The 56,995-nt window shown below is 40.8% G+C and carries 61 protein-coding genes and 3 pseudogenes; 33 read left to right on the top strand and 31 right to left on the bottom strand.

Annotated features, from left to right (window positions below; genetic code table 11):
- Window positions 1-447, bottom strand: a 447-nt coding sequence (locus UYI_RS32820) for a DUF6335 family protein (RefSeq protein WP_016867833.1), incomplete at its 3' end; no start/stop codon positions are given.
- Between the two features lie 559 nt (window positions 448-1,006).
- Between UYI_RS32820 and UYI_RS0116935 the strand changes: the two genes are divergently transcribed.
- The 7 genes and pseudogenes from UYI_RS0116935 (at window position 1,007) to UYI_RS0116905 (ending at window position 6,191) form a co-directional block, all read left to right on the top strand.
- Window positions 1,007-1,408: a DUF2267 domain-containing protein gene (locus UYI_RS0116935; RefSeq protein WP_026086001.1), complete on the top strand. Its 402-nt coding sequence runs from the start codon at window positions 1,007-1,009 to the stop codon at window positions 1,406-1,408.
- A gap of 97 nt (window positions 1,409-1,505) precedes the next feature.
- Window positions 1,506-2,591 (top strand): DJ-1/PfpI/YhbO family deglycase/protease, encoded by a 1,086-nt coding sequence (locus UYI_RS0116930; protein WP_016867831.1) that lies wholly within the window; start codon window positions 1,506-1,508, stop codon window positions 2,589-2,591.
- Window positions 2,592-2,685: 94 nt separating this feature from the next.
- Window positions 2,686-3,384, top strand: a complete 699-nt coding sequence (locus UYI_RS0116925; protein ID WP_016867830.1) for an SRPBCC family protein — start codon at window positions 2,686-2,688, stop codon at window positions 3,382-3,384.
- A 61-nt stretch (window positions 3,385-3,445) separates the two neighbouring features.
- Complete coding sequence (locus tag UYI_RS0116920; RefSeq protein ID WP_016867829.1) at window positions 3,446-4,615, top strand: zinc-dependent alcohol dehydrogenase; 1,170 nt, start codon at window positions 3,446-3,448, stop codon at window positions 4,613-4,615.
- A 97-nt stretch (window positions 4,616-4,712) separates the two neighbouring features.
- Entirely contained in the window at window positions 4,713-5,351 is a 639-nt protein-coding gene (locus tag UYI_RS34945; protein WP_016867828.1) for a hypothetical protein, read from the top strand.
- 55 nt (window positions 5,352-5,406) lie between these two features.
- Window positions 5,407-5,799: pseudogene (locus UYI_RS32815) on the top strand (HdeD family acid-resistance protein); the annotation flags it as partial.
- Window positions 5,800-5,849: 50 nt separating this feature from the next.
- Entirely contained in the window at window positions 5,850-6,191 is a 342-nt protein-coding gene (locus UYI_RS0116905) for a cupin domain-containing protein (protein ID WP_016867826.1), read from the top strand.
- A gap of 168 nt (window positions 6,192-6,359) precedes the next feature.
- On the opposite strand, the gene UYI_RS0116895 is transcribed toward UYI_RS0116905, so the two are convergent.
- Entirely contained in the window at window positions 6,360-6,842 is a 483-nt protein-coding gene (locus UYI_RS0116895; RefSeq protein WP_016867824.1) for a YcxB family protein, read from the bottom strand.
- Window positions 6,843-6,959: 117 nt separating this feature from the next.
- On the bottom strand, window positions 6,960-8,558 hold the full coding sequence (locus UYI_RS0116890) for a CocE/NonD family hydrolase (protein ID WP_016867823.1): 1,599 nt from the start codon (window positions 8,556-8,558) through the stop codon (window positions 6,960-6,962).
- 78 nt (window positions 8,559-8,636) lie between these two features.
- On the opposite strand from UYI_RS0116890, the gene UYI_RS0116885 reads away from it, so the two are divergent.
- On the top strand, window positions 8,637-9,008 hold the full coding sequence (locus UYI_RS0116885) for a GxxExxY protein (protein WP_016867822.1): 372 nt from the start codon (window positions 8,637-8,639) through the stop codon (window positions 9,006-9,008).
- Between the two features lie 328 nt (window positions 9,009-9,336).
- On the opposite strand, the gene UYI_RS0116880 is transcribed toward UYI_RS0116885, so the two are convergent.
- Window positions 9,337-9,789, bottom strand: coding sequence for a cupin domain-containing protein (locus UYI_RS0116880; protein WP_016867821.1), 453 nt, complete (start codon window positions 9,787-9,789; stop codon window positions 9,337-9,339).
- Window positions 9,790-9,866: 77 nt separating this feature from the next.
- Entirely contained in the window at window positions 9,867-10,634 is a 768-nt protein-coding gene (locus UYI_RS0116875; RefSeq protein WP_026085999.1) for a cysteine hydrolase family protein, read from the bottom strand.
- 83 nt (window positions 10,635-10,717) lie between these two features.
- Here UYI_RS0116875 and UYI_RS0116870 point away from each other — a divergent pair, with 83 nt between their 5' ends.
- A complete protein-coding gene (locus tag UYI_RS0116870; RefSeq protein ID WP_016867819.1) occupies window positions 10,718-12,115 on the top strand; it encodes an amidohydrolase in 1,398 nt (465 codons plus the stop codon).
- Window positions 12,112-12,363 (top strand): hypothetical protein, encoded by a 252-nt coding sequence (locus UYI_RS37695; RefSeq protein WP_146007590.1) that lies wholly within the window; start codon window positions 12,112-12,114, stop codon window positions 12,361-12,363. Before UYI_RS0116870 ends, UYI_RS37695 begins: the two co-directional genes overlap by 4 nt.
- Window positions 12,364-12,531: 168 nt before the next feature.
- Here UYI_RS37695 and ssuE read toward each other — a convergent pair whose 3' ends face one another.
- Both ssuE and ssuD read right to left on the bottom strand, forming a co-directional pair.
- Entirely contained in the window at window positions 12,532-13,095 is a 564-nt protein-coding gene (ssuE, locus tag UYI_RS0116860) for an NADPH-dependent FMN reductase (protein ID WP_016867817.1), read from the bottom strand.
- Between the two features lie 100 nt (window positions 13,096-13,195).
- A complete protein-coding gene (gene ssuD / locus UYI_RS0116855; RefSeq protein ID WP_016867816.1) occupies window positions 13,196-14,356 on the bottom strand; it encodes an FMNH2-dependent alkanesulfonate monooxygenase in 1,161 nt (386 codons plus the stop codon).
- Window positions 14,357-14,716: 360 nt separating this feature from the next.
- Here ssuD and UYI_RS0116850 point away from each other — a divergent pair, with 360 nt between their 5' ends.
- Window positions 14,717-15,967, top strand: a complete 1,251-nt coding sequence (locus UYI_RS0116850; protein ID WP_016867815.1) for a tetratricopeptide repeat protein — start codon at window positions 14,717-14,719, stop codon at window positions 15,965-15,967.
- 16 nt (window positions 15,968-15,983) lie between these two features.
- Here UYI_RS0116850 and pstB read toward each other — a convergent pair whose 3' ends face one another.
- The 19 genes from pstB to UYI_RS0116760 all read right to left on the bottom strand — a co-directional run bounded on the left by pstB (window position 15,984) and on the right by UYI_RS0116760 (window position 33,980).
- Window positions 15,984-16,811 carry a phosphate ABC transporter ATP-binding protein PstB gene (pstB, locus tag UYI_RS0116845; protein ID WP_016867814.1) on the bottom strand — a complete coding sequence of 276 codons (828 nt, stop codon included), beginning with the start codon at window positions 16,809-16,811 and terminating at the stop codon, window positions 15,984-15,986.
- A gap of 82 nt (window positions 16,812-16,893) precedes the next feature.
- Window positions 16,894-17,790: a phosphate ABC transporter permease PstA gene (pstA, locus tag UYI_RS0116840; protein ID WP_016867813.1), complete on the bottom strand. Its 897-nt coding sequence runs from the start codon at window positions 17,788-17,790 to the stop codon at window positions 16,894-16,896.
- A 6-nt stretch (window positions 17,791-17,796) separates the two neighbouring features.
- Entirely contained in the window at window positions 17,797-18,738 is a 942-nt protein-coding gene (gene pstC, locus UYI_RS0116835) for a phosphate ABC transporter permease subunit PstC (RefSeq protein WP_016867812.1), read from the bottom strand.
- Between the two features lie 286 nt (window positions 18,739-19,024).
- On the bottom strand, window positions 19,025-20,026 hold the full coding sequence (locus tag UYI_RS0116830) for a PstS family phosphate ABC transporter substrate-binding protein (RefSeq protein WP_026085998.1): 1,002 nt from the start codon (window positions 20,024-20,026) through the stop codon (window positions 19,025-19,027).
- A gap of 59 nt (window positions 20,027-20,085) precedes the next feature.
- Window positions 20,086-21,240, bottom strand: a complete 1,155-nt coding sequence (locus UYI_RS0116825) for a sulfate ABC transporter substrate-binding protein (RefSeq protein WP_016867810.1) — start codon at window positions 21,238-21,240, stop codon at window positions 20,086-20,088.
- Between the two features lie 352 nt (window positions 21,241-21,592).
- Window positions 21,593-22,246 (bottom strand): peroxidase-related enzyme, encoded by a 654-nt coding sequence (locus tag UYI_RS0116820; protein WP_016867809.1) that lies wholly within the window; start codon window positions 22,244-22,246, stop codon window positions 21,593-21,595.
- Between the two features lie 10 nt (window positions 22,247-22,256).
- On the bottom strand, window positions 22,257-22,394 hold the full coding sequence (locus UYI_RS39025; RefSeq protein WP_235147962.1) for a hypothetical protein: 138 nt from the start codon (window positions 22,392-22,394) through the stop codon (window positions 22,257-22,259).
- Window positions 22,381-22,746 carry an acyl-CoA dehydrogenase family protein gene (locus UYI_RS0116815; protein WP_016867808.1) on the bottom strand — a complete coding sequence of 122 codons (366 nt, stop codon included), beginning with the start codon at window positions 22,744-22,746 and terminating at the stop codon, window positions 22,381-22,383. The genes UYI_RS39025 and UYI_RS0116815 overlap by 14 nt, the downstream gene beginning before the upstream one ends.
- A gap of 49 nt (window positions 22,747-22,795) precedes the next feature.
- The gene (gene sfnG, locus UYI_RS0116810; RefSeq protein ID WP_016867807.1) at window positions 22,796-23,890 is read right to left on the bottom strand and encodes a dimethylsulfone monooxygenase SfnG; all 1,095 of its coding nucleotides are present in this window, start codon (window positions 23,888-23,890) and stop codon (window positions 22,796-22,798) included.
- A 155-nt stretch (window positions 23,891-24,045) separates the two neighbouring features.
- Window positions 24,046-24,858, bottom strand: a complete 813-nt coding sequence (locus UYI_RS32810; protein WP_016867806.1) for a phosphate/phosphite/phosphonate ABC transporter substrate-binding protein — start codon at window positions 24,856-24,858, stop codon at window positions 24,046-24,048.
- The gene (locus UYI_RS0116800; RefSeq protein ID WP_026085996.1) at window positions 24,855-25,091 is read right to left on the bottom strand and encodes a hypothetical protein; all 237 of its coding nucleotides are present in this window, start codon (window positions 25,089-25,091) and stop codon (window positions 24,855-24,857) included. Before UYI_RS0116800 ends, UYI_RS32810 begins: the two co-directional genes overlap by 4 nt.
- 94 nt (window positions 25,092-25,185) lie before the next feature.
- A complete protein-coding gene (gene ssuC, locus UYI_RS0116795) occupies window positions 25,186-25,986 on the bottom strand; it encodes an aliphatic sulfonate ABC transporter permease SsuC (RefSeq protein WP_016867804.1) in 801 nt (266 codons plus the stop codon).
- A 208-nt stretch (window positions 25,987-26,194) separates the two neighbouring features.
- Complete coding sequence (locus UYI_RS0116790) at window positions 26,195-27,310, bottom strand: aliphatic sulfonate ABC transporter substrate-binding protein (RefSeq protein WP_016867803.1); 1,116 nt, start codon at window positions 27,308-27,310, stop codon at window positions 26,195-26,197.
- 354 nt (window positions 27,311-27,664) lie between these two features.
- Entirely contained in the window at window positions 27,665-28,852 is a 1,188-nt protein-coding gene (locus UYI_RS0116785; protein ID WP_016867802.1) for an acyl-CoA dehydrogenase family protein, read from the bottom strand.
- Window positions 28,833-28,967 carry a hypothetical protein gene (locus UYI_RS39725; protein ID WP_016867801.1) on the bottom strand — a complete coding sequence of 45 codons (135 nt, stop codon included), beginning with the start codon at window positions 28,965-28,967 and terminating at the stop codon, window positions 28,833-28,835. Before UYI_RS39725 ends, UYI_RS0116785 begins: the two co-directional genes overlap by 20 nt.
- Window positions 28,968-29,063: 96 nt before the next feature.
- Window positions 29,064-29,858 carry an ATP-binding cassette domain-containing protein gene (locus UYI_RS0116775; protein WP_016867800.1) on the bottom strand — a complete coding sequence of 265 codons (795 nt, stop codon included), beginning with the start codon at window positions 29,856-29,858 and terminating at the stop codon, window positions 29,064-29,066.
- A gap of 375 nt (window positions 29,859-30,233) precedes the next feature.
- Window positions 30,234-31,046, bottom strand: coding sequence for an NADPH-dependent oxidoreductase (locus UYI_RS0116770; protein ID WP_016867799.1), 813 nt, complete (start codon window positions 31,044-31,046; stop codon window positions 30,234-30,236).
- Between the two features lie 79 nt (window positions 31,047-31,125).
- Window positions 31,126-32,226, bottom strand: a complete 1,101-nt coding sequence (locus tag UYI_RS0116765; RefSeq protein ID WP_016867798.1) for a sulfonate ABC transporter substrate-binding protein — start codon at window positions 32,224-32,226, stop codon at window positions 31,126-31,128.
- 134 nt (window positions 32,227-32,360) lie between these two features.
- Window positions 32,361-33,980, bottom strand: a complete 1,620-nt coding sequence (locus tag UYI_RS0116760) for an iron uptake porin (RefSeq protein ID WP_026085995.1) — start codon at window positions 33,978-33,980, stop codon at window positions 32,361-32,363.
- Window positions 33,981-34,418: 438 nt separating this feature from the next.
- Here UYI_RS0116760 and UYI_RS0116755 point away from each other — a divergent pair.
- The 22 genes and pseudogenes from UYI_RS0116755 to UYI_RS0116650 form a co-directional block, all read left to right on the top strand.
- Window positions 34,419-35,243 (top strand): annotated as a pseudogene (locus tag UYI_RS0116755) (aldo/keto reductase); the annotation flags it as partial.
- A gap of 107 nt (window positions 35,244-35,350) precedes the next feature.
- On the top strand, window positions 35,351-36,718 hold the full coding sequence (locus UYI_RS0116750) for an FAD-dependent oxidoreductase (protein WP_016867795.1): 1,368 nt from the start codon (window positions 35,351-35,353) through the stop codon (window positions 36,716-36,718).
- Entirely contained in the window at window positions 36,711-37,040 is a 330-nt protein-coding gene (locus tag UYI_RS0116745; RefSeq protein WP_016867794.1) for a 4Fe-4S binding protein, read from the top strand. Before UYI_RS0116750 ends, UYI_RS0116745 begins: the two co-directional genes overlap by 8 nt.
- A gap of 95 nt (window positions 37,041-37,135) precedes the next feature.
- Window positions 37,136-38,164: an ABC transporter substrate-binding protein gene (locus UYI_RS0116740; protein ID WP_102205205.1), complete on the top strand. Its 1,029-nt coding sequence runs from the start codon at window positions 37,136-37,138 to the stop codon at window positions 38,162-38,164.
- 57 nt (window positions 38,165-38,221) lie between these two features.
- Window positions 38,222-38,617 carry a hypothetical protein gene (locus UYI_RS32805; protein ID WP_016867792.1) on the top strand — a complete coding sequence of 132 codons (396 nt, stop codon included), beginning with the start codon at window positions 38,222-38,224 and terminating at the stop codon, window positions 38,615-38,617.
- Between the two features lie 27 nt (window positions 38,618-38,644).
- Window positions 38,645-39,592 (top strand): D-2-hydroxyacid dehydrogenase, encoded by a 948-nt coding sequence (locus UYI_RS0116730; protein ID WP_016867791.1) that lies wholly within the window; start codon window positions 38,645-38,647, stop codon window positions 39,590-39,592.
- A 93-nt stretch (window positions 39,593-39,685) separates the two neighbouring features.
- Window positions 39,686-40,633 (top strand): D-2-hydroxyacid dehydrogenase, encoded by a 948-nt coding sequence (locus UYI_RS0116725; protein ID WP_016867790.1) that lies wholly within the window; start codon window positions 39,686-39,688, stop codon window positions 40,631-40,633.
- A gap of 289 nt (window positions 40,634-40,922) precedes the next feature.
- The gene (locus tag UYI_RS0116720) at window positions 40,923-41,972 is read left to right on the top strand and encodes an LLM class flavin-dependent oxidoreductase (RefSeq protein WP_016867789.1); all 1,050 of its coding nucleotides are present in this window, start codon (window positions 40,923-40,925) and stop codon (window positions 41,970-41,972) included.
- Window positions 41,973-42,000: 28 nt separating this feature from the next.
- A complete protein-coding gene (locus UYI_RS0116715) occupies window positions 42,001-42,816 on the top strand; it encodes a hypothetical protein (protein ID WP_016867788.1) in 816 nt (271 codons plus the stop codon).
- 184 nt (window positions 42,817-43,000) lie between these two features.
- Window positions 43,001-43,231 (top strand): hypothetical protein, encoded by a 231-nt coding sequence (locus tag UYI_RS0116710; protein ID WP_146007591.1) that lies wholly within the window; start codon window positions 43,001-43,003, stop codon window positions 43,229-43,231.
- A gap of 86 nt (window positions 43,232-43,317) precedes the next feature.
- Entirely contained in the window at window positions 43,318-43,683 is a 366-nt protein-coding gene (locus UYI_RS0116705; RefSeq protein ID WP_016867786.1) for a MetQ/NlpA family ABC transporter substrate-binding protein, read from the top strand.
- Window positions 43,684-43,687: 4 nt separating this feature from the next.
- Window positions 43,688-44,263 (top strand): annotated as a pseudogene (locus UYI_RS32800) (methionine ABC transporter ATP-binding protein); the annotation flags it as partial.
- Complete coding sequence (locus tag UYI_RS0116695; protein ID WP_016867784.1) at window positions 44,263-44,919, top strand: methionine ABC transporter permease; 657 nt, start codon at window positions 44,263-44,265, stop codon at window positions 44,917-44,919. The pseudogene UYI_RS32800 and the gene UYI_RS0116695, both read left to right, overlap by 1 nt.
- Window positions 44,920-45,078: 159 nt before the next feature.
- On the top strand, window positions 45,079-45,219 hold the full coding sequence (locus tag UYI_RS36885) for a hypothetical protein (protein WP_016867783.1): 141 nt from the start codon (window positions 45,079-45,081) through the stop codon (window positions 45,217-45,219).
- 83 nt (window positions 45,220-45,302) lie between these two features.
- Entirely contained in the window at window positions 45,303-46,163 is an 861-nt protein-coding gene (locus tag UYI_RS0116685) for a MetQ/NlpA family ABC transporter substrate-binding protein (protein WP_016867782.1), read from the top strand.
- A gap of 224 nt (window positions 46,164-46,387) precedes the next feature.
- A complete protein-coding gene (locus tag UYI_RS0116680) occupies window positions 46,388-47,419 on the top strand; it encodes an aliphatic sulfonate ABC transporter substrate-binding protein (RefSeq protein WP_016867781.1) in 1,032 nt (343 codons plus the stop codon).
- A gap of 147 nt (window positions 47,420-47,566) precedes the next feature.
- Window positions 47,567-48,676, top strand: coding sequence for an LLM class flavin-dependent oxidoreductase (locus UYI_RS0116675; RefSeq protein ID WP_016867780.1), 1,110 nt, complete (start codon window positions 47,567-47,569; stop codon window positions 48,674-48,676).
- 74 nt (window positions 48,677-48,750) lie between these two features.
- Window positions 48,751-49,425: a cysteine dioxygenase family protein gene (locus tag UYI_RS0116670; protein WP_016867779.1), complete on the top strand. Its 675-nt coding sequence runs from the start codon at window positions 48,751-48,753 to the stop codon at window positions 49,423-49,425.
- On the top strand, window positions 49,409-50,170 hold the full coding sequence (locus UYI_RS0116665) for a class II aldolase/adducin family protein (protein WP_016867778.1): 762 nt from the start codon (window positions 49,409-49,411) through the stop codon (window positions 50,168-50,170). Before UYI_RS0116670 ends, UYI_RS0116665 begins: the two co-directional genes overlap by 17 nt.
- Window positions 50,171-50,609: 439 nt before the next feature.
- On the top strand, window positions 50,610-50,822 hold the full coding sequence (locus UYI_RS0116660; protein WP_016867777.1) for a hypothetical protein: 213 nt from the start codon (window positions 50,610-50,612) through the stop codon (window positions 50,820-50,822).
- Window positions 50,806-51,597 carry a sulfite exporter TauE/SafE family protein gene (locus UYI_RS0116655; RefSeq protein ID WP_016867776.1) on the top strand — a complete coding sequence of 264 codons (792 nt, stop codon included), beginning with the start codon at window positions 50,806-50,808 and terminating at the stop codon, window positions 51,595-51,597. Before UYI_RS0116660 ends, UYI_RS0116655 begins: the two co-directional genes overlap by 17 nt.
- A 265-nt stretch (window positions 51,598-51,862) precedes the next feature.
- On the top strand, window positions 51,863-52,381 hold the full coding sequence (locus tag UYI_RS0116650) for an MgtC/SapB family protein (RefSeq protein WP_016867775.1): 519 nt from the start codon (window positions 51,863-51,865) through the stop codon (window positions 52,379-52,381).
- Window positions 52,382-52,708: 327 nt separating this feature from the next.
- On the opposite strand, the gene UYI_RS0116645 is transcribed toward UYI_RS0116650, so the two are convergent.
- The 5 genes from UYI_RS0116645 to UYI_RS0116620 all read right to left on the bottom strand — a co-directional run bounded on the left by UYI_RS0116645 (window position 52,709) and on the right by UYI_RS0116620 (window position 56,314).
- Window positions 52,709-53,146, bottom strand: coding sequence for an RrF2 family transcriptional regulator (locus UYI_RS0116645; protein ID WP_016867774.1), 438 nt, complete (start codon window positions 53,144-53,146; stop codon window positions 52,709-52,711).
- Window positions 53,147-53,776: 630 nt separating this feature from the next.
- Window positions 53,777-54,211: a beta-lactamase hydrolase domain-containing protein gene (locus UYI_RS0116640; RefSeq protein WP_016867773.1), complete on the bottom strand. Its 435-nt coding sequence runs from the start codon at window positions 54,209-54,211 to the stop codon at window positions 53,777-53,779.
- Between the two features lie 45 nt (window positions 54,212-54,256).
- Window positions 54,257-54,469: a nitrate/nitrite transporter NrtS gene (gene nrtS, locus UYI_RS32795; protein WP_016867772.1), complete on the bottom strand. Its 213-nt coding sequence runs from the start codon at window positions 54,467-54,469 to the stop codon at window positions 54,257-54,259.
- Window positions 54,470-55,246: 777 nt separating this feature from the next.
- The gene (locus tag UYI_RS0116630) at window positions 55,247-55,576 is read right to left on the bottom strand and encodes a hypothetical protein (RefSeq protein WP_016867771.1); all 330 of its coding nucleotides are present in this window, start codon (window positions 55,574-55,576) and stop codon (window positions 55,247-55,249) included.
- 171 nt (window positions 55,577-55,747) lie between these two features.
- Window positions 55,748-56,314 carry a DUF2808 domain-containing protein gene (locus tag UYI_RS0116620; protein WP_235147960.1) on the bottom strand — a complete coding sequence of 189 codons (567 nt, stop codon included), beginning with the start codon at window positions 56,312-56,314 and terminating at the stop codon, window positions 55,748-55,750.
- Window positions 56,315-56,995 lie beyond the last annotated feature (681 nt).

The raw sequence follows: 56,995 nt of genomic DNA, 5'->3' as shown, positions 1-56,995 counted from the left end.
AGATAAAGGATCTAACTCCCAACGCCTATCGTCACGCTGTTCTAACATATCGTTTGTCCGCAGAAACGCAAAATCGTTCATCTCTATCCCGACAGCAGCACCAATTTCATCGACGATATCCTGATCGGGAGTAGGGGCGGTTCCACCTGGCGCCTCATCACCAACTTCCGCTTCTTGTGTCCAACCCGCATCTATGTCTCCCCCTGTAATTATGGGGCTGCTTTGTCTGTTGCTGCGGATCTGATCGCGCATTTTGCGATCGCCAATGTTATACCCTGGCTCATCCTTCACACCAGTACCGTAAGACTCTGTAATTTCCTCCGGCAAGTCAGAAATTTGTGGTGGTAAATTTTCCTGTTGAGGTTGTTTATCTGGATCTACTTGATTTAGTTGAGCTTCTAAATCTTGTGGAGCTTGAGAATCTTGTTGAATGTCAGGATCTACCATAAATACTTGCTATTTATTGCATCCCCACAATAACGCTTTATTTTCTTGAGGTTGTCTTCCAACCGATGTATACCTTCGGAAAGAAAATCATTTCAACCCTTAGAGCGAAGAGCAGTTAGGAATTTGTGCATACTCTTATAAGAGTGAATCCACGCTATAGCCACTTCATCAAAGTTATGAGTTGTGAAATTTGTTTATATCATAAATTCATAACTCATAACTATTTTTTAAAAAATCACAAATAGGAATTTTATAAAAAAATCAGTAGTCTATTTCTAAAGATAGAACTAATTTCTTTCAAAAATGCCTCTTGTGAATGAATGCATCTACGGAAGTGAAATATCAAAATAAAGCTCATGATCAAGTTACTGAATATGAAAGTTAGGATTTATTTAATTGAAGCTTACTAATTTTATTTTGGATAAAAGCAGTAGGTTTGAATCCTAACTATTTCTTGATAAATTATTTTTTCGATTAAATCACTATTTCTACTAATTTAATTTCTTAATTATTTGAGAACAGAAGTATTTTGAATTTCATCTGGAATGGAGGTAGAGAAGTGAAATATGATGAATTTATTACCCATGTTCAAAGTGTTGCCCTGTTAGATACGCGAGAAGAAGCAGAACGCGCTACTCGTGCCACACTGGAAACAATCAAAGAAAGAATTGTTGGTGATGAAGCAAAAGATTTAGCCTCACAGTTGCCAAAGCAATTAGCAGAATGCCTCCGTGGGAGAGAAGGTGAGAATGGTCAACCATTTTCCCTGCAAGAATTTATTGCCCGGGTGAGTGAAAAAGAGGGAGTAGAACCAACTGCTGCCGCAATGCATATCCGTTCTGTGTTTACAGTTCTACAAGATGCTGTGACACCAGGAGAATTTGCCGATTTTCAGAGTAATTTTTCCGCCGATTATGCAGAACTCTTTCCTACTGGCTCAACTCGAGAAGTGTCAGCTTAAAAATTATAAATAATGAATTATGAAATTAACTAAATTTCATAATTCAGATCAGGAGTAACAAAAAATTAGACGAATTGAGTGGGAAAAATAAATGTCAATGAATAATATTAAAAATAAAAAAGTTGCTATCCTCATAGAAAATGATGTAGAGGACGCAGAATTTCAAGTACCATATAATGCGCTCAAGCAAGCGGGGATGGAAGTAGTTGTCCTCGGTTCCCGGATGAATGAAAAATATCATGGGAAAAGAGGTAAAGTTTCCATGCAACCTGATGGCACGACAACGGAAGCAATGGCTTCTGCATTTGATGCTGTAATCATCCCTGGTGGTATGGCTCCCGACAAAATGCGGCGGAACCCCAATACAGTGGGTTTTGTACAAGATGCCATGCAGCAAGGAAAATTAGTAGCTGCGGTTTGTCACGGTCCACAAGTTTTAATTGAAGGTGACTTGCTTCGGGGTAAACAAGCTACCGGCTTTATGGCAATTCGCAAAGACATGATTAATGCTGGTGCTAATTACATAGATGAACCCCTAGTAATAGATGGGAATTTAATTACATCCCGTCAACCTGGAGACTTGGCAATATTTACCACAGCAATTTTGAGTCGTTTGGGCTATGGTGGCAAAGACGCCGCATTACCTGATGAAAATGACCGAACCGCCGAATGGTGGAAACTAGCTGATGCTTGGGGTGGATCTACCAAAGGTGATATTGTCAAAGCTTTAAATACCGCTTTAGCTGGTGAGCGTTATAGCTTACAAGCTTTAGATAATTACATCCAAAAAGAATCAGATCCACAAATCAAATCTCTTTTCCAAGAGATGATTCCGGTGAGACAGCAGCACATCCAAAGATTGGAAGCACGACTAAGTGAACTGGGTGAAAAACCTTCCTTAGCCGCAAATATCGCCGATAAGTATGCCAAAGTCAAAACTAGCCTCGCAGGTAGTGATGATATCTATCAGTTACGCTGCGCTTTGGGTGATCTACAAACCGGTATAGGTGACATCGGCAATTTGATGGCAGCACTCACCGATCCAGTATCAACTAGAATTTTCACAGAAATTCATCAAGACCTCTTAAAGTACGAGCAGCGTCTAGTAGAACTGTATCGGAGGCGAGTAGATGTAGAGGTAAAACCTGCTAAGCCTACTACAGGTGCAGCCGTATCTATGTAGGTCTTTGTGGAACGAACCATGTAGGCGCAACTAATACCGTTGCAATTCTTTGCGCCCTGATGGTTCGTTTTTTTGAAGTCAAGGAGATAGGAGAATGGCATCAACATCGGGAGAGGGACTCAGTAGCAGCCAAAGTGAAGCCAGTGAAGCCGAACGTTGGGCTTCGTTGATTGGTGGTAGTGCAATGGTGTTAATGGGTTTGAGACAACGCTCTCTACGGGGCGTTTTGATGGCGTTAGCAGGTGGAGGTTTGATTTATCAAGGTGCAACCAAACAAAGCACGATTCAGCAAGCACAGGAAGCGATCAGCATGAACCAAGCTATCAAAGTGGAAAAGACGGTAACTATTAATAAACCGGCAGATGAACTTTACCGCTTTTGGCATAACTTTGAGAATCTGCCCAGGTTCATGAAGCATCTTAAAAATGTGAAGGTGTATGATGACAAAAAGTCGCACTGGATTGCTAATGCACCTTTAGGTCAAAGTGTGGAATGGGATGCATATATTCTAGAAGACCGGGAAAACGAATTTATTTCTTGGGCTTCCGCAGAAGGGGCAGATGTAGATAACTCTGGTTTTGTCCGCTTCACAAAAGCGCCTGGTGATCGGGGTACTGAAGTCAAAGTGGTTATGGAATATAACCCACCCGGGGGAGCATTGGGAGCAGCGATCGCTAAACTCTTTGGTGAAGAACCAGAACAGCAAATTGGTGATGAACTACGCCGTTTCAAAATGCTAATGGAAGCAGGCGAAATCGCCACCACAGAAGGGCAACCAAAAGGAAATGGGTAATGGGTAATGGGAAAGAAAATTACCAATTACCAATTACCAACTACCAATTACCAAAATTTTTATGAAAGCAGTTTGTTGGCACGGTGCAAATGATGTACGGGTAGAAACCGTTCCTGACCCGAAAATACTCAATCCGCGTGACGCCATTCTAAAAATCACATCAGCAACTATCTGTGGTTCTGACTTGCATATCTACGACGGCTACATCCCTACAATGCAACCGGGTGACATTATTGGTCACGAATTTATGGGAGAAATAGTTGATATTGGTAGTGAAGTCAAGCAATTGCAAAAAGGCGATCGCGTTGTAGTCTCTTCAATTATCGGCTGCGGTCAATGTCACTTCTGTCAACATCAAATGTGGTCGCTGTGTGATAACTCCAACCCCAACGCCTGGATGCAAGACAAACTATATGGGTTTGGGACTTCGGGTATTTTTGGCTATTCTCACGCCTTTGGTGGCTATGCAGGGGCTTTTGCTGAATACGTACGCGTACCATTTGCTGATTTTGGTGCTGTCAAAGTACCAGAAGGTATTCCCGATGAAAAACTCCTCCCGATTTCCGATGCTTTTCCCACAGGTTACATGGGAGCAGATATGTGTGATATCCAACCCGGAGATATCGTAGCTGTTTGGGGTTGTGGGCCTGTGGGATTATTTGCCATGCGAAGCGCCTATATGTTGGGTGCGGAACGGGTGATTGGTATTGACCGATTTCCCGAACGTTTGCAAATGGCTAGAGACTTCGCCAAAGCAGAAACTATCAACTACGAGGAAATAGATGCAGGCGAAGCCCTCAAAGAAATGACGGGTGGACGCGGCCCCGATGCATGTATTGATGCAGTGGGACTAGAAGCCCACGGTACAGGTTTAGGAGGACTTTACGACGAAGCCAAGCAAGCAGTACGACTGGAAACTGATCGCCCCCATGTATTGCGACAAATGATGGTTGCTTGTCGTAAGGGCGGCACTCTCTCAATTATGGGGGTTTATGGTGGCTTTGTAGATAAAATTCCCATGGGCGCAGCCTTTAACAAAGGCTTAACCTTCAAAATGGGGCAAATGTTCGGTCAAAAGTATATGCCCAGGTTGTTGGGTTACGTCATAGAAGGCGAAATCGACCCATCTCAAGTTTTTACCCATCGCTTACCCCTAGAAGAAGCGAAGCAGGGCTTTGAAATTTTCAAGCACAAAAAAGATAACTGTATCAAAGTTCTGCTGAAACCCTAAAGCGTTCTTTGTTGGTAGTTGGTTGTTGTTGGGAAAGAACAACCAACAACTAACAAACAACAAACAACATACTCTCAAAAGATGAAGGAGAATTCTTATGAAGAAATTACTTTCTGTGATTAAAAGTTTGCGTCTGCGTCAGATTATGACAGTTTTGCTAGCAGGATTGTCAATTTTTGTCATGCAGGCTTTTAGTAATATCCTGCCAGCCCAAGCTGATGAAACAGTGAAATCGCCATACGGCTATTATTATAAAGGCACACCAGACGAGAATGTTGTCAACCGCGACTTCGACCAAAATCGAAACTTGATGAATAAAGAAAAGTCGATGGCGGAAAATGCTAAAAATAATTTGAAAAATGCTGCTGATAATATTCGCGAAAAACTCAGTTTTGATGAGACACAAACCAAAAACACAAAAAATTTCTCTAATCAAGCCCAAGCTAATGAAACAGTGAAATCGCCATACGGTTATTATTATAAAGGCACACCAGACGAAAATGTTGTCAACCGCGACTTCGACCAAAATCGAAATCTGATGAATAACGAAAAGTCGATGGCGGAAAATGCTAAAAGGAATTTGAAAAATACTGCTAAGAATGTTCGCGAAAAACTCAATCTTGATGAGCCACTACCCAAAAGCACAAAAGAGTTTTTGAATTCAACTAAACAAAAAACAGAAGATTTAGTTGAACCAATTACTAAAAATCGAGAAGGCTATTATCAAGCTAGATAATTTTCCAAAATAATTTGTTCTTAGTCATTAGTCATTTGTTTATGTACAAATGACTGCAGCATTTAGCAGACGTCAGCCAGAAGAAAATCGCTGGTTGCTGATATTTGAGGGCATCATCGGCATTATTGCCGGTGTGCTAGTCTTCATTTGGCCAGGTATTACTGCATTGATATTGCTTTACTTCATTGCTGCTTGGGCTATTGTTACCGGCATTTTGGAAATTATTGCTGCTATCCAGTTGCGAAAGGAAATTGAGAATGAATGGCTGCTAGCGATCGCTGGTGTTGCTTCTGTACTCTTTGGCATTTTAGCAGCAATTAGACCTGGTGCTGGTGCTTTGGCTATTCTTTGGGTAATTGGTACTTATGCAATTATCTTTGGCGTTATGTTATTGATTCTCGGCTTACGGTTACGAAATTGGAATACACCAGGCCCACCAGTTATTTAGAGGGAAATAGCAATAGCCATTCAAGTTCAATCTTAACCAAGGAGAAAAATATGCCTGACACAAGCGTGAAAAAAGTAGATTCTGCCTATTCTCCTAAAGGTGAACACGGGGAAAAATACCTCGCATCTGGCAAATCAGTTTCCATGCGCCTTTGGGAAGATGAACAACCTGGAGAACCAAAACCAGCAACAACACGAGAGTATGAAACCGTGGGTTATGTAATTAAAGGTCGTGCTGAGTTACATATCGAAGGACAAACCGTTTTGTTGGAAACAGGAAGTTCCTGGGTAGTACCAAAAGGATCATCTCATACTTACAAAATTTTAGAACCATTCACTGCTGTTGAGGCGACTAGTCCACCTGCCCAAGTACACGGACGGGATGAGGACTAATATTGGATTTGTGTTGAGTTTGTAGTCAGCACTTTAGTGCTGCAATTCATGAGGGCTAAAGCTGCTGCCTACGAACTGATTTTAGTAAAAAACCGCAGAGGCGCAGAGAACGCACCAGAAAGAGAGGAGGACAAGCAATTATTTCATAAATGATTTATTTTTACCTATCTACCACAATTTTAAAAGTTGTTTACCTTCTAAAAGTAGATCAAATCTATGTATATCTTTTTCTGTTTCAAAAGCTGATATTGGTAGATAATGAAACTGGGCTAATGATGTATATAAAAAGTAATATTCAGAACGCTTAATTACTTTCATGAAATGTTCGTATTTTAATTTGACGATGCTGCCATCTTCATAGAAGACGGTGAAAAAGTTTTCATCCAATTCACAGTATCTATTTATAAAGTTTAATTGCGGTTGTCTTTTCATACTTACAATAAAAGGCAAAGAGACATAATAGGCAATTAAAAGTAAACATAATATTACTGCCCAAGGAAATATACCTGCTATAATCGCTAAGAATAAATTCAGTAGTGCTAAAGCAGAAAATAATATCAGCACAAACCTTATACGTTTTAGATGATCAATATTAAGTATTCGTCGAAATTCTTTGACTGTAAGGTTAAAAGTTTTAGTTTTAATTTGCATATTCTTTTTTATTTTGATTTATCTTTAATAAGACAGCCATTCATGAACTTGGTACACAACCTTGCCATGTAAATTCTTACCCCTCCTGCCTCCTGCCCTCTGCCTCCTGCCTAATTTTTAAGATCCTGCAATTACAGGGAGTAAAACTTGGGAAAGGGAGGCACCTCCGCAACTGATTGTTAATGTCATAATTTCTGCTTCCATACCCATAATTGAATTATTACCAGGGTTAATTGCATAGGCTGGAAAACAAGCGGCACTTATACTTAATCGCAAGGCATTACCTCTAGCAATGCGCGCACAAGTAGTTTGTAATTGAATTTTTCTAGTAATGTGATTCATTCCATCTTGACAACGTAGATAGCCTTGTGTCAAGTTATATACTTTTCCATCAGGATATATTTCCGATAGCACCACAGATAAATCAAAGCTGGGTTTGTCAGCACTACAAGAAATAGCTACGACCACATCGCCTGCTAAATGCAAGTCGAAATCAAGTGGTTCACTGGTGTAAGTTAAAACATCAGAACGACAATCAATATGCGATCGCTCAAAAACACCCGCAGGTATACCCGCATGGCCACCCAAAGCAGGAACAGGTCGCCACGGATCATGAACTAAGACATCATCTACGCCATTTTCTGGGCAAACTGTGGTGAGAATGCCTTCGTCCTCGCGAATACTAGCAATTCCGTAACTTGACAAAAAGTAGGTTTTGTGTTCAAATTCAGGAAAGCTGGAAAATCCTTGCCAAGTATTACTACCCATCTCGAACAGCCACACAGGTAACTGATGGGTTAAACCAGTGTCTATACCTTTGAGGAACTGATCAAACCAACATATTTGCATCCTGTCTACAGGGCTAATAGCATTAACACCAAAATCCACTTCACCAACTTTACGACCCCAAGGCAAATGCGCCCACGGCCCCACTAAAAGCTGTTGGCGGTACTGACTCCGAGATGCCATCTCTTTATATAAATTCAGGGTACCACGCAAATATGTATCAAACCATCCCCCGATATGAAACATGGGCAAATCAATATTTTGTAAATGCGTTTTGGGCGAAAGATTTTCCCAGTAAGCATCGGGTTGGGAGTGTTCTACCCACTCGTGATAAAAAGAATCTGGGGCAAGATTTTTGAGAACTTCGGGACGTGTGGGAATGGGATCGTATAGAGGTAAATTCCGCGATGCTGCCAATAAAGCTTGATAAGCTTGTTTATCTCCTCGCAAACGGGCAGTTTCCGTCGCTAATTGCATGGCCCAAGCCAGATTTGTGTGCAAACAGAAAGCGCCACCTTCATAAGCCCAATCTGTGTATAAATCATAACCAATCATTGCTGGACAAATAACCTTCAGGGCTGGTGGTTTAGCAGCAGCGGCGTATAGTTGAGTCATTCCTTGGTAAGAAAAACCATACATCCCCACTGCACCATTACTACCAGGTAAATTTGCAGCCCAATTTACCGCATCTTCACCGTCAGCAATTTCATGGGCAAACAATTTAAATTCACCAGCTGATGTACCGCGTCCCCGGACATCTTGAATTACCACAATATAACCTTGGGCAGCATACCAACTTGGATGGGCATAGACAACAGTAGATGCGATCGCCCTACCATAAGGTTGGCGCATCAATAATACTGGAAATTTCCCTTCAGCATCAGGGCGATAAATATCTGCATCCAGACGAATTCCATCGCGAGTGTACATGGATGCGGTTTGTTTGGGAAGGACTTTGAGCATGGGTATGATGGAGGGATTATGAATTTAACCACAATATAGATACAGATGCACCCAGATAAATTAGATAGAATTACGCAGAAGATGATCGGCTGTGCGTACACAGTAAGTAACGTTTTGGGCGTTGGATTTTTAGAAAAGGTGTATGAAAATGCTTTGTTTCATGAATTACGGAAGGCAGGGTTACGAGTAAAACAACAATACAATTTACAAATACTATATGACAGTATTGTAGTTGGAGAGTATTTTGTTGACTTGATAGTAGAGGAGTGCGTACTAGTAGAACTCAAAGCGGTTAAAAACTTGGATGATGGTAACTTTGCCCAATGTATGAGTTACTTAAAAGCCTCTCGACTGAAAGTCTGTTTACTGATAAATTTCGGTAATCCCAAAGTCGAAATTAAACGGATTGTGCGATAAATCCAAACACCGATGAAAACCATCCGTGTTCATCCGTGTTCATCGGTGTTCGTTCATCACTCACCTATGCAAACTAGTTACAATCTCGTGGAAATCTCGAACACAGATACACACCGATGCACACCGAGAAAAACCATCCGTGTTCATCCGTGTTCATCGGTGTTCGTTCATCACTCACCTATGCAAACTAGTTATAATCTCGTGGAAAAATCGAACACAGATACACATCGATGCACACCGATAAAACCATCCGTGTTCATCGGTGTTCGTTCATCACTCACCTTTGCAACCTAGTTACAATCTCACAAAAACTCAACCACAAATATCGTCAATTTGAAATAAAAGCATCAAACCTACCAAGCACAGCCATATCTTCCGCATCAAATTCTACAGGTGTACCACTGCGAATGAGTTCGGCAAAATCTTCATTGGGAACCATAACAGTCAATGTATATAAACGTCCCGAACCCGTATTCTCAATCACGTGAGTACCAGTAGGAGGTACTAACAAACTATCCCCAGCTTTAATTGCAACACTTTTACCATCACAAGTCGCCCTACCCTCCCCCTTGAGAACAAAAAACATCTCTACAGCAAATTGATGACGATTTGGGGGAGTTTTACCACCAACATCAAAAATTTCCACACAACAAGTCAGAGAAGTATTAGCGATCGCCGGATCAAATACGATCGCTAAACGATTTGTATCCTGGGGACTAATGCGATATACCTGGTAATCTTTGGGAGATTTGACAACAGGAATTACACAGCAATTGATCATATGTTTTTGTCCTTTTTTGTTGATCGTTGATTGTTGGTTGTTGGTTGTTCTTCCAAACAACTAACAACTAACAACAATCAACTAATTGATTTGAAAATTGCTTCTGAATCTGTGACAAAACCGAAACACTGCTTGACGTTATATAGTGTTGCCAACCAACAATATTCGGGAGAAGTTGTAGCTGTACAATCTTTAACAAGTATGCAGTCGTATCCTAAAAAGTTGGCATCTTGCAGAGTAGCCATGACGCATTGGTCAGAATTTACACCAGCAAAAAATAGTGTCGTTCTGCCCAAGTTCCGCAGAATACTATCTAAAGGAGTATCCCAGAAACCACTCATCCGGTATTTATCGATACAAATGTCTTCTGGTAATTGTTCGAGTTCATCTACCACTGCGGCTGCCCAACTACCTTTCATCAGTACCTTAGCACCGTTGCTGGGGAGTGGATCACCTAATCCCACGCCTTCACCTGTAGGGTTGTAGACGTGATGTACGCTTGCACTAATATTGAGTAAGTCAGGACGGTTGCCCCAATTTACCCATACTATAGGAACTCCAATCGCCCGTAGTGTTGGTAGGAGATTTTGCAAAGGCTTGATTGGCTGACGCGCTGGGGTGACATCTACGCCGATGTGTGCTAACCAACCGTCAGGATGACAAAAATCATTTTGCATGTCGATGACGAGGATGGCAGCTTTTGCTAAATCAAGGCGCAGACTTTTGGTTTCTGTTGCTAAGATAACGGGTTGTGGGTTAAGGGGAGGACGAGTGATATCTGCGATCGCCTGATTTACTGCCCAAGCGTTTGGTGCAACTCCTAATTTCCGAAGAGGCAGATCCATAAAAGCAACATCCAACATCATTGTTTACTTTGTAACTTGAAATTAGCTTCAGAGTTTGATTACTTAATTAAGGTTAAACATTAATGAACTTTACTATTGAGAATGCTTTAATTCCTGTCGAGGATGGTTACACTACCGTTGATGTCCAAATTGTAGAGGGAATCATCACTGCGATCGCACCCGGGCTAGAAGTGGTGGGAACCCCGATTAACGGTGAAAATAAACTTTTATTACCAGGTTTCTTCAACGCCCATACCCATTCATCAGAAATGTGGCAACGGGGGATCATGTCTATGTTACCTCTAGAATTATGGCTAGCAGAACTTTATGATTTCGCACCTCTAGATCCAGAAAAAGTCTACCTCAGTGCTTTGGGAACAGCAGTAGAAACTCTACTTTCTGGTGGTACAAGTGTCGTAGATCATTTAGTATTAATACCTGGTAAAGAACTAGAAACGATCGCTACAGCAGTTCGTGCTTACAAAGAAGTTGGTATTCGTGCTTTTGTCGCGCCCCTAATCCAAGATGAATCGATTACTGCTGGTATCCCATCCGGGGAAACCCAACAAAACCATGAACCTTATTTTCGTTCAACTCAGGCAACATTAGAAATTATCGAAGAAGCAGTAAAACAGTTTCATCGTCCAGAAGAGGGTATGAATATTCTCGTAGCCCCGACTGGTATTCAACTGTGTTCTGATGCTTTATTTGATGGATGTAGACAGTTAAGTGAAAAGTACAATCTTTGTCGTCACTCCCATTTACTAGAAACCAAAGCACAGAAAAAACTTGCCCAAGAAAAATACGGTTGTACCGCCGTTGCACACCTCAAACGCATTGGTTTTTTAGACTATCGCACAACTTTAGCCCATTGCGTTCATCTCACTGACAATGACATTGCCATCCTTGCCCAAACTCAATCTACTGTTGTCCATAACCCCCTAAGTAACTTGCGTTTGGGTAGTGGTATCGCCCCAATTTTAAAATATCGACAAGCAGGGGTAAACGTGACCTTTGGTTGTGATGGTGCATCTAGTAATGATTCCCAAGACTTACTAGAAGCGATCAAAATTGGTTCTATTTTACATAACATTACCGATTTAGATTATCAGCACTGGATTACACCCCACCAAGCGGTAGAAATGGCATCTTTGGGTGGTGCAAAGGGATTAAATACACAAGACAAACTTGGTTCTCTCAGTGTTGGGAAAAAAGCAGATTTAGTACTTTATGACCTCACTAATTTATCACTACTACCACGCACAGACCCAATTGGTTTGTTAGTTTTAGGACGCCCTAGCAATGTGGTTAGTGATGTGTGGGTGAATGGTAAACAAATTGTTGCTGATGGCAAAGTTACAACTATTGATGTTGATAATTTGCGGCAAGACTTATTTAATCACAGTCAATGGGATACTCAACGTCAGTCTCAAACCGTTGCCCAAATTGAAGCGCATTATCGGTTGGTGATGGGGTTGTGATGAGAGAGCGATCGCATGATTTTAGTTTAGGCGATCGCTTGTCACTTTCTATAACTTGTAAGCCATTTGAACAGATTATTTTAACAGTCTGTGGATTGGTTAGATTAAAAATCATCATGCTTCAGGCCAAAATATACGGATTTTTTCAAAAATCAAATATTATTTCTATAATCATTGTTAGTTTTAAAGAATTATTGACTCAGCAAATTCAACAATTCATGAGTTTGATAGCAATCTTAAATCATTAGTGAAAGGTTAGATCCCCGACTTTTTTCAGAAGTCGGGTATCTGAATACCACGAATTTTTACAACTCAAATAGGATTGCTATATTCATAAACTATATCAACAAGAAAATAGCAGATGGGTAGCAATCACCCAACTGCTAATTGGGGAATGGAAGGAGAACCGTTATTGGCTAACTGGCATGGGCAAACTCTTTTGCGACATTCTGAGAATTTACTGCTTGAACAAACTCATTGAGGACATCTTTTAATCTTTGCTCAATTTCCTCATCAAGTTGTACGCCACCATCTGCTTGGACTTGAATTTGCTTATCTACTGCGTAGATAGTACTCAAAATATGACGCCCGCCTAACTCAGCTAATACAGGTTTCAAGGCATACTCTACAGACAACAAATGTGCTATTGTTCCACCTGTAGCCAGTGGTAATATAACTTTGCCTGTCAAAGCTTTCTGGGGTAATAAATCGAGAAATGCCTTGAGGACACCTGTGTATGCTGCTTTATAAATTGGAGTAGAAATAATTACGCCGCTGGCTTTTGCCAATAATGCTTTCGGTTGTTCTAACGCTGGACTATCGTAACGTCCAAACACCAAATCTTCAGCTGGTAAATCCCGCACAGAAATAATATCTGTTTGCAAACCTTGCTGTGACAGAAACTTGGCAGCATATTCTAGAAGTGCGTAAGTTCTTGAAGGATGGGAGGGGCTGCCAGCGATCGCTAAAATGTGAGTCATGTTAAAGTCTCCTGGTAAAAATTGGAAGGGGATAAGGAGGACAAGGGGGACAAGGGAAGGGAGATTGCGTTTTCTTATACCCCTACACTCCTAATTTTTCTTAATCTACAGTTGCAATTGTCTTTCCTTTGACCTGCTGTTTCGGAAATTCCCGATTAGCGACAATCTCGCCAAAGGGACTTAATACTTGCGGTTCAAAGGATTGTTGATTCTCTAGAGGTAAACGCGGGAAGAGTAATTCTGCTACTCGATACGCTTCTTCTAAGTGAGGATACCCAGAGAAGATAAAGGTGTCGATACCCAACTCGGTATACTCCAGCATTCTCTTGGCAACAGTATCAGGATCACCAACTAAAGCAGTCCCGGCACCACCCCGCACTAAACCAATCCCTGCCCACAAATTTGGGCTGATTTCCAAAGCTTCCCGACTGCCGTTGTGTAAGTCTCGCATCCGGCGTTGTCCTTCCGAGTCCATGCGTGAGTAAGCTTGTTGGGCTTTGGCGATCGCTTCATCATCTACGTAGCGAATCAAATCATTGGCTGCATCCCATGCTTGACTTTCGGTTTCCCGGACAATCACGTGGAGGCGAATACCAAAGCGTAATGTTCTGCCTTCTGCTTCTGCCAGTCGTCGCACCGAAGCAATTTTTTCGGCAACTTGTTCTGGTGGTTCACCCCAAGTTAAGTATACATCTACATGTTTAGCTGCAATCTGCTGGGCGATGGGTGAAGAACCGCCAAACCACAATGGTGGATGCGGTTTCTGTACTGTTGGAAATAACAGCTTACCACCTTGAATATTGAGATAATCTCCCTGGAAGTCGGCAATTTCCCCTGCTGCAATCTGCCGCCACACCGTCAAAAATTCATCTGTTAATTCATAGCGATCATCATGGGAAAGATGCAAGCCATCCCCTGCCAATTCCACAGGATCACCACCCGTGACGACGTTAATCAACAATCTACCACCAGATATGCGATCAAACGTTGCTGCCATCCGTGCCGCTACCCCTGGCGACATCAACCCTGGACGAATCGCTACCAAAAATCGCATTCTTTTAGTATGTGTTACCAAGGTAGAAGCCAAAATCCAGGCATCTTCACAAGAACGACCTGTAGGTAGTAATGCACCCGTAAAACCCAAATGATCTACGGCTTGGGCAATCTGCCGCCAGTAATCAAAGTTGACTGCCCGTCCTCCTATGGCAGTACCAAGATAGCGCCCTTCTCCGTGAGTCGGAATAAACCAAAGTAGCTGCATGATATATATTTAGAGTCGCTGCAAAATTTCTTTACTCTATATTTACGGCAAATCTATCGGTATACCGTATGATTTTATTTACCTTCAGAGTATCGCACAGGTAACTAAGTTAACGCAATACCTTTACAAAACTAAATACTGTTTATCTATCAATTTACAGTATTTAATTTGTTGTTATTTTTGGAATGGTGTGACATACTCAATATTAAATCCACTATTCCGACCGAATTACAGTACTTAAATTCTGGTGATTAGAAATCTCAGCTATACAAACAAAGTCTGCTGATGCGGAGTTTATTACTTAGCCTGCATAGTCTCAGAATTTCAGTCTGCGGGGATTTTTGGTGTGAGGAATTAATAATGCTAAAAGATTCACAAGAACTACTAGTCACAACCGATTCACCAGATGCGATCGCAGCCATTAACCGCTTCATAGATCAAGCACTTTTTTATGGCAAAGATGCAGAAATAGCGATTTTGCAAGCAATCACAGCAGATCCAACTTGTGCTTTAGCCCATGCCTATGCTGCTGCTTATTATCTTTCCCAGGAAAACAAGATAGCTTGGCAGCAAGCCCAACCCCACTTGCAAACAGCACAAAAGAATTCAGCTAAGATTACCAACAGAGAACAGTTATATGTGCAAGCAATTTTAGCTTGGGCAAACAAAGAAATTGATGTAGCGATCGCCCTCCACGAAGAGATTACCAACAAGTTTCCCCAAGACTTGATATCTGTACAGCAGGGACAGTATCACTATTTTTATTTGGGTGATAAAGAAAGATTGTTGCAAATTGCCCAAAAGGTTCTACCTGCCAATCCTGAACACCATTATTTATATGGTATGGTTGCGTTTGGTTTAGAACAATGCCATCAACTAGCAGCGGCAGAAGCAATGGCACGTAAGGCAACAGCTATGAATCGCTACAATCCTTGGGCGCATCATGCCGTTGCCCATGTTTTGGAAACTCAAGGGCGAGTGGAGGAAGGTATCGCTTGGATGGAGAGTTTTGCTGATACTTGGGATAACTGTAACTCAATGCTGTATACCCATAACTGGTGGCATGTTGCCCTGTATTATCTAGAACGAGGTGACATAGAGAAAGTTTTGTCACTCTATGATATCCATATTTGGGGATGTGCCAACAAGCGATCGCCCAAAGACCAAGTCGGAGCAATTTCACTTCTATTAAGGTTAGAGTTACGCGGTGTGAATGTGGGTAGTCGCTGGCAAGAAATCAGTGCTTATCTTTACCCTCGTATTCATGAACATGCTCTTCCTTTTCAAGACCTGCATTACGTCTATGCAATAGCTAAGGCTGGATTTACGAATTGGGTAAACCAAATGTTACACAGTATCGAACAACACGCCCTCAGTGTAAATCCTTTCTTACGACAAGGCTGGATAGAAGTAGCAATTCCCGCAGCTAGGGGAATGGTTGCTCATGCCAAAGGTGATTTTAATACAGCAATAACGCAACTCAAACCTGTTTTACCACGCTTGCATGAGATTGGTGGTAGTCATGCCCAGCGAGTTTTGTTTAAGCAGGTTTATCAAGATGCGCTATTGCTGGCAGAAAAGCAGAATTGGATTTATGGAATCACAGCTTGATGTGATTGTGTTGGAGTTAACCGAAACGTCCACTGATATACTCCTCAGCTTCTTTAGTTGTAGGAGTACTGAACATTTGTTCTGTAGGACTGAACTCGACTAATTTACCGCGACGTTTGCCCTGTTCATCAATCTCTGTATTGAAAAACGCCGTCCAATCTGCAATCCTTGAAGCTTGTTGCATATTGTGAGTCACCATGATAATGGTGTACTGCTCCTTAAGTTCCATGCAGAGTTCTTCTACTTGACGGGTAGAAATCGGGTCGAGAGCAGAACATGGTTCATCCATTAATAATACATCTGGCTTCATAGCGATCGCCCGCGCAATACACAGCCGTTGCTGTTGTCCACCAGATAAAGCTGTACCCTTTGCTTTCAGCTTGTCTTTGACTTCATCCCAAATAGCAGCACGTTTGAGGGAATTTTCCACTAATTCATCAAGATTACCCTTGTAACCATTAGAACGTGGCCCAAAGGCAATATTTTCGTATATTGACTTAGGGAAAGGATTTGGTCTTTGAAAAACCATTCCTACTTGTCGGCGTAATTTTACAGAATTGATTTTAGGATCATAAATATTGCGATCGCGGTAAATCAATCTACCTTCTACCTTTGCTCCAGGAATTAAATCATTCATGCGGTTAAAGCATCGTAGTAAGGTACTTTTACCACATCCTGAAGGGCCAATAAAAGCGGTAATTTGTTTTTGAGGAATTCTCAAATAGACATCTAGAAGTGCCAAAAATCCAGCGTAATAAACCTTCACCCCTTCAACATCAAACACAGCATCATCTTGTTGGTTAAATGTGGCATCTAATTGACTTCTACTATTATGATAATTCATTTTAATTAGTCTCCAAATATGTATAAAAACTGGATTTAGACAGTTAATAATTATGCAATTAACTGTTTATTTGTCCTTCCGTCTAATGATAGAAGCGTTGACGAATATAGATTGCTAAACCATTTAAAGCCAAAACCAAGAGTATTAAAACAATAATTGTTGCTGCTGCTGCATTGACAAAACCTGGTTCTGGACGAGTGATGTAACTGTAAATTTGAATGGGCAATGCCATAAATCTCTGGAACAAACCAGGGTTAAAGGTGAGGAAACCTACAGCACCCACCACAATCAAAGATGCTGCATCACCAATGGCACGAGATACAGAAATAATTACTCCTGTAAGGATACCGGGAATAGCATAGGGTATGACATGATTGCTAACTGTTTGCCATTTAGTAACACCTAAGCCGTAAGAAGCGTATCTCAGAGAATCAGAAACTGCGCGAATAGCTTCTCTCGCTGTCACAATAATTACTGGTAAAGACAACAAAGATAAAGTCAATGCCCCGGAAATCAGAGTCGGACCAAACCCAAGTAAATAATTGAAAACTCCTAAACCCAACAATCCATAGACAATAGAAGGTACTCCTGCTAGATTGCTAATATTAATCTCAATAATCGCTGTCCACCAGATTTTAGGTGCGTATTCTTCAAGATATAAAGCTGCTCCTACGCCAATCGGTACAGTTATCAAAATGACGATTATTCCCAAAAGAACGCTGCTAACAATAGCAGGACGGATACCACCTTGATCGGGAAAACGAGAAGGAGTTTCAGTCAAAAAGCCAGGTGATAAAAATCTACCTAATCCATCTCTTAAAACATCAAATAGTAACAACGCTAGGACAAATAAACCTATCAGCAATCCTAACAAAAAAAGTATTTCAAAAACTTTTCCTATATTTTCTCTCTTGTCAACATTATCAGTAAATTCTGTTGCAGGAAATTGAGAATCATCTCTGGGATAAATTGTAGCCATGCCTATTTACTCGTATTTTTCTTTAAAGCGATTAGAAATCCAATAACTGACAATATTCAAAATCAAGGTAATCATAAACAAAACAGCACCTACAGCATATAGAGTTTGAAAATTGAGACTACCACGCGGACTATCCCCACCAGAAATTTGCGCCATATAAGCTGTCATCGTTTCTACTGACTCTGCAAAATTAACAGTCAGTTTTGGCTGTTGTCCGGCGGCGATGAGAACAGTCATCGTTTCACCAACAGCGCGAGAAATACCCAAAATAATCGAGGCTGTAATTCCAGAAAGAGCAGCTGGCAGAACAACTTTAAAAATGGCTTCCAGTTTGGTTATGCCCAAAGCGTAAGCCCCTTCTCGCAAAGAACGTGGAACTGAGCGAATCGCATCTAAACTAATGGAACCAACTGTAGGAGTAATCATGATCCCCATCATTAACCCCGCACTCAAAGCATTGAAAATTTCCAGAGGGATAAAATTCCGCAGCAATGGTGTGACAAACAACAGCGCAAAGTAACCATAGACAACCGTGGGTATTCCTGCCAAAAGTTCCACGGCTGGGCGTAAAATTGCTGCTACTTTGGGTTGGGCATATTCACTTAAATAAATAGCAGAAGATAAACCCAAAGGAATAGCAACTGCCATTGCAATAACTGTAGTTAAAAAAGTGCCATTAATCAGAGGCCAAATGCCAAAATGCTGTTCTGCAAATAGAGGTGTCCATTTAGTATCAAGAAAGAATTGGGCAAGCGAAACTTTTTGGAAAAACTCAAATGCCACCTGAAAGATAATTACAACAATCCCAAAGGTAGTCAGCACAGAAACTAAAGCACAACAAAATAAAATTGCTCCAACAATCTTGTCTTGGATATCTTCAGATGGATGTTTCTCTAGTGAATGCCTAGAATTTTGATAAAAACCATTTTGAGGATTTATACTTGTCATAATTTTTATACCTTCTGACTTGAAAGTGGGTGTGAGGGTGTAGGGGAGAAGAAACTTTCATGATTGGTGGTGAATTTTTTTCATTAGGACTGCCCTGTGTCTTGAAAAAGGGTGTGGGGGTGTAAGGGTGTAGGAAGAGTTAAATTTTCATGCCCTGGTTGTGTGATTTATCACATGAGTGCCTTTTAAACAAAGTAGATTTGGGTAGGGTGCGTTATGGACATTAGTCCTAACGCACCGGAATCTAGGATGGTGCGTTGTGCTGTGCGACAACACACCCTACAACTTAAATAAAGTTTGTAATTGGCTCACCCGGTTTTGCTTTTTTGAATTTTGTACCAGTTTCACCAGCAGCAAACTTTCGTTTTGTCTTGACATAAGCTTCATCTGGTAGCGCTACATAACCAACACTATCTACCCACTTCCAAGAATTTTCTAAATAAAAATCTACAAATTCTTTGACTGCTGGCTTGGTATCCATGGATTTTTTACTGACATAGATGAAGAGGGGACGAGACAATGGTGTGTAGATATTCTTCACAACATTATCTATTGGCACTGGTTTTTCACACTTTCCTGTGGGGCCTTTAACCCCAACTAAATTGAGTTTGTCTTGGTTTTGAATGTAGTAAGAGATCCCGACATATCCTAAAGCTGATGGTTCTCCCGCTACTCCTTGAACAAGCAGATTTTGATTGTGGCTAGGAGTGTAGTCTGTACGACCATTTTTGGCTTTTTTGGTAACAGCTTGGGTAAAATAATCAAACGTTCCCGTATCAGAAGCAGGAGCATAAAGTTTCAGTGGTTTGTCAGGAAAGTTGGGATTAATTTGATTCCAACTCAATATTTTGCCATCTGATTTGGCACTCCATATCTTGTCAAGTTCTTTAATAGTTAAACACTTAGCAAAGTTATTTTGACGGTTGGCGATCACAGCAATTCCATCTAAGCCTATAGGCAACTCGACAAATTCAATATTCTTACTTTTACATCTGGCGATTTCTTCATCTTTAATAGTACGAGAAGCGCCAACAATATCAATATCGCCAGCGCAAAACTTACTGATTCCACCACCAGTACCACTGGAAGCAACGCTCACTTTAGCTTCTGGTTTAACCTTCTCGTATTCTTCTGCTACTGCTAGAGAAATAGGAAAACCTACCGCTGCACCATCAATACTCACTTGGCTTTTCTCTTCTTGAGCGCGATCGCAACCAGTGACACCGTAGCTAATAAGCATCAAAAATGCCAGAAAAAATTTACCCTGAAATCTCTTATAAAGCTTCATATGCTAGTAGCTAATATTAAATTTACAAAACAAAACTGCATTTACACCCTTCTGCCTTCTCACGCTTTCTTAGCAGCTTGAACCTTGTCAAAAATTGCCCCATCTCCAAAAAACTTTTTCTGAATATTATCCCAACCCCCTAAATCTAGAGCCGTGAATAAAGTTTGAATTTGGGGATATTGTTTTACCACTTCTTGACTAACAGTAGGATTAACAGAACGATATCCTAATTTGGCAAACTCGCGTTGGGCTTCTGTGGAGTAAAGAAAATCAACAAATGCTTGTGCAACTTCTCTCGTGCCGTGCTTATCAACGTATTTATCAACTATAGTTACAGGGTTGTCAATGGAAATATTTACTTGTGGTATTACATAAGGTAGTTTTGCCCCATTCTGTTCCGCCAAAATTACCTCATTCTCATAATTAATTAAGACATCTCCTTGACCCTTTTGGAAAAATAAATCACTAGCTTCACGAGCATCTTTTGTTAATACAGGCGTGTTCTTATAAACTTTGGTGACATAATCTAATGCTGTTGCTTCGTCACCTCCTGTTTGAGTCACCGATCCCCATAAAGCCAAGAATTCCCAAATCGCAATACCAGAAGTTTTCGGATTAGCAGCAATCAGTTTCACGTCATTTTTTGCTAAATCTTCCCAAGTCTTGATCCCTTTGGGATTACCCTCGCGGGTTACTATTGCGGCTACGGATCTCGTGACAACACCATTTCTCGGAGCTTTAATTTCCCAACCTGATTTAATCAACCCTGCTTGTTGAATTTTGCTGACATCTAGGGGAAGTGCCAAGTGTACGATATCTGCTTCTTGCGAACCTGCAATCACAGCAGCCGTTTGAGTGCCAGAACCTCCATAACTCTGCTCAAAAGTGACGTTTTGGTTATGCTCCTTCTTCCACTTTTCCACAAATTTGGGAATAATCTGGTCATGAGCAGCTTTAGTTACAGAGTAGGAAACCAGCCTAAGCTTGACATCAGGCTTGGTAGCTGAACTACTTCCACAGGCAGCAACTGCCATACTCAAAGCTACGCCTACTAGAAATAGACAGGCAAATCTTTGCACAGAGCTTCCATTGAACCAACTTCTAATTATTCGGTGATACGAAACTTGCACAGCCTGCCAAGCTTTCACAACATAAGCCTGTATTCGCTCAATTCGGTAAGCTCCAAATTGTAGCGGATGTTGCGACTTACTCATCAAACTTTCCCCCTAAATCTACGGCATTTTGAGCGGGATACCGTAATCTAAAGTATTATAGAGCAGTAGAACAAGAGTTCTTATTTGCCTTTATCTTTTGTTACTAATTGAGCAATTAATCATTAAGTTATTTGCTTAAATAGTCAAATTATGTATAGAAAAAATACCCCACTTGGCGATATGCTTTGCAGGGATGGAGCGTCAAGATCCTGAGTTTTCTTGGTGTCTTAGTGCCTTAGTGGTGAAAAATACTTTTTGAAACACCAAGACACTAAGACACAAAGTTGATACTTGGGTTGGTTTTCTATCCACCTTGACAGGGATTCGCCACACCCACAAAGCTCAAGAAGAATCAGCGATATAGTTTGTCATATTCACTGCTTACCTTCCAGCCAAACGCCTTTGTCAACCGATTGGAAAGACTGAATTGAGCGGCAATTTCACCGGCTTCCAAAATTGCCCGATCAGAAAGTCCTACCTGACGTAATGGCTTGAGATCTTCAGGAGAAAGTTCATTGGCATTCTGGTTAATTTTGATCGCAAACTCCACCAGAGCAAGTTCCCGTTGTGTCAGTTCAACTTCCTGATGGTTACGTGCCAGCGCGTCAGGGAATACCGGATCTTTAATTACCTCTCGTAGATGAGCTTTGTGAGTAATCACGCAAGACTCACAGTGATTTGCTGCTGAAGATACAATGGCTATGATCTCCCGTTCTTTGGGTGAAAGTTCTCCCTTGCCATACATCAAGGCATTATAGTAGTTGAACCAAAGTAGCAGATGTTCGGGGTTGAGTGAATAGCCAAGGAAGAAGCTATGCACAAAGCCATAGCGATCGCGTTGTTCTTGGAAGAGTGCTTGTACTTGTGGTGGTAGAGTTGCTTCGTCAGGCACTTCTAACCAGGAGTTAGTCACCGTTTTCTTTTCTTGAACAGCTACTGGATTCTGCTTTGTAGCTACTTGGGTAGGATGCTGTAAAACTTTGGTTTTGCGACTGTTTTTAGGCATAAAAATCCTTTTACAACCAAGGATGACGGGGTGGATTGACGTTGTTTAGGAAGTAGTTCCCGACTGCGTAGTATTTCCAACGCACGGGATCGTGTAATGTATGCGCTCTGGCATTGCGCCAATGGCGATCGTAGTTAAACTCTTGCATCAAAGAAAAAGCGCTTCTGTTCTTCTGTGCCATCTAGCCGGATGGCTTCTACCATATACAGGTGATTTTGGGGAATTTGCCCAAGGCTGGGATCTGCTTGGGAGATAATTTTGATAACTTCTGCTAAGGTAGCAGTAGATACAAATGCACCACCATACTCTTTGGGAACTGTGATACCCCACAGACCACTAGTAGAAAACTTTTTCACCTCTTCATAGGGTAAACGTCGCTGTTGATCGCGCTCAGAATCTCCCTTGGCAAATTCAGCTGCTAATTGGTGAGCGATCGCGATCGCTTCTGCATCACTAGTAATTACATGGGCTTGTTGCTCAGTACTAATTGCAGTTGTCATAATTTTGTCTTCCTGGTTTGTGTGTTTTTTGTGTGCGAATAAAGCTCACTCACACAGTTACTAACTCGTCAGATATGCGACGATGTGCTTCAATTTCTCGCACCAAAGGAATGACTGTGTGACCGAATGCAGGTAGATCATCGCTATAGTGGAGAAAACCACCGAGAATTAAATCCACTCCGACTTCATAGTACTGACGAATGCGATCGGCTACCTGTTGGGCTGTCCCAATCAAGCCTGTTCTGAAGCCATCGTTGTACTGTACTAAGTCTTCAAAGTTAGAATTTGCCCACATTCCCTGACGTTCACGAGTGGATGCTCCTGCATGTTTGACTGCTGCTCCAAAGCCTTCAACAGCTTCTTTATCGGCCTGAGCAATAATCTCTTGCAGTACAGCATGGGCTTCGGCTTCAGTATCTCTTACCAAGATAAAAGCATTTAGTCCAAACTTTACTCTACGTCCTTCTTGACGTGCTAGAGCCGATACTTCCTGAATCTGTTGCCGCACACCGTCGATAGTATTGCCATTCATGAAATACCAGTCAGATACGCGGGATGCCATGCGTCGTGCCGCTTTTGAGTTTCCACCTTGAAATATTTCTGGATGAGGATTCTGATTGACTGGTCTAGGCTTTACCCAACCACCGTTAATGCGATAAAAGTCGCCTTTGAAGTGGAATTCATCTTCTGTCCACATCCCTTTCAGGACACGAATAAATTCCTCGGAACGACGGTAGCGTTCGTCATGATCTAACCAAGGTTCGCCATAAATTGTGAACTCGTCTTTAAACCAACCACTAACGACATTCAAGCAGAAGCGACCATTGGAAATAAAATCAATTGTCGCCCCCATCTTGGCAACCACCCCTGGATGCCACAGTCCTGGATGAACAGCAGCAATCAATTTTAAGCGTTCGGTAACTGGTGCTAAAGCTGCCACAGTCGAAAGTGCTTCTAACTGATATTCTGCACCATAGCTAGCAATAAACCGAGCTTGGGCTAAAGCATAATCAAATCCAACTTGTTCAGCTGTTTGAGCTAGTTGAGCGTTGTAATCGAAAGTCCAATCTGTACGTTGGGGAATTTTACTGACTACTAATCCCCCACTAACATTAGGAACCCAGTAGGCAAACTTAATATCCATGATTTCAACTCTGTATTGAAGTTGGATGATCAATTTCTCAAGTTACGTCTAAATATGAATGAACTAAACTCGCATTTTTTGAGTATGGAGTTTTTGCAAAAAAACAGTCTGATGATAATAACGAACACAGATAAACACAGATACACACCGATGATTCATCTGTGTACATCTGTAGTCAATTTCCAAAACTCGCTGTAAATCTGCCCCAGTACTTTATAGTCTTCTAATTCCACTGTGGCAAAACGCTTAACTCCTACTTGTTTCATTGACTTTTGCAGTTTCGCATCTGCTTGCAATAATGCTAATTGCATCTGCCCAATCAAAGGTTTACCTAAACGCTGTGCTACTACCAACGGTGGCATAGGAGATGGACCAAGTACTTCTATCACACGCAAATTTTTTGATAATTCGGGAAAGTCGCGTAATTCTTGTTCTAAAACTACACTGTCAATCGCTGCAAAGTCTGCCAATCCCTCAGTTATCCAGCGAATGGAACGTTGATGAGATCCTGATTGTATCGTCTTGCCAAAAAAATCTAAGGGATATCTTTCTTGAAGTAACTTGTAGCGCAGCAAATTATAACCACTGTTAGAACCAAGGTCGTTATAACATAGGGTTTTTCCTGCCAAATCTGCAAATGCTTTTATATTGCTATCAGCATTGACAATCACATCTGCAAAGTAAATAGGGCGGTTGTAATATCGAGATGATTGCATTACAGGGGCAACCAATGTCTGCAATTGGTCTGAAACCACCTGACAGTAGCGAATTAGCGGTAATCCACAAATAAATGCTAAGTCTATTTGGTCTTGCAATAGTAGCGGATCTTCCAGAGGGTCGCATTCTCCTTGGTGTAGCTTTATTTCTAATCCTAAAACACGACTTAGATAAGTTGTAATCGCTTGGTAGAATCCGAACCAATTGGGGGCTAAGTAGGATACAGCACGCAGTTTTGGTAAGATAGTCATTCTTGTTCTACAACAGTGTGATGCTTGGAAACTTGTGTTATTTTCCGCCCTGACCAATGGATGTATAAAAAGCCTAAGCTGGCAAAGGTCAACAGCATAATGCCAAAAACTGTCGTATATGCTTTAGTGTGCCACCATAGCCGCGCGATCAATGCACTACCTTGTTTTGGTAACTTCCATAAGTCATAATTATTAACCCTTTTAGTCTTGTGGATAGTCTGGGCTAATGTCATTTTGATTGCTTCCTTAAATTTAAAAACCGGTAAATCGATAAACTTATAGTAGATTATATAACGAATCATCCCGATTCGTCAAAACAACCTCACCCTAGCCTTTTACATAATTGGGATTCCACTGCAACCAGTAGTTTTCTAATCCTCTGGCAACGACATCCGCTAATTTTCCAAATAGTGCGTATAATAAAATACTTAAAACTACGACATCAGTTTGCATAAATTCTCTAGCGTTCATTGCCATATAACCAATACCAGAATCAGCAGCGATCGTTTCAGCGACGATAAGTGTTAACCACATAATCCCTAGAGAAAAACGCACACCCACTAAAATAGAAGACATTGCCCCTGGTAAAATAATTCGCCAAAACAAACCCCAAGCACTTAAACCATAAATTTTTCCCATCTCAATTAAGCCGGGATCAACGCTACGAATGCCGTGAAAAGTATTTAAATAGATGGGAAACATTACCCCTAAAGATACAAGAAATAATCTCGCTTCATCACCGATCCCAAACCATAAAATTACCAGAGGAATTAAAGCTAAGTTTGGAATATTACGTAACATCTGGATAGATGTATCTAACAATTTTTCGGCAATGGGAGAAATGCCATTAAGTAAACCTAAACCAAACCCAATACTTCCCCCAACTAAAAAACCCGTAATAGCTCGTGTGGCACTAATGGTAATATTTCTAAAGAGTTCACCTGTTTTAGCTAATTCAATCGCAGCACTGAATACACTGAGAGGGGCAGGCAAAATTCTTGTGGGAATTAAGCCAATAGAAGATAATAATTGCCACACAACAAGTATCGATATGGGTACAGTCCAAGGTATAAGTGACTGAATATGACGATTCTTTAAGAACTTAAACTGGAGTTTATTTTTTTTCATCGTATGCCTCGAATTAAAATTTACACGGGAAGAGGAGATAATTTTCATAGGATTTTGTGAACTTAATGAATCATGTTTATGAAGTACTGGCTGTAATAGCAATCGATTCAATTGATTGCTATTACAGCAAAAGAATTTAAAACTGGCGATGCTGTAGTAATTGGAATGTTTAACAGTAGTTGATTTAACATCCAAAATTCCTACATGACTATTTTTGAGCAAGCACCTCTTTTGGAGTAATTTCGGCGTATTGTTCAGGAGTTAAGAATCCATCCCTAACATTCACTTGCCTGGGTATAAGTTTGAGGTTGTACCACATATCTGCAACTTGTTGTTGTTTATTAATTATTTGTTCAGTAATTGGTACTAATGCAAAATCATATTTCTCGTGCATTATTTCCAAGGTAGGTGGATCAAGCTGAGTTACTGGTGCAAGCAATTGTGCCAGTTCTTTGGGATTATTCCTTGCCCAAACTTGTGCTTTTTGTAATTCTTCCAAAAATACTTTAATCACTTCAGTATTTTCTTGATAAAACTTGCGTGTTGTGGATAAAAAGTTATTTGTATCGCGCAAATTTCCACCATCGATCAAAACACGTCCAACTTTGTTTTGCACATTTCTAGTAACAAATGGTTCCCAGATAAACCAAGCGTCTACTTTTCCTTGACTAAAGGCAACATTTGCGTCTGGAGGTGGTAGGTAAACTGGGTTAATATCACTGAGTTTTAGACCTTCTTTTTCTAATGCTTTAACTATGAGGTAATGACCAATAGATGCTTTTTGGGAAGCAATTTTTTTACCTTTTAAGTCTTTGACACTTTTGACAGTTGAATTAGTAGGAACTAATAGTGAAACTGCTCTACCATCAGAGCTGTTAGCAGCTAGATATACAAGAGGTGTTCCAGCTGCTTGAGCAAACACAGGAGGTGATTCAGCAGTAGAAGCAATATCAAGTCCACCTGCGTTTAGGGCTTCTAATTGTTGTGGGCCAGCAGCAAATTCAGGCCACTCTACTTTATAACCAAGAGGTTCTAATCTTTTGGCAAGAGTACCTTTTTGTTCCAACACAGCAAGGGCTGTAAGTTGTTTAGAACGTACGATTCTGATGACTTTTTGATTACTACTAGATGTATTAGATGTACTTGCAGTATTCGCTGTATTAGATGCTGATGAACCTGTGGGTTGCTGGGAATTATTCTGGGGGGTACTGCAACTAAATAGTGTGGTAGATAGTACTAGGCTATAACCAAGAGCAAACAATGTAGAACGACGAGTCAGACGTCGGTGTTTCCAGAATGGAAATTTATCTCGCAAATCTTGCATTTGTTAGCTCACCTTTGAAAAAATTTTTGGATTTTAAATTGTAGATGTGAGTTTGAAAAAATAGTTAATTGTTTCACAAATTTGAAACAATACTACCTGTTTAAGTTTGGTTTGATGGTTTTATTTATTGATGTATATTGAGAATTTCTTAATTTCAAAATTGAGCTTTATTACTTATACCAATTATTTATGAAGATGCACAGAATATAAAAAATGAACCGCCAAGAACGCCAAGAAAGCCAAGGTGGAGGGTTACTCATTTAGTACGGCTTCACATTAAATTGGTATTAGGAAGTAAGGTGGGATTTACCCACCTTGAGATGAGAGGAGTCTACTGTGGCGAAAACTTGGAATTTAGGAATATTGGGTGATGAGAGGTAATTCTTGGTTGAGTACCCAGTTGCCGATATCTCGAAGTTTGTAATCTACAGGGTCGTGTAGGGTAAAGGTACGTAGATCCCGCCAGTAACGGTCGAAGCCGTATTTACTGGCTGTAGAACGGGTTCCCATGACTTCAAAGATGCGGTTGGTGATCTCTAACCCGACACGGGTAGCAAAGGTTTTGGCTGTGAAGACTGCGATCGCTACTTCTCCCCTTTCTTCTACAGTCAGGCTAGTTTCTTTTTCCCAGGCTTGTTGCACTTGGGTAAGGGTGCGATCGCTTAAGGCAATTGCTGCTTGTAGTTGAGTCCACAGTTCTCCGTAATGATAGAGAATGTAAGGGTCTTTGTTTGCACTGTCTACTCCCGATGTAATCCAAGGTCTTGTTTGAGTTTTAGTGTACTCTTTAGCAGCAGTCAGCGCCCCTTCAGCAACACCTAGATAGACGTAAGTTTTGGTTAACTGGGCAATTATTCCAAGAAATGTACTAAAAGGATGATTAGGAGGATGAGGATATCCCAAAATTTCATCTTTTTTTACCAAGACATCATGGAAGGTGAATGTATCGCTATCAGTGCGTCTTTGACCGATGTTATCCCAGTCTTGTTCAGAGACGACACCAGCCCTATCATTGGGAATGACGAATAACCAAGGCACTTCTATGCCATCTTGGACAGCAGAAAAGACGCGCAGATCTGCAATTGCGACACCTGTACCAAAGCTTTTGATACCATTCACCCGGAAATGTTCACCATCTGGGGTAATTTTTAGCCTAGAGTCCCGGGTGTTGATCGCGTTTGCCCAGAATAAGTTATGGGTGGCGGTTTCTCGATAGTATCCTTCTTTTTGCTCGCTTGTTCCAGAGACATGACCCAAAGCTGTTAAATTCAGGTGATTGCCATACAACTGCCCAATCGATCCATCTGCTTTGGAGAGTTCCTGAACAATTTTTAAAGCTTCCATCCAAGTTGCACCAGTCCCACCATATTCTTTTGGTACTACCAAAGGTAACAAGCCACTTTCTCGCAGTCGTTGGATTTCCACATCTGGAAGTCCTGCTTTGGTATCCCTTTCTACTGCTGTGGTAGTAAGTTCCGCAGAGAGGGAAGAAGCGATCGCAATCCAATCTTTAGATTCTTCTTTAACTAATAGTTGCACCATAATTTGTTGGTTGTTGATTGTTGGTTGTTGGTTGTTGATTGTTGGTTGTTGGTTGTTGGTTGTTGGTTGTTGGTTGTTGGTTGTTGGTTGTTGGTTGTTGTACCAGACGTGCCATGGCACGTCTCTAGATTGGTTAGCGGTTGTTGGTTATTTTTTTATAATTACTCCTCACACTCCTCACACTCCTCATACCCCCCACACCCCAATCCTTTTATGCCGCTTCCGAATTCAGAGCATAATCGTGTGAGCGATCGCTTTCCTGCTTACCCATGACGCGCTGTAAAATTTTCTCTACCATCTGGGCAAATTCTGCATCTCCTCTGGGTCGTGGTCGTGGGAGATTTATCTTGACATCCATACCAATCTGACCGTTTTCAATCAACACCACTCGGTCCGCAAGTACTACTGCTTCTTCCACATCATGAGTAATCAGCAGTGCAGTAAACCCCTGTTCTTGCCATAAATTCTCTAACAATTGCTGCATTTCAATGCGTGTCAGTGCGTCCAAAGCTCCTAAGGGTTCATCTAGCAGCAATAAAGAAGGTTTACTTGCCAAGGCTCTTGCTAACGCCACCCGTTGGCGTTGTCCTCCAGAAAGAACAGTCGGCCATTCGTTAGCACGGTCTTCTAATCCCACTGCTCGTAATACTTGTAAAGCTGTTTGCTTGGCGTAAACTTTGGAATTGGAACCCAATAAACCTAACTCTACATTTGCCAATACTCGTTGCCAAGGTAGGAGTCGTGCATCCTGAAACATCATGCGGATAGTGGGGTTAATTCGCTGATGAGAATATGTACCATTCAAAAACACACTTCCACCACTGACTGCATCTAGTCCTGCAATTAGGCGTAACATCGTACTCTTGCCACAGCCACTGCGACCGACAATAGCAACAAATTCCCCTGGTTGAAGCTCTAAATCAATGTCCTGTAAAACCGTCTTTGTCCCAAAGGACTTTCTTAATCCTTGTAGTTTCAAATGCATTCCACGTGTTTTAGATTCCATACGAAAAAACCTCTCAATATATGACTAAATTGACTCTTAGTGAACAGAATGCTCAATTTTGAAATAGATTTAACTGCCAATATCAAATTACTTTCTTTACTTACTTTTCTAAGGTGCGTAATTAGAGAGAACGAGGTTAACGAATGTGAACTGAAACTTTTCCCCTTTTGTAAACTATTTATCTTTTACACAAAAGCCTGATAAAGCAAACTTTTTCATGGTATTTGTACCATAAGCTTGTATACTAGCGTGACATCCTTTACTTAAAAGTACGGTAAATTGGTAGGAAAACCGTATATTGTTTATAGTAGTTTTACATAGTTAAAAAGAAAATACAAGGATATTTTGTAAAAAAATGCAAAATTGAAAAACCTTTTAACGCAATTCAAATCCCAAATTATTCAATGCTTCTCGTAACCTATCCCGTCCTGATAAAGACTCAGCAAAGGCCACTCGTTTAGTTGAGTGTTCTGTCCAATCACCAGGGACATTCATCTTTTGGGAATTATAAAAGGCTTTCATCACTTGATTGTAGAATGCGATCGCCTCCTCCTGCTCCTCCAATTTATACGTTTCGCGATGCAACACAGCCGCTTGCGGTAAACGTGGTTTCACCGCAGTTTCCACTACGGGATCAGCATAACCAACACATAAACCAAACACAGCAAAAACATGAGGTGGTAAACTCAAAACTTCTGCCACCTTTTCTGGATGGTTACGCAACGCACCAATATAAACTGTTCCCAAACCAAGAGATTCCGCCGCTACGACAGCATTTTGTGCTGCTAATGCTGCATCTATCGCCGCCATCAAAAACATTTCTAAGTAATCTAAACCTTCATGGGGTAGTCCCCGACTCTCAGCAATGTGTGTCAGTCTAGCCAAATCTGCCAACCATACCAGGAAAAGTGGACACTGGCGGATATGTGCTTGATTATTAGCTAGTTGTGATAATAGTTCCTTGCGTTGGGAACTTTCCACAGCAACTACACTCCACGTCTGGAGATTCGAGGAAGTAGAAGCAGATTGTGCTGCTGCAATTAAAATTTCTAGTGTTCCTGGTGGTAAACCTTGGGGTAGATAAGCACGAATTGAACGGTGGGATAAAAGATTTGCAATGCAGTCATTTCCAGGAAAATCTGCATCAAATATGCCTACACCATAACGGCGGTTAAGTAAGTCGTTCATAATTGTTGGTTGTTAGTTGTTGGTTGTTGGTTGTTTGGAGTTTTGCAACTAACAAATAACCATCAACTAAGAACTAATTTTATATTTTTGGCGAAAAAGCTGCGTATTGTTCTGGTGTGAGCGTCACTTCTTTCACATCAATCTGTTTAGGAATTAATTTCAGTTCATAAAATTTGTCAGCTACTTTTTGTTGAGTTGCAATTAGATTTTCATCGATTTTGACAACACCAAATTGTTTGCGTGCAGTTGCCTTTTTCATGGTATCTAAATCAATATTTAAGACTGGTGCAAGAGTTGCTGCAACTTCATCTCGATTTTTATCAGACCAATCTTCTAAATTTTTGATTTCTTCTAGAACTGCCTTAATTATCTCCTGATTTTCTGTGACATATTTACGCCTTGCTAGGTAATATCCTCCTTGTTTAGTAATGCCTTCTCCTGTAATTAATACACGGGCATTAGCATTTTTCTCTGCCGCTGCATAAAAGGGATCCCAAATTACCCAAGCATCTACACTGTTTTTTACAAATGCGGCACGGGCATCTGCTGGTGGTAAAAATATAGGTTGAATTTCACTATATTTGATACCTGCTTTTTCTAAAATTTGTACTAGCAAATAATGAGCGCTAGAACCTTTTTGCACTGCAATTTTTTTGCCTTTAAGGTCAGCTATAGTTTTGATAGATGAATTCTGAGGAACCAAAACCGCCGAACCAGCCGGATTAGGAGCAATACCAGCAACATAAGTTATATCTGCTCCTGCTGCTTGGGCAAAAATCGGTGGTAATTCTCCAGTATGACCAAAGTCAATACTACCTACATTCATCGCTTCTAAAAGTTGTGGGCCAGCAGGAAATTCTATCCATTCTACAGATACACCTTCTGGTTGGAGACGTTTTTCTAAAAGTCCTTTTGTTTTTAAAAGAATTGCCGATTTTTGATAACCAAACCTGAGTACTGATGCTTGGGTTGGAGTTGAATTATTAGCAGATACAGTAGTAGTATTGCTTGCATTATTCGCTGTGCAAGCGGCAAATAATAAGCTGAGACATAGGCTAATAATAAAAGCCCTGGCGAACGGAATAGGTACGAAAGATAGTAATTTATTTTTGTTTGCAAATCTAAAAAACCTTAATTTCTTTACTTTAATTATGAAGCGTTTAAAAATGAGATTTATCATTAGAATTCATTCCTTTGCAAAATAGGGATTGGAGATTGGAAGGGAGGTGGGGAGAGTGGGGAGTCTGGGGAGTAAGTAGTTTAAAGAATAAGTAACTACTAACTACTAACTACTAACAATTGACCATTGACTAACTAAAAAGTAAAGGTAGTGCGGACAGCGCCTACCCAAATCAGGTCGTTTGCACTATTGTGTTCTGGCGCGGTAATCACATAGAAATCTGGAGTAATGCTAATGCGATCGCTCACACGAAAACGATAAAATGCTTCGATGTGTAAAGATGTATCTGGATCTTCTCGTCTTTGTCCAGCTACTCTGAAGTTATTGCTAGTAACTTTCGGTGGTATACCAACTGTTATTCCACCCACATTACCCTCTTTAAACAAGTCTGGAAATGCAAAAGTAAGCGCACCATTAATAATAGTCGCATTACTATCACCATTATCTTGTTGATAAGCAAGGGTATAACCAAACCATCCACCCAAATTAAACTTTTCAGCAAGTTTCCAATTAAATTGCAGTCCAAAGTTATCTGATGTAGTGGCATTTTGGAGAAAAGGATTTCTAGCAAAAGCACTACCCGTCCCGCCAGTGAGATTATTACCAGAATTAGTAGGATAGTATTTGTGAGTGTAAGTCAGCCCTATATCTAAATTCTTACTAGGTGAGATCGTCAGCTGAGAGATAATCGCTTGAGAGCTATTATTAAAAAGCCCTCCGCTGGGTTGACTAGCTGCAAAACCATCTGCTATGTAAGCTGCGTGTAGTTGAAATTGATCACTAAATTTATAAGCAAAAGCTGCCCCTGCACCATCAAAACCGGGTCGGTATACAGTCGGGTTGAATTGTCCAAATCGAGATATACCCCCTTGTAAGAGATTACCATTCAAGGGGTTTAGTGTTGGCACATAAATAGGAAAATTCAGCGTCCTTGCACCTAGCCAAACAGTAACTTTGTCACCGATTGGGAAACGATAATACAAGTTAGCAAGATAAAGGTCGTTGTCTTCAAATCTAGCCGACCTATCAAGGGCAAAACGGGTCATGTGAGTTCCCGTTTCTGCGATTAAGTTAGGAAGATTGCTTGCTATTAAATCAGTGTTGAGTTGGTCTTTGCCAGTAAAGCTGGTTTGGAAGGATAACCTAGCACGGTAAGAAAAAATGGTGTTAGTTTCATCGCTGGTATCATCAGCGGAAGTATTGTTAGCGCGATCGCCAAAGGTATCAGCTACCAAGAAAACCACATCACCAACTAATTTGGTGGTAGTAGAAAACTGATTAGCTTCTACTTCCACTGTTCTAGCTTCTAGATTATCTACCCTTCCGCGTAGTTGAGCTAATTCCGGGCCAAATTCCTCTGTCAGTCTTTGCAGTGTAGCTAAATCTTCTCTAGTTACCAAATCTGCTGTCGAAGATGCAATCAGTTGATTGATTTGATCTAAACAAGCATTTAATCCCGCAGCAAATTCATAGCGACTGAGGGGACGATTCCCGCGATAAGTTTTGTCAGGATAGCCAACAATACATCCATACCGTTCTACCAATGACTGGAGGGCAGAAAAAGCCCAGTCTGTGGGTTGTACATCGGAAAGTTCAGATACTGATGTGATTGGTGAGTCAATCGTTGGCTGTGGTGATGGTTGTGGAGTAGTTTGTGCTGTTTCTTGAGCAAGAGTTTTTGCACCCGCTGCTAACAAAAGCAGCACTAAAAACATGGGTAAAGTCAATAATAATTTCCAAACAGTCTTTTTCATCTTGATAGAAACACGTAATCGGTCTGGTACAAAATCTTTTGTCATTCCGCACACATCAGCCAGATAACATCGAAATTCTGAAAGATTTTTCTACAAAAGGTTGTTTGTAATGGGAATGAATATTAGGGATAAGGGAAAAGCTTTTGGCAGCAACCAAACAATCTGAGTCAACAAAGTACGGTTATTCGGTAGATTTAGCGTATTAAAAATCTTACTAGATAGCAGCATTTCACAAAAACTGTAGTAAATAAGTATTTTTGGCTACATTCATTCCAAATTAAGAATTAAAAAAATCTGCTTGTATGTGGAAACGATGTCTGCTAACATACACTTTTTAGCACAAAATACTAAAAATCGATAGATTTACTGTATTTAATTGTTTGTGACATATTTGTAAGTTTTGTAGGTAAATGTAATTAAGAGAAGTTATGACAGCATATGAAGTACAATCAGCTAGGTGAGAGTGACCTTAGAGTTTCAGAAATTTGTCTAGGAACAATGACTTATGGGCATCAAAATACGATTGCACAAGCCCATCAACAACTAGACTATGCCATTGCCCAAGGAATCAATTTCATAGATACTGCGGAGATGTATCCAGTACCACCTCGTGGCGAAACTCAAGGGAGAACAGAAGCTTATATCGGGGAATGGTTGAAAAAACAACAACGTGACAAACTCATCATTGCCACAAAAATTGCAGGTCCCGGTCGTCCTTTCAAATGGTTACGTGGAGGACATATCAAAATTGATCGTGATAATATCAAACAGGCAGTGGATGATAGTCTCAAAAGATTACAAACAGATTACATAGACTTGTACCAAATTCATTGGCCAGATCGCTATGTGCCGACTTTTGGACAGACTGAATATAATCCTCAATTTGAGCGAGAAACTGTAAGTATAGCTGAACAATTAGAAGCTTTTGCTGATGTGATAAAAGCAGGTAAAATTCGCTATCTCGGTTTGAGTAATGAAACTCCCTGGGGAGTAAGTGAATTTATTCGTATTGCCCAACAGCTAGGATTGCCTAAAGTTGTTTCCATCCAAAATGCTTATAATTTGCTAAACCGGGTGTTTGATTCTGCTTTAGCAGAAGTTTCTCGATATACAAACATTGGCTTACTAGCTTACAGTCCTTTAGGATTTGGTTTCTTAACTGGAAAATATATTGGCGATCAAAAACCAGAAAATACACGCATAGCTTTGTTCCCTGGTTTTGGACAACGCTATTTTAAACCAAACGTCAATGAAGCTGTAGCAATTTCATCCTTTTTTCAATTTTGTAGTTATTGATTTAAGTGCAATTACTGCACTGTCTTTGAAGCTTTTCTGTTTACGCAAGCATTAATATTGCAGCGAGGAATTCAATGAGTAACAACCAGTTGTATTCAGGTGATTCATCTACTACTGATTTCGACCAAAATTTGCTCTGTCATGTGCTGGTAATTGGTGGTGGCCCAGCCGGGACTTGGGCGGCTTGGAGTGCTGCATCTGCTGGTAGCAAGGTTATTTTGGTAGATAAGGGTTACTGTGGAACTAGTGGCTGTGCAGCAGCATCAGGTAACGGTGTGTGGTATGTGCCGCCAGAACCGGAAGCAAGAGAAGCAGCAATGGCTTCTCGGGAAGCAATGGGAGGTTTTTTATCCAGCCGTGATTGGATGCAACGAGTGCTGGATCAGACTTATGCGAACGTCAACTTACTAGCTGAGTGGGGCTATCCCTTTCCTGTAGATGAGGAGGGTAAATCCTATCGACGTAGTCTGCAAGGGCCAGAATACATGCGCTTGATGCGGAAGCAGATAAAACGGGCAGGGGTAAAAATTTTAGACCACAGTCCGGCTTTGCAACTATTGGTAGATGCAGAGGGTGCAGTAACAGGCGCGACGGGAGTTAACCGCCAGACTAGTCAAAAGTGGGTTGTGCGATCGCACGCAGTCATCATTGCCACCGGCGGCTGTGCTTTTTTAAGCAAAGCCTTAGGGTGCAATGTGTTAACGGGAGATGGATACCTTATGGCAGCTGAAGCGGGTGCGGAAATGTCAGGAATGGAATTTTCCAATGCCTACGGAATCGCACCTGCCTTTTCTTCTGTAACCAAAACCCTATTTTATAACTGGGCAACCTTCACTTATGCAGATGGTACACCCATTCCTGGTGCAGGTTCCCAAAAAGGACGTTCCGTCATTGCCAAAACCTTATTAACTCAACCAGTCTACGCCATCCTAGACAAAGCTACAGACGAGATGCGCGTACACATGCGTTTAGCCCAGCCTAATTTCTTCTTACCTTTTGACCGTGCAGGCATCGATCCCTTTACCCAGCACTTCCCTGTCACCTTACGCTTGGAGGGAACTGTGCGTGGTACTGGTGGTATTCGGATTACTGATTATACTTGTGCAAGTTCAGTACCTGGCCTCTACGCAGCTGGAGATGCAGCCACACGAGAATTAATCTGTGGCGGGTTCACGGGTGGCGGCAGTCACAACGCCGCTTGGGCTATATCATCTGGATACTGGGCAGGACATTCTGCTGCTGTATACGCCCGTAAGTTAGGTAAACAAACCAATCAACGGCAAGTTGAGGCTGTGGGTGAAGCAGGATTTACATCCGGCAGTCAACGCCAAATTAACAGTGAAGAGATTATCAAAGCTACTCAAGCAGAAGTCTTCCCATACGATCGCAATTATTTCTCACCCCATCACCCCATCTCCCCACCACCCAAACCCCATGATTGAGTTAGTCAGTAAATCGCGGTGCATTCAATGTAATATCTGCGTCAGCGCTTGCCCAACCAATGTTTTCGACAAAGTACCTGATGCACCACCCAAAATTGCCAGACAAAGCGACTGTCAAACTTGCTTTATGTGTGAATTGTACTGTCCTGTAGATGCACTCTATGTCGCTCCTCAAGTTGAACCTTTAGCTGAGGTAGACGAAGACTTACTTAAAGAGGCTGGACTTTTGGGAAGTTATCGCCGCAATATTGGCTGGGGACGCAACCTTACCACTACAGCCCAAAAAGATTCTACTTATCAGCTCCTAAAACGGATGAAGTAGAATAAACACCTTTTTCCTTCCGCGCTTTTCCGTGTTCCACCTAGAGTTCTAAGCGGCGGCTGTCGCCGCTTAGGATTCTTTTCTGCAATAGAGTCATGATGACTACGCAACCATTCTCCCCCAAACTATCTACTCTAGCCGCATCTTGCCTTTTACTTCTGAGTACTGCTTGTAGTTCTAATAATACTGTCTCGCAAGCTGTACCCAATCCCAAACTAGAAGTTACACCTAATACTTCCACCTTGCGTCTGGGTTTCATTAGTACCAACAATTCTAAAGCTCCGACTGGCCCGACTGGTTGGGCTATGCAGCAAGGCAAACTTCTACCAGAATTGCAAAAACTGGGAATCACAGAAGTTAAAACGCTTTCTTTTCCCAACGGCCCCAACCTCAATGAAGCTTTGGTTGCAGGGGAAGTAGATGTGGGTATCTATGGCGATACACCCGCATTGGTTGGTAAAGCGAGCGGTATTCCCACTCGCTTGATTGGTCAAGAACAAGTGGGAATGAATTCTTGGTTAGTTGCCAAGAAAAATGGCCCACGTTCTCTAGCAGAACTGAAAGGACAGAAGGTAGCAACTTCCAAAGGATCGTACCTACATAGATATTTGATTGGATTGTTGCAAGAATCAGGTCTGAAGGACAAGGTGACAGTTGTACATCTACTACCTAGTGATGCTCAAGCAGCATTAGAACGGGGTGACGTGGCAGCGATCGCAGCTGCTACAGGAACAGGGCCACTGTTAAAATCCAAAGGGTATCCAGTCATTGATGAAGCAATCAAGCATCCTGACTTACCAGGTACAAGCGTAACTGTCGCCACCGAAAATTTTCTGGCTAAACATCCCGACTTACCACAAAAGTGGAATCAGATTAAACAAGCAGCAGTTAAAGATATCAAGGCAAACTCAGAAGCATACTACAAATTTCATGCCCAGGTAACGGGGTATCCTCTTGATGTTGTCAAGGCTTCTTTCCCCATTGAACAATTCCCAGAAGAACCGCTTCCTGCCAAAGGCATACAATTATTGGAAGGAACGAAAAAGTTTTTAGTGTCGCAGAAATTAGCTAAGTCAGATTTTAATTTGACTGATTGGGTTGCAGATCACAAGGACAAAAAATAATGCAATCTCCAGCAGGTTCCTTTGAGACAATTAGTCCTACTGCTTATATGGTGGCTTATGCCAGACAGTTTACTGACAACATTTGCAGAAAAACAGCAAGTGTTCGCAAATCTACGCGAGATACTGGAAATTCATGGTGGTGTGTGGATCACGCCAGATTTAACTACCCAAGATGACTTAAATCATCTCAGACAAATTAGTCCTGGCTTACAAAGGCTGAATCAAACTGCTAGTATTGTCTCCCATCGCCCTATCAACAATTATCATTTTGAAAACCTCGATCATGTAAAAAGGTTTGCCTATGAACAAGGTTTTTGGGTCGAGGAGTACAGTACGCTTGATGTGATGGATCAACTTACTTGTTTGGAAGCTTTGGGGATCAATTCTGATGTGGCTTCATCTATACTTGCATGTTTATCTGTCTTTGCTTTGACTCTTTGCAATTCAGCTTAAACTTATAAGTATTATTGCTAGTTTAGTATGAAACTTATATTACCCGTAGAGGTTGCTGATGACCTACTACCTCATTTACCCTCAGAGGCAGTAGTTGTGCGTGTAGATAACGAAGGCAATCTAGACAGCGATGCTACAGATGCCGAAGTCTATCTTAGCTGGTTTTTTCTCAAATCTACTGCTTTGCATAAAGTCTTGGTAGCAGCCCCACAATTGCGTTGGCATCAAGCAACCAACGCTGGGGTAAATCATATCCTTACACCCCTCTATTTAGAACGCGATATCACCCTTACCAATGCGGCGGGAGTTCATGCAATTCCCATCGCCGAATTTGTGATCACTTTCATGCTTGCCCATGCCAAGCAATTGCCACAATTGTATACTCTCCAGGTACAGCAACACTGGCAAAGAGACTTTCAAATTTCAGAGTTATACGATAAAACTGTCTTGATTATCGGTGCAGGGGGGATAGGGCAAGAAATAGCTAGCCGTGCTAAAGCTTTTGGAATGCGGGTTTATGGCAGTCGTCGTCATCCCCAACCATTAGCAAATTTTGACAAAGTTGTCGGTGTGAACGAATGGCGTTGGCTGCTGGCAGAAGCAGATTATGTCGTAATTGCTACACCTCTTACTTGGGAAACTAAAGGCATGATTGACGCAGATATACTGCGGTTTATGCGTCCCAGTGCTTACTTAATTAATATTGCCCGTGGTACGATTGTCGATGAAGTGGCACTACAGAAGGCATTACAGGAAAATTGGATTGCAGGTGCAGCTTTAGACACAGTGTTCACTGAACCACTGCCACCAGATAGCCCACTGTGGAAATTACCTAATGTTTTTATTACTCCCCACTGTTCTGGTCATTCTCCCAGAGCAAAAGAGCGATCGCTCTCACTTTTCCTCGAAAATTTAACACGCTACCGTAGAGGTGAACCTTTACGTAATGTTGTAGATAAAAATGCTGGATATTAATCAATATTAGATCCCCGACTTCTTTAAGAAGTCGGGGATCTAGACACCAGGAATTCTCGTGCTAAAAATTTTATCTGTATTTTTATAACTACCATGAAACTGATTCTACCTGTAGAACTAGCTCCTAATATTGAGCCATTGTTACCAGCAAATATTACATTTGTACGTGTAGATAGTGAGGGGAATTTTGATGGTGATCCCAGTGGAGCTGAAGTCTATCTAAATGGGTTCAAACTGAAAAATACTACTCTCCACAAAGTCCTAGCAGCAGCACCGACAATCCGTTGGCAGCATACACCTAGTTCTGGTGTCAATCATATTCTCACACCGACTTTCTTAGAACACAATATAGTTCTGACTAATGGCTCAGGAGTTCATGCTATTCCCATTGCAGAATTTGTGCTGAATTTTATCCTTTACCACGCCAAAAAAGTTCGTAAATTGGAAGATTTACAAGCTAATCATCACTGGTTCAATTGGTTGGAATTAGAAGAACTATACGATAAAACTTTATTAATTATTGGCGCGGGAAATATTGGTCAAGAAATTGCTGTTCGTGCCAAAGCTTTTGGGATGCGAATTTGGGGTAGCCGCCGCCATCCCCAACCATTGCCAAATTTTCACAGAATAGTTGGTGTGGATGAATGGAAAACACTTCTTGGAGAAGCTGACTATGTAGTAGTTGCTACACCATTAACACCAGAAACCAAAGGTCTGATTAATGCAGATACACTACGGCTAATGCGTCCTAGCGCCTATCTGATCAATATTGCTCGTGGTGCGATCGTTGATGAACATGCTTTGTTGACTGCTTTACGTGAAGGCTGGATTGCTGGTGCTGGCTTAGATACCTTTGAAACCGAACCATTACCATCAGACAGTCCCTTTTGGTCTTTGCCTAATGTGTTTGTAACTCCTCACTGTTCAGCACTGTCACCACAGTTACGTCAGCGCATTGTGGCATTATTTCTCGACAATTTGACACGATACCGTCATGGTCGACCCTTACGTAATGTTGTGGATAAAAATGCAGGTTATTAGAATTGAACTTTTTAAGTAATTATGCAGCAATTACTTACCAAAGTTTTAGAAGATGTAATTAGTAAAAAAATTTTGTGTTAAACAATACATACTTTTGTCAGAAGTCTTTAAAATTTTAGATTTTCTTTAGCTTACCCCATTGCTTTTGTAACTAATCTATGGAAATATTATATGTAAATACTACGGTAAATCTATCGACAAACAGTAAATAAATGCTTCGTGTGTTCAAACTCCAATCCACATTAAATTTCAGGATATATTAGCCTCTAGTAGAAGAGGGTATAAAGATATGTCTCAGCCACGCTACGGGATTTGGATTCCCGTTTATGGTAACTGTGGCGCGATGAACCACCCCCATGAACCCCGTGACGCCAGCTACACAAGAGCAAAGCAGCTCATCCAACTAGCGGAAAGATACGGGTTTACTACCACTCTCATCGCCGAACACATCATTAATCCCAGAAATCAAGAATTAGACCAGCTAGAGACTTGGACAACTGCCGCAGCCCTAGCCCAAGCCACAAAATCAATTGAAATCATCGCCGCAGTCAAGCCTTTGCTATTTCATCCCGTAGTTCTGGCAAAGATGGCATTAAATATCGATGCAATTAGCGGTGGAAGATTTGCAATCAACTTGGTAAGTGCCTGGTTTATGCCGGAATTGCAAAAATCCGGCATACCTTTTCTTCCTCACGATGAACGCTACCGCTATTCTGGTGAATGGATTGAGGTAGTAAAAGCCCTGTGGAGTGAGGAAAGGGTTAATTTCCAAGGTGACTACTTTCAGATCACCGATTTGTGCCTGCGTCCGCGTCCCATTGCCCAACCTCATCCTCGTGTGTATCTAGGGGGAGAGTCAGATGCTGCCAAAAATCTCGCTATGCAAGCAGCAGATGTGTTTTTCTTAAATGGTCGTCCTTTAGAAGTGGTGCGGGAAACTATTGCTGATGTTAGAAAGAGGAAGCGGACGAAACCATTACCATTACAGTTTGCCATGTCAGCTTTTGTGATTGCCCGCCCGACTGAGGCTGAAGCCCAAGCAGAATATGAATATCTCCTTGAACTTACTAAACAAGATGACAGAACTGAGTTGTTGAAAGGTGTGGAACCGGAAGTGGTGATGTTCAAGAATATGGCCAAGTATCCAGGTGTGGGGAGTAATGGTGGTACAGCAGCAGGGTTAGTTGGCAGCTATGATACTGTAGCAGCAAGAATTGCAGATTTTGTTGGAGTGGGTATTGATACTTTCATGCTGCAATTCCAACCTTTTGCCCCAGAAATGCAGAGATTTTCACAAGAAGTAATGCCACGAGTGCGTTCTTTAGAACTGGTAGCTTAATCTGTGATATTCATCAGGGAAGATTTTTATGAGTGCAACCTTAACTCGTCCAGCTTGGACAACTGAGTTTGAAATTGAAACTATTGATAAACTTATCGCTCAGCACGCTCCTCACTTTCCGACTACCCGCTTGCAAGAACCACGATCACTGACAACAGCAGAAGAGTTTGAGAATTTTTACCGCTTCCGAATTGGTGGGGCTGCTCATGACTTGTATATTGTTCAAGTTTGCAGCAAAGTAATTGATCAAATTTCTGATCCAGAACTCCAACTATTTTTGAGCCGCCAAATTGGCGATGATGGGGCGCACGCTCAATTTACTCGTCAGCGGGTGTGGGAATTGTCAGGACATGACCCCATCGACAAGATTAAGCAGGAAGTCCAAAAACATTGGAATTTTATGGGAGATTTACCAATTCGCAATTGGTTGGGGTTCATGGCCTTTGAGTTGCACTATGAATTGCATATAGTCGCTCAGCTGATTTTAAACAGCCGTACCACGACAATCACTGACCCGGAAACTTCTAAGTTTGCTAGTCAGACAATCTTACCTGATGAAGCAGCCCATCGTTTCGGAGTTTTAGCTTGGTGGCAAAGCAAGTATGACCAAGCTACACCTGCCCAGAAAGCAGAAATTGCCGCTCAGTTATTAGAATTGGACGAAGAAGGACAACGGCGACGTAATCCTTATCTCAAAGAACATTGGCAAATTGTCCACCGTGCTACAGGCGCTGAAATTGAAGGACTAGCAGCAATTTATGATGCTTGGCGACGGGAAGTGTTGGCTTACTTTCTTGATATCCCCATTGCTAAGCTTCCTCAACTTGTGAGTGTGAGTGAGTGATGTCAAACTTCTGATTTTCAGTTTTCTCCTCTATCACCCCCCTGTTTCAGGGGGGCTTTTTGGAAATTAGTTTCACTTTAAATTTATTTAATTAATTACTTTAGTTATGGTGCATTATCACATTTGAGAGTGTGCCTAACACACTTTATCTAAATTTATGTTTGGAATTTGAGGATTATTCGCTATGAAAAATATAATCATGCAATTAATTCTTTGGTTAAATGGAATTAGTTTGTGGTATGTTCTTGAAAAACCAGGTATTCAAGCTTTTACTTTCTTATTTGTTATTGGTTTCGGTTTAGGTATCATCATTGCTGTAATTCATAATCAGAATTCAAATAATTCTCTGAATGTTCCAAAACAAGATTCACATTATGCTCTGTTTGAGTCACTGAAAAGTAGAAATCAGCAATAGATGACTATTCAGTAAAAATACACAGGCTTGATATTCAAAGAAAATTTGAAGATGAAACAAAGTCAAGATTTATTAGAGGCGATCGCATGAATATAAAAATTAACCGCCGCTTCTTTTTTATCGTATTTACATCCTTCACCGCCACAATATTTACTAGTTGTAGTTCACCTCAAAATAATGGCACAACAAACACAGTAACTAGTCCCACCGCAACAACGGCTGCAAACGCCTTTGCTAGTGGAACAAAAGAGAAAATAAAAGTAGGAGTCACACCAGTACCTGCTGGAGAAATTTTAGAATTCGTGAAAAAAAATCTCGCACCGCAAGCAGGATTAGATATTGAAATCGTCACTTTTAATGATTCTGTGCAAAACAATACTGCTTTGAAAGAAGGACAAATTGATGCTAATTACTTCCAACATATCCCCTTTATGGAAGATTTTGGAAGGTAAAGCCAATGCCTATCCCGCCCAGCTTTCCGGTGGGCAAAAACAACGGGTTGGGATTGCGCGGGCACTGGCGGGGGAACCCAAAGTCTTACTCTCAGATGAAGCGACATCAGCCCTTGATCCCCAAACGACCCGCTCGATTCTAGAACTATTGCGTGACCTCAACAAGCGTATGGGACTAACGATTTTGCTGATAACCCATGAAATGGGTGTAGTTAAGCAAATCTGCGATAGTGTGGCTATTCTCCATGCTGGCAAGATTGTAGAACAAGGGCGTGTCAGCGATTTGGCAGCTCAACCTGATTCTTTGTTAGCGAGGGAGTTCTTTCCCCGTTGCAACAGCTATACACCCCGTCCTGGTGCAGTTTTGGCAACTGTGGCCTTTGCTGGCGAAGTTGCGAGAAATCCGATATTTACCAGCTTGGTACGTCGCTTTGATGTTGATGTGAATATTCTCAATGGTAGCGTTGAAACTGTAGGCGATCGCCGTGTTGGTCAATTTCAAGTTGAACTCGCAGGAAGCAAGGTAACACAAGCACTGGAATACTTACACGACTCACAGTATGCCGTCGAGGTGCATTGATGCAAGGATGGGAACTACTTAACAGTTTGTGGCAAGCTACACTGGAAACTTTTTATATGGTGGGAATCTCTGCTTTCGTAGCTGTTTTGTTGGGCTTGCCTCTAGGTTTATTGTTGGTAATGACCAGTCCTGGTAATGTTCTTAATGCTCCCAAGCTTAACCAGGTACTAAGTGCAGTAGTCAATACGGGTCGCTCTTTCCCTTTTATTATTCTACTTGTAGTTCTCACACCCCTAACCCGCTTGATAGTCGGCACTTCTATCGGTAGTACCGCCGCCCTTGTTCCCCTCGCCCTCGCAGCTATTCCCTTTTTTGCCCGCATTGCTGAGACGAGCATTCTTGAAGTCGATAAAGGATTAGTAGAAGCAGCAGAAGCAATGGGCTGCAATTATTGGCAAATTGTTCTGAAAGTTCTGATTCCAGAGGCGTTACCTTCTATTGTTTTAGGGATAACTATTTTAATCGTCAGTCTGCTGAATTCTTCCGCAATGGCTGGGGCTGTTGGTGGTGGTGGCTTGGGAAATTTAGCTATTCAATATGGCTATCAACGGTTTGATGTGGGAGTAATGATTGCAACTATTGTTGTGTTGGTTTTTCTGGTGCAATTCATCCAGCTTTTAGGCGATTGGCTAGCACGACAGTTGAGAAAAAAATAAATAAGTTAAATAAGTGAGGATAAATGTAGTAAGGGTTGTCATTTTTTTTCATGGATAAGAGTTTTCTTACTACCGCTCTGTTTATTTTCGTGTGGACTTTTTCTAATTTTAGATGTTATGAATTTGAAAATTTTTTACTAAGATAACTGAAGTGAACTTATGAATGAGTATCATAATTTAGCTCCTTTAACAAAAACTGGTCGCCGTTTTGTTCTGACAGCAGGAAGTATATTCATTGCGTTGATTATCTTTGCAACTTGCAGTCGACTTTTAGAAAAACTACCAGCAGGTGGACAATAAGCAAATATTTAAATGTCAAAGTTTTCAACCATCAAGAATATAAGGGAAGACTTATAGCTATTTTTTAGAGGTAAGAAGCTGAAATGAAGCGTCGTTTTTTCATCATGGCTGTAGGCTCGTTTGCAGCATCTATCATTTTTTCTAGCTGTACAAATAATCAAAGTGAATTAGCTAGTAAGAATACTACCAATCCAGCAGAAAATATCGCCCAGACATCTCAACAAAAAGAGGTGATTAAAGTTGGTGTATGGGCAGTAATTTTTGAGGATATTTTGCAGTATGTAAAAGATAATTTGGCAGCAAACGAAGGTTTAGATATTCAGATAGTCAAATTTAATGATTGGATACAGCCAAATACTGCACTTCGAGATGGTGAAATTGATGCTAATTATTTTCAACATAGCCCGTTTATGAATAATGCTGCTAAGCAACTTAATTTGAATTTGGTAATGCTGAATCCTGGCTTTCTAACTCCACTTGGCATTTATTCTAACAAGTTTAAATCTTTATCTGAAGTACCACAAAAGGCGACGATAGCAATTTACAAAGATAGAAGCAATGGCGATCGCTCTTTAAGATTATTGGCAGACCAAGGTTTAATCAAGCTCAAGGACAGTGTAGGAGAACTCGCTACTGTCCAAGATATAGCTGCAAACCCGAAAAACTTACAATTTCAGGAACTAGACGGGCCTGCAATTGTGCGATCGCTTGATGATGTAGATTTAGCTGTATTTTCTGCTGGTTTACGTTTGCAAGCTGGATTACAACTACAGCCTCTTGTTCAGGAGACATTAGCCCAAAAACGTTATGCTGTGGGACTAGTCACTTTAAAAGCAAGAGAAAATGATCCAAAAATTCAAAAGCTAAGCAAACTGCTAGTTGATAGTAGAGTCAAGGATTTTATTAATCAAAAATATCAAGGGGCTGTGTTAGCCGTGTTTTAAATTAAATGAACAATACTTAATACCCCTGTCCAACTCCCAATTCAGTGATTTGGAAATCAAGAAATATTGACTTAGTTTTTGCAGCCAATCAAAAAGATGGTATGCTTGGTTTTATAAAATACTGTATATCTATCAACTTATCGTATTTTGTATGAAGTTTTTGTATTACACAAACATGACTGCTGTTTAAACTCCTAACAATTGAAATGAAGGAGTAAATTGTGGTGACTGATTTAAAACAGCACAGCTTTCGCAGAATCTTTTTGATTGCTTTTTCCTCTCTTGGTTTCATTGTTTCTGCTTGTAGTCAACAGACGGCTGTGAATGTTGCAGCTAATGCAGATTCTTCTTCAAAAACTCTCAGTAGCAATCAAACTACAACAAACACTAATGTAATTCGCCTGGCATACCAAAAAGGCGGGATTATTCCAATTTCACGTCAACGTGGTGAGTTAGAGCGCCAGTTGGTAGCTCAAAATATTAAAGTTGAATGGAGTGGCCCATTTGATCGCTGTGCCACCCTTTTAAATGCTCTTAATGGTAATCGAGCAGATATTGGCGGATGCGGTGATATTCCTTCCATTTCTGGAATTGCTGCTGGACAACCTCTTTGTATTGGTTCTGTACAGCGCCCTAAATCAGATGCTTTGGGTAATGCCATCTTAGTTCGTGGTGACTCTCCCATACGTAAACCTGCTGATTTAATAGGTAAAAAAGTAGCGGTTAATCAAGGGGGTGCAGGTGAATATCTGTTACTAAAAGTTTTAGAAAAAGAAAATATTCCTAAAGAAAAAGTCCAGCGAGTTTACCTATCACCAAATGATGCTGCACCTGCTCTATATCAAGGTTCTGTTGATGCTTGGGCAGTTTGGGAACCTTATATTTCCGTTGCCCAATTAGAGCATCAGGCGCGGAGAATCACTACTACACACCCTGCTCCTACCTACGGAATTATGGTTGTTCGTGGTGATGCAGCCAAAGAAAATCCCGCAACGGTAAAAGCTGCTCTGACTGCTTTGAGCCAGGATGGTGAATGGTTGAATCAGCATAGCGACGCTGCCGCAGAGTTTATGGTGAAGGAACTCAAAGTTTCTGATGCTGTAGCTAAGCAAGCGACTAAGAACCGAGGTCCAGAGTCTTATGTTTTTCCAACTACAGAAGATATCAGCAATCTACAAAAAACAGCTGACTGGTTATTAGAGCAAAAAATTATTCCTCAAAGAGTAGATATTGCTGCGGCGGTGTGTCCTTTGTAGGGGATTAAAAGGAGGACGATTTGGGGAAGTGTGGAGAGTATGAGGAGTAAATAATAACTACTAACTACTAATGTACAGACGCGATGTTCCTCGCGTCTCTACCCACTAACCACTAATTACTAACTACTAACCAGGAGCTAAATTGATATGCCTGTGGAATTTATTGGCATGATTGGGACGCGAAATGCGTCGGAATTAAATGGCCCTTCTGTTACTCTTACTGGCGGAACTGTAGATACAGAATATGTTCGCAAGTTTGCCAAAGTCCATGAAGATGGCGGCTTTGACCGGGTGCTAGTTGGTTATAGTTCTACGGGCCCTGATGGTTTCAATGTAGTTAGTTATGCGGCTTCGGTCACAGAAAGACTCAAGTTTCTGCTGGCACATAGACCAGGTTTTGTAGCTCCTACTTTAGCAGCGCGAAAGCTAGCAACTCTAGATCACTTTACTAATGGTCGCGTTGCTGTTCATATCATTACTGGTGGTAGTGATGCCGAACAAAAACGCGATGGCGATTGGCTTGACCATGATACACGCTATCGTCGTACAGATGAATATCTTGAAATTGTGCGGCGAGTATGGACAACTGAGGAACCTTTTGATTATGAAGGTGAGTTTTATCAACTTATACAAGCATTTTCGGAGGTAAAACCGTTACAAAAACCCCATATTCCCATATACTTCGGTGGTGCTTCTGGTGTTGCTGTGGGTGTGGGTGCAAAACACAGTAATGTATATGCCTTTTGGGGAGAACCGTTAGCAGCTATCAAGCAACGCATCGCTGAGGTGAAAGGCGCAGCACCGCCAGGAAAAGCTTTGCGGTTTAGTGTTTCTTTGCGTCCTATCTTGGGTGAGACGGAAGAAAAGGCGTGGGAAAAGGCGCGTTATATTCTCTCGCGTATTAAAGAAACTCGTGCTAAGGCGGGAATTCAACTGTCACCTGGTACTTCTGCGCGACCACAAGCTGTTGGTTCATTGCGGTTGCTAGAGTTTGCTAAGGAAAGTGAAATTCACGACAAACGGTTATGGACACCGATCGCAGCTGCTACGGGAGCTTATGGTAATACAACTGCCTTAGTTGGAACTCCAGAACAAGTGGCAGAATCATTAGTTGATTACTACGATGCTGGGGTGACAACGCTATTGATTCGTGGTTTTGACCCGGTGGAAGATGCGATCGCCTATGGTCGAGATGTGATTCCGTTGGTGCGTCAAGAAGTGCAACGCCGAGAACGACAAACAGCAACCGTAGCCTAGCAAAAGCAGAGAAAAGAGGAGAATGCGTAAGCCTTAATCCAAAATCCACAATCTCAAATCTAAAATCTTATCTTATGCCTCACACAACAGTTCTCGAACCCTTAGAAGCAGATCAATGGTTTGTTGATAGTCCTGAGTTACGTGAGTTTGTGGCGATCACTAAAGAAATTATCTCCAGCACAACTCACAACCGCACACAAACCCTGAATGCTTTAGAACCTCACTTTGCTGCACTACTGAAGAAAGAGAATTGGCTACCAAAGCATTTCGCACAACCAAATCCTGATAGTAGTTTAGGTGGAGGTATCGGACAATGGTTGCTGTATCGTTCCCAAGAGCGATCGCTTACTATTTTTAGTTTGGTAATTCCTCCCCACGCCATTACTCCTGTCCACGATCATTTATCTTGGGGACTTGTGGGTTTGTATCAAGGCAAACAGGAAGAAATCGTGTATCGTCGCGTGGATAGTGGCGAGTTAGAAGGACGTGCCCAGTTGGAAATTGTCGGAGTCTATCAAGTGAAAACTGGCGATATTTACCGTCTATTACCTCCCGACGAAGATATTCATTCTGTCGAAGCTACCACAGTCTTTGCTCCCGCCGTCTCCATTCATGTCATGGGTAATGATACTGGAAGCATTTGGCGACATCAGTATAATCCCGAACAAGGAAGTGTGCGGTCATTTCGCTCTGGATATTCCAACATATCTGTGAAAGAACAAAAAGAAAGTCATGCCAAAATTCGATAAACCCCAACCACCTATTTTTGAAAAAGTCGAAGAAGAACGACTCTACCGCAAACAACGTCTTGCTGCTGCCTTTCGGCTGTTTGCCCGTTTTGGTTTTAGTGAAGGCACAGCAGGTCATATTACTGCCCGCGACCCAGAATTTACCGATCATTTTTGGGTGAATCCCTTTGGTAAATACTTCGGTCACATCCGTGTTTCGGACTTGATTTTGGTTGATAGAGAAGGTGAAGTTGTTAAAGGAGATGCGCCTGTAAATCGCGCCGCTTTTGCAATCTATTCTCAGGTACATGAGGCGCGACCTGATATAGTTGCAGCTGCACACGCTCATTCTCTGTATGGTAAATCTTGGTCAAGTCTTGGTCGTCTGCTTGACCCCTTAACTCAAGATGCTTGTGCTTTCTATCAAGACCACGCCTTGTTTGATGATTATAAAGGTGTAGTTTTAGATACTTCTGAAGGCAAAAGAATTGCTGAAGTTTTGGGTGACAATAAAGCTGTCATCCTGCGGAATCACGGCTTTTTAACAGTAGGGCAAACAGTAGACGAAGCAGCTTGGTGGTATATAACTTTTGAGCGTTCAGCCCAAGCCCAACTCCTAGCAGAAGCAGCAGGGAAACCCATCTCTATTGATCACGAAAACGCTACCTTAGCACATAGCCAAGTCGGAACCCATTCTGGCGGCTGGTTTAGCTTCCAACCACTCTACGACAAAATTGTGCGGGAAGAACCAGATTTATTGGAATAGTCAATAGTCAATGGTCAATTGTCATTTGTCATTGGTTAGTGGTTAGTGGTTGGTTGTTAGTAGTTAGTAGTTATTAGTCATTTGTCAATTGTCATTTATTATTGGTTAGTGGTTAGTGGTTAGTGGGTAGGGGCGTAGATGCCTGTACAGTAGTTAGTGGTCATTTGTCAAAAGTCATTGGTCAAAAGTTACTATTTATTCTCCTCATACTTCCCACACTCCCCTTGTCTCCCCACTCTCCCTTCCCCAATCCCTGATCCCAAAGTAGCTGCATTTATACGCTCCAAAATGATGTTATTTGTCTATTTTTAGGGAAATTAGTACTAGAAATTAAAAATTAAATTAACATTTCTACATTTTATTTGTATGGAATTAAAAGAGTTTTATAGGTAGCTATGTTTGGAAAAAATCACTTTTACTGATAATCATGGTAAACATTATGTTTAATAGACCATTTGAAAGAGAATTGCTAGATGGAGAAATTTCTCTACTCGGGCAGCCAACCAAACTACCACGTCATCTCCAGAAATTAGCAGATCAAGAACAGGGAAGACGAGATATATGGGAATTGCCAAGTGAAGAATCTCCTCGTCATCATCATGTTCCAAAGCAAAAGTTAAAGAGGTTTTGGATTCTTGGTTTACGATTTTAATTGTAATTGTGACACTCACCAAACTTGTTTTTTATTTGTAGCTGCACTGCTTGGTGGGGCATTAACTTCTATTGCTGGTGGAGGCGGTTTCATTCTATTTCCTGCGCTGATTTTTGCAGGGTTGCCTGCTATTAATGCCAATGCTACAGCTACAGTAGCAGGATGGTTAGGATGTGGTGTTAGTCTTGCTGCTTACCCTGATGAATTGAGCGCACAAAGACGCATATCTATTGTACTAGGCAGTATCAGCTTGATTGGTGCAACTGTTGGTGCTGTATTGCTAATCTACACTCCGACAGCTGCTTTTGATCGTCTCGTACCTTACCTTTTACTGTTCTCAACTTTACTATTTGCTGGCGGTGGTAAGATTACGACTTGGTTAAATTCTCATTTGGGAGAATTAAATCAAGATTCTTGGCGATCGCTTCTCTTCGCCTCATGCATCCAATTTTTGATCGCCATCTACGGAGGATTTTACGGTGCAGGTGTCGCGATTTTAATCTTAGCGTCAATGGAAATGGTAGGTATGAAGGACATTCACAAGATGAATGCCTTAAAGATGTTGCTGATGACTTGCATAAGTAGTTTTGCTGTGATTACTTTTGCGATCGCTGGCGTGATTGTGTGGCAACCAGCTGTTTTGATGATGTTAGGAACAGTTATTGGTGGTTATGGTGGCGCATATTATGCGCGACGGCTAAACCAGGATTTAGTTAAGCGCTTCGTGATTTTAGTGGGTTTTATTATGACTTGCTATTTCTTTATCCGTGGATAAAAACTTGCGGGTAATTTCCTCCTTAAAATACGCTATGCGATCGCACAATCATTCTTAAGCTGTGGAAAACCAGATTGAGCGTAAATTACTTGCTGCAATCATCAAACACCCCAAAGTATATCTATACGTTGCATGTATTCTGATATCAAAATGTTTTCACCTAATTTGTAACAAATCTTGTTTTTTAACCTAAACTTAAACTAAGGTTAATCTATCAAGTTTACGGATATTCTATTTAACATTCAGAATATCAGGAGTACAGGCAATGAATGTTATGTTCCTTACTTCCAATGATTGGTTGCATATAGGATTTAGACTGGGGCTGGCAATGTTCGTAGGTTGCCTGATCGGACTTAACAGAGAGCGTAAGGGTAGACCAGCTGGGATGAGAACTTTTATGTTAGTGAGTATGGGGGCAGCGCTTTTTGTTATGATTCCATTACAAGCCGAGGGAGATAGTCCCTATGCAGCGACTAACGCACTCAGCCGCACTATCCAAGGAGTAACTACAGGGGTTGGCTTTTTAGGAGCTGGGTTGATTTTGCAGCAGTCTTCCACACCATCACCAGATACACCCAAAGTGCGCGGATTAACTACCGCAGCTTCAGTATGGATTGCCGCAGCATTAGGAGCAGCGATTGGCTGTGGTTTATGGCAAATGGGTGTTATGGGAGCTTTGCTAACTTTAGTAACATTAAGTGGTGTAAAGCGTTTGCGAAAGTCAGTTAATTTAACTACCAATCAACAGACAGCAACATCACTTGCTGAAGATATAGAAGATTAAGTTTTCCTCTTTTAAATAGTGATTTAACAAAGTAGGACTTGATTTTTGTCGTTATGTATGAAATTTTTTTTATAAACTAAATACTCTTTGTTTATCGATTTACCGTATAATATTAATATTAGTGTTTCTTGCAAGGAACAACTCGAGAAGTTAGATTACAGCTTTAAGCATGGATGTTGATTGAGAATCATGTCATTAATCATTTATATTTATAAATGATTAATGGCATTTTTTTAGATAAGTAATTCTCAGGGATTTTATACATCAAAGTGAAAAAATATGTGATTCCTTCTACACCCATAAACTCTTCTACCCCACACTACTTATCTAGATATAATACATGGGTTCAACTTGATTTTGATGTTCTCGTTGTTCATAAAGGTCTTGAAGTGTATATTTATTTAAGACAGCATTCACTGCTTGATACGCTTCCAGATAAAAAGCTTGAATAACTTTTCTATCTTTTGTTGTTTGATTGGAAGTATCAGCATTAGCAAGTACTGAACCCCCTTCAATACAATTAAATGCATCCAAAAGCGTAATTTGGCTAGGCTCTCGCGTTAGTATATAGCCACCTTTAGAACCACGTGTACTCTTTATTAAACCTCCGTTCCTCAATGTTGCCAATATTTGCTCTAAATAGCGGCTAGGTATATTTTGAAGTGCTGCTATTTGGCGAATATGTAAAAATTCACCTTTAGGATAAGCACTTGTCAGTTCTAAGAGAGCTAGAAGTGTGTATTCATATTTGCTGGAGAATTGCACAGGTGTTAATACTCTTGTTTATTACTTATGAATGTTAAGTAATTGAACAGATTTGGTTTTGTTCAAACTAAACGTCATTTAACGTTGTAAGTGAGCGATCGCTAATTGATTTTACTCTAAAGAGTCTGAATGATAAAAGCAATTGTTTTTTCTTCTTATTTTCATAAATTAAAGTGATTATAACCTTTTTAGGTAAAAAATTAATGGGTAATTTCACAGTTGAGACAGCACCATCAGGGTTAACAACATGTTAAGGCACATTTGCAACTATCCTAAGACTTATGTCTTTTGGCATAGATAAACATGCAATAAATTATCTCTCTCCCCTTAGCAAGGCGAGGAGTGGGGTTTTAAGTATTCATAAGGTCTAAAAATTCAAACAAAATAAAAAACCTACACCGTAACATCAAGTGGGTGTAGATTTAGTTGTTGACTGCATGACACTTTTAAATCAGTGAAGTAGTTCCTGGTAGTGGCGTGGCAAGATTAAAATGCTGTATTTCAAGAACCGCAGAGGTGGTGAGAACGCAGAGAAACAAGAGGAGACGCGCTACTACAATTGCTAAAACTAACGATAAATAATCATTATCACTAGTGAACTTTATTTGTAACGACCTACTTAACTTCAAGCTAACTGATAGTTGATTCTTCCTGGAGAAATTGTTGAAGGTGGGGTTGTTCTAACTTTAAACTAAGTTCCTGAGCTTTTTGTTTGACTTGTTCCGGTGTTAAACCTTGTTGATTGGCTGCTGCTATCAATGCAATTGCACTAGCTCTAGCACCAGCCGCACAGTGAACTAAAATAGGTTTGGGTAAATTCTCAATTTCCTGAATTGCCTGATTAAGTGATTCTTGATTGGCTTGTGTTGGACTTAAGGGTATATTGGCATATTCCAAGCCGACGGCGTTTGCTTGTTCCTGTTCATCATTGACAAAACCTGTCTCTGCTGGTGAACGTAGATTTAACACTGATTTAAATCCTGCTTGTGCTGCTTGCTGTAAATCTTCAGGAGAGACTTGTCCAGCAGCGCTAAATTGGTCACTAATTTTCTTGATTTCTGTCATAAGACTAGGATATTTTGATTGTGTGAATTTGGAATTAATTAGGGGTTAATTATTTTTATTTAAACGAGAATCGCCCCAATATGACCGGGAATGACTAACATACTGACCATGAACATTGACAATATAAGGAACTATATAAGTCAGTAATGCTGAAAACCAGCGATCGCCACTCATATTTCCTTTCACCAATGCATAACCGTGATTAATGAAAAACAAAATAGAACCAACTATCAGCGCTACTTTGATCGCTATAGGCATGAATTCTTTATTAAATATGGAGTAAACAGTGTGTATCCATGAAAAGCCTTTCCAGGATTATAAGCTCTTAAACCAGTACCCCGACGGCGGATTGTATTTTGGTCAACAATTGTTGTTGCTAAAGTCATAGTTAATCTTGCCTCATGGATAGAGTGTATAAGATAGCTCTCAAACAAGCTTGCAAAAGTGTGCCAAGAACTAAAGTTCTAGGCTAATAGTAAAAGTTATCTCAAGTTGACTGAATAGTAGAGTTAAGCTAAAAGATTTTGAAATTTATTGATTTGCGGTTAGAAAAATAGGTATAAACATAATTCCACAGATTCAGCTTAAACATAATTATTTAGCTTAAATAGCTTATTTTTTTACAATCGTCAATAATTTAAGAATGAAGCATTCCATGAAATTATTTTTTCTATACTTCATTCAGTTCTAATTACTTAGATTATTTATCTTGTCATTAGTCATGAAAGAGCAGTTATTTTTCCTCAAAATTAGCCAAATTTCAGCACAAAATATATCAGTAAGCCAAAATAAAAATTTTGTTTTTGGCTTGTTGATGTAATTAAATACTATAAGTCGATAGACAAACTGTATTTACTTTGCTAGCTTTCTATTATTGCATATCTAGATATAGATAGCAAGCTTTTGCTTAAAGCCTAAATACTTCTGCTATCTACAAGTCACAATAAGAAAGCTCCAGCGGGTGCAACGGCGGCTGGAGCGAAAAATTGAAGGTCTATAGTTCTAAATTTTAGGTGATGAAAATTTTATAGGTAATTAACCTTGCTGTTTATTTATCGCTTGAGTTTTATCTACTGTTTTTTGGTCAAGTTGAAAAGGTAAGTAAACTGAATATTGCTTACCATTAGCATCAGTGATTTTGAAGTAATTTAAAGATGATTGTTGTTCCATAGTAGGTAATACACTTACCTTCATTGGATCTGAATTAATTTGTGACTGTTGGATTAATGGTATGACACTATTTTTCATCTCGTTGATAGATTTTTGCTGCTCAACGATGATTTGCGTTAATTGTTGAATATGCTGTGATTGTAGTTGATCAATTTTTTCGTGAAGCAAACAAAAGCAAATATTCTTTTTTTTCAAAATGATAGATAAAAATGATAAATAGCTGTAATCCTTACAGATTAAGCCTTTTGGGAAGTACTATCCCTGAATTTTGCAGATTGATATGAGGATTGAGTCTATCTTCTAACAAAAAAATAGCCCCTTTTTTGGGGCTAATCAAATATACTTCGTCGTTTAAAATCTTCTCAGTCATTCATTACCAGCAACGCCATAGAATTGTAGGCGAGCAGTTCCGATGATTTGATTGTTGGTTTGTTGAGTTGTGGGTAGGGTCTGCACTTGGAATTGATAGACACCATCGTAAGCCGGATTGCGTAACGGTTTCAAACCGATGGTGATGGTTTTTCCGGGTGCTACTGGTTGATTGAAGGTGACTATGACAGTTCGTTCTTGGCGATCGCTTTTCGCCAATGTAATCCCCAGTTTTTCCCCTTTGCGATCACGTGTTCCTGCAAAGGCGGAACTCTTTTGACTATCAAAACGAATCGCTTCCAAACCTTGTATTTGAGTGAAAGCAAGCTGTTGCAGTGGTGCAGAAGCTGATTCTGGTACTGTTAGTGTGAAATAATAGGTCGCTTCCCTAACACTGGTTTGATCATAGGTTGTTGTTGCAGACAGCAAACGCGGTGGTTGTGCTGAGGCTAACGTGTAGGTAGCAGGAACAGCAAATAAACAAAGTCCCGTGCTAACCAATAGGGTTTTACACAGAGTCACGATGCTTTTCATGTTAGTTAGAGATGGATATTGACATGACATCTTCTGTTGACTGTTGGCAATCAATCAACAGAAAATTTTGAATTGGCAGCTCATCAATGCCTAAAGATTGATTTTGTTCATAGTCACAAAGATATAGATGATTTGCATTTCAAATGAGCTATCACTTGAATCTCATCATCTACATCTAAGAGGTTGATTACTTTCAGCTTGAAGGTTAATTATGACAAGATAATGTCATAACTTAAGTAGTAAAACTTAAGCATTCAAGCTAGTAACTCAGATTTTAAACCTGTGTAGGTAGGCAGGTTTTGCTTGTCTAGCAGGGACTTATGCTTATAGTCGCCATGCTTTTCGAGTATCCTTTCAAGGAACTATGTAACTTATATCAATCTAACTAAGACATCTACTGTTGTAATACAGTCCTTTAATATTAGCAAATTTATATTATAAAAACTCTAAAAATTCATTAGTTTAAATGCTACTAATCCGATGTGATTAGAGGTAATTGGCTTGATTTTTTGGTATTTAATTTAAATCATAATTTCTGCTTTAGAGATTATACTCATCTATAAAATCGAGAACAGTATGGAAATTAATTTATGTCAGTTGATATCTGCACCAACAATAGCTGGGGCTGGTTTTTGCTGAGGTGAACCACCAGGATAACGCTCTTCCAGTCCTTTTGGTGTCATAGCAACTTTAGTAGCTTAACAAATCAAC

Origin of the sequence: Fischerella muscicola PCC 7414 (assembly GCF_000317205.1) — a bacterium.
Classification (GTDB): Bacteria; Cyanobacteriota; Cyanobacteriia; order Cyanobacteriales; family Nostocaceae; genus Fischerella; species Fischerella muscicola.
Note: the sequence above shows the minus strand (reverse complement) of the source record. Positions and strands in the feature narration are given on the sequence as shown.

Coding starts and splice junctions, on each gene's coding strand:
- sfnG (WP_016867807.1), bottom strand. CDS start 23,890: ATGGATATTAAGTTTGCCTACTGGGTTCCTAATGTTAGTGGGGGATTA.
- nrtS (WP_016867772.1), bottom strand. CDS start 54,469: ATGCCTATAGCGATCAAAGTAGCGCTGATAGTTGGTTCTATTTTGTTT.
- pstB (WP_016867814.1), bottom strand. CDS start 16,811: ATGAATTATCATAATAGTAGAAGTCAATTAGATGCCACATTTAACCAA.
- UYI_RS0116925 (WP_016867830.1), top strand. CDS start 2,686: ATGGCATCAACATCGGGAGAGGGACTCAGTAGCAGCCAAAGTGAAGCC.
- UYI_RS0116815 (WP_016867808.1), bottom strand. CDS start 22,746: ATGACAACTGCAATTAGTACTGAGCAACAAGCCCATGTAATTACTAGT.
- UYI_RS0116705 (WP_016867786.1), top strand. CDS start 43,318: ATGAATATAAAAATTAACCGCCGCTTCTTTTTTATCGTATTTACATCC.
- UYI_RS0116650 (WP_016867775.1), top strand. CDS start 51,863: ATGAATGTTATGTTCCTTACTTCCAATGATTGGTTGCATATAGGATTT.
- UYI_RS0116620 (WP_235147960.1), bottom strand. CDS start 56,314: ATGTCATGTCAATATCCATCTCTAACTAACATGAAAAGCATCGTGACT.
- UYI_RS39025 (WP_235147962.1), bottom strand. CDS start 22,394: ATGCAAGAGTTTAACTACGATCGCCATTGGCGCAATGCCAGAGCGCAT.
- UYI_RS0116685 (WP_016867782.1), top strand. CDS start 45,303: ATGAAGCGTCGTTTTTTCATCATGGCTGTAGGCTCGTTTGCAGCATCT.
- UYI_RS0116830 (WP_026085998.1), bottom strand. CDS start 20,026: ATGAAGCTTTATAAGAGATTTCAGGGTAAATTTTTTCTGGCATTTTTG.
- ssuE (WP_016867817.1), bottom strand. CDS start 13,095: ATGACTCACATTTTAGCGATCGCTGGCAGCCCCTCCCATCCTTCAAGA.
- UYI_RS0116930 (WP_016867831.1), top strand. CDS start 1,506: ATGAATAATATTAAAAATAAAAAAGTTGCTATCCTCATAGAAAATGAT.
- ssuD (WP_016867816.1), bottom strand. CDS start 14,356: ATGCAGCTACTTTGGTTTATTCCGACTCACGGAGAAGGGCGCTATCTT.
- UYI_RS0116720 (WP_016867789.1), top strand. CDS start 40,923: ATGTCTCAGCCACGCTACGGGATTTGGATTCCCGTTTATGGTAACTGT.
- UYI_RS0116745 (WP_016867794.1), top strand. CDS start 36,711: ATGATTGAGTTAGTCAGTAAATCGCGGTGCATTCAATGTAATATCTGC.
- UYI_RS0116660 (WP_016867777.1), top strand. CDS start 50,610: ATGTTTAATAGACCATTTGAAAGAGAATTGCTAGATGGAGAAATTTCT.
- UYI_RS0116675 (WP_016867780.1), top strand. CDS start 47,567: ATGCCTGTGGAATTTATTGGCATGATTGGGACGCGAAATGCGTCGGAA.
- UYI_RS0116665 (WP_016867778.1), top strand. CDS start 49,409: ATGCCAAAATTCGATAAACCCCAACCACCTATTTTTGAAAAAGTCGAA.
- UYI_RS0116875 (WP_026085999.1), bottom strand. CDS start 10,634: ATGGATCTGCCTCTTCGGAAATTAGGAGTTGCACCAAACGCTTGGGCA.
- pstC (WP_016867812.1), bottom strand. CDS start 18,738: ATGACAAGTATAAATCCTCAAAATGGTTTTTATCAAAATTCTAGGCAT.
- UYI_RS0116765 (WP_016867798.1), bottom strand. CDS start 32,226: ATGATAAATCTCATTTTTAAACGCTTCATAATTAAAGTAAAGAAATTA.
- UYI_RS32810 (WP_016867806.1), bottom strand. CDS start 24,858: ATGACTATCTTACCAAAACTGCGTGCTGTATCCTACTTAGCCCCCAAT.
- UYI_RS0116670 (WP_016867779.1), top strand. CDS start 48,751: ATGCCTCACACAACAGTTCTCGAACCCTTAGAAGCAGATCAATGGTTT.
- UYI_RS0116730 (WP_016867791.1), top strand. CDS start 38,645: ATGAAACTTATATTACCCGTAGAGGTTGCTGATGACCTACTACCTCAT.
- pstA (WP_016867813.1), bottom strand. CDS start 17,790: ATGGCTACAATTTATCCCAGAGATGATTCTCAATTTCCTGCAACAGAA.
- UYI_RS32805 (WP_016867792.1), top strand. CDS start 38,222: ATGCCAGACAGTTTACTGACAACATTTGCAGAAAAACAGCAAGTGTTC.
- UYI_RS0116850 (WP_016867815.1), top strand. CDS start 14,717: ATGCTAAAAGATTCACAAGAACTACTAGTCACAACCGATTCACCAGAT.
- UYI_RS0116920 (WP_016867829.1), top strand. CDS start 3,446: ATGAAAGCAGTTTGTTGGCACGGTGCAAATGATGTACGGGTAGAAACC.
- UYI_RS0116750 (WP_016867795.1), top strand. CDS start 35,351: ATGAGTAACAACCAGTTGTATTCAGGTGATTCATCTACTACTGATTTC.
- UYI_RS0116870 (WP_016867819.1), top strand. CDS start 10,718: ATGAACTTTACTATTGAGAATGCTTTAATTCCTGTCGAGGATGGTTAC.
- UYI_RS0116715 (WP_016867788.1), top strand. CDS start 42,001: ATGAGTGCAACCTTAACTCGTCCAGCTTGGACAACTGAGTTTGAAATT.
- UYI_RS34945 (WP_016867828.1), top strand. CDS start 4,713: ATGAAGAAATTACTTTCTGTGATTAAAAGTTTGCGTCTGCGTCAGATT.
- UYI_RS0116640 (WP_016867773.1), bottom strand. CDS start 54,211: ATGACAGAAATCAAGAAAATTAGTGACCAATTTAGCGCTGCTGGACAA.
- UYI_RS0116760 (WP_026085995.1), bottom strand. CDS start 33,980: ATGAAAAAGACTGTTTGGAAATTATTATTGACTTTACCCATGTTTTTA.
- UYI_RS0116800 (WP_026085996.1), bottom strand. CDS start 25,091: ATGACATTAGCCCAGACTATCCACAAGACTAAAAGGGTTAATAATTAT.
- UYI_RS0116770 (WP_016867799.1), bottom strand. CDS start 31,046: ATGAACGACTTACTTAACCGCCGTTATGGTGTAGGCATATTTGATGCA.
- UYI_RS0116890 (WP_016867823.1), bottom strand. CDS start 8,558: ATGTACACTCGCGATGGAATTCGTCTGGATGCAGATATTTATCGCCCT.
- UYI_RS0116825 (WP_016867810.1), bottom strand. CDS start 21,240: ATGAGTAAGTCGCAACATCCGCTACAATTTGGAGCTTACCGAATTGAG.
- UYI_RS0116790 (WP_016867803.1), bottom strand. CDS start 27,310: ATGCAAGATTTGCGAGATAAATTTCCATTCTGGAAACACCGACGTCTG.
- UYI_RS39725 (WP_016867801.1), bottom strand. CDS start 28,967: ATGGCACGTCTGGTACAACAACCAACAACCAACAACCAACAACCAACA.
- UYI_RS0116880 (WP_016867821.1), bottom strand. CDS start 9,789: ATGATCAATTGCTGTGTAATTCCTGTTGTCAAATCTCCCAAAGATTAC.
- UYI_RS0116895 (WP_016867824.1), bottom strand. CDS start 6,842: ATGCAAATTAAAACTAAAACTTTTAACCTTACAGTCAAAGAATTTCGA.
- UYI_RS0116785 (WP_016867802.1), bottom strand. CDS start 28,852: ATGGTGCAACTATTAGTTAAAGAAGAATCTAAAGATTGGATTGCGATC.
- UYI_RS0116820 (WP_016867809.1), bottom strand. CDS start 22,246: ATGCCTAAAAACAGTCGCAAAACCAAAGTTTTACAGCATCCTACCCAA.
- UYI_RS0116725 (WP_016867790.1), top strand. CDS start 39,686: ATGAAACTGATTCTACCTGTAGAACTAGCTCCTAATATTGAGCCATTG.
- UYI_RS0116710 (WP_146007591.1), top strand. CDS start 43,001: ATGAAAAATATAATCATGCAATTAATTCTTTGGTTAAATGGAATTAGT.
- UYI_RS0116885 (WP_016867822.1), top strand. CDS start 8,637: ATGCACCCAGATAAATTAGATAGAATTACGCAGAAGATGATCGGCTGT.
- UYI_RS0116775 (WP_016867800.1), bottom strand. CDS start 29,858: ATGGAATCTAAAACACGTGGAATGCATTTGAAACTACAAGGATTAAGA.
- UYI_RS0116695 (WP_016867784.1), top strand. CDS start 44,263: ATGCAAGGATGGGAACTACTTAACAGTTTGTGGCAAGCTACACTGGAA.
- UYI_RS36885 (WP_016867783.1), top strand. CDS start 45,079: ATGAATGAGTATCATAATTTAGCTCCTTTAACAAAAACTGGTCGCCGT.
- UYI_RS0116905 (WP_016867826.1), top strand. CDS start 5,850: ATGCCTGACACAAGCGTGAAAAAAGTAGATTCTGCCTATTCTCCTAAA.
- UYI_RS0116740 (WP_102205205.1), top strand. CDS start 37,136: ATGATGACTACGCAACCATTCTCCCCCAAACTATCTACTCTAGCCGCA.
- ssuC (WP_016867804.1), bottom strand. CDS start 25,986: ATGAAAAAAAATAAACTCCAGTTTAAGTTCTTAAAGAATCGTCATATT.